Genomic DNA, 56583 nt, shown 5'->3' with positions numbered 1-56583 from the left:
TTCCTCGCCGCCCTCGGACTGCCGATCGAGACCGAGGCCATGGTCGACACGCCACGCCGCATGGCCGACGCCTACCTGGAGATGCTCCGGGCGCGCGACTTCGACTTCACCACCTTCACCAACGACGACGGGTACGACGAGCTGGTCCTGGTCCAGGACATCCCGGTGCAGTCGCTGTGCGAGCACCACATGCTCCCGTTCTCCGGGGTCGCCCACGTGGGCTACCTGCCCGGTGACCGCATCCTGGGCCTCTCGAAGTTCGCCCGACTGGTTGAGTTCCACGCCCGCCGGGCGCAGACTCAGGAACGCTTGACCCAACAGATCGCCAACCACCTCCAGGGCACCCTCCAGCCCCGTGGGGTCGGAGTCGTGATCGAGGCCGAGCACACCTGCATGAGCCTGCGTGGGGCACGGGTGTCCGGTGCCCGCACGGTGACCTCGGCGCTGCTCGGCCGGCTCCGGGACGACCCCGCGGGACGTGCCGAGTTCCTGACTCTCGCCCGCAACGGAAAGGACAAGCGATGAACATCGTGATCGTCGGGGGCGGCCTGGCGGCCGCCAAGGCAGCCGTCGAGCTCCGCGAGGGCGGCCACTCCGACAGCGTGGTCGTCCTTGCCGGGGAGGACCACCTGCCCTACGAGCGACCACCACTCTCCAAGGGAGTCCTGCTGGGTCAGGCCGACCCGGACTCCGCGACCGTGCTCGACAAGGACTGGTACGCCGACCACGACGTCGACCTGCGCACCGCGACGACCGCCGACGCCATCGACCTCGAGGCGGGCACCGTCCACGCCGGTGACGACGTGCTGCCGTTCGACCGACTGCTCCTGGCCACCGGTTCCCGGCCACGGCACCTCCGCATGGCCGACGAGAGCGGCGCCCCGGTCGCCTACCTGCGCACCCTCGAGGACTCTCGCCTGCTCAAGGAGAGCTTCGGTGCCGAGAACCGGCTCATCATCATCGGCGGCGGATGGATCGGCCTCGAGGTCGCCGCGGCCGCCCGGGCGGCCGACACCCACGTGACGATCGTCGAGTCCCTCGAGCTGCCACTGCTGCGGGTGCTCGGTCCCGAGGTGGCCGCGCACTTCGCCGACCTGCACCGCGCCCACGGGGTGGACCTCCGGCTCTCCGCGCAGGTCACCGGCATCGACTCCGACGGCACGGTCCACCTCGCCGACGGATCAGCGCTGGCCTCGGACCTGGTCGTGGTCGGTGTCGGTGTGGAGCCCGTCGACGACCTCGCCCGCCAGGCCGGCCTCGACGTCGACAACGGGGTCCTGGTCGACGAGCTCCTGCGCACCTCCGACCCCCGCGTCCTCGCGGCCGGCGACGTCGCCAACCAGCAGCACCCGGTCCTGGGCCGTCGGATCCGGGTCGAGCACTGGGACACCGCCATCGAGCAGGGCAGGCACGCGGCCCGGGTGATGCTGGGCCTCGACGCGGCGTACGATCGCCTGCCCTACTTCTTCACCGACCAGTACGACCTCGGCATGGAGTACGTCGGCAGCATCGGGCCCGACGGCTACACCGACGTGCAGATCGAGGGCGAACCGGCCTCGGGTGCGTTCCGCGCCTACTGGCTGCGCGACGGACTCGTGGTCGCCGGGATGCACGTGAACGACTGGGACGCCACCGAGGAGATCCGGGCCCGCGTGGGCACCAGGGCCGACCACTAGCCTGACTGCATGACGACGTTGATCGACGACCTGGGCCACGAGGTGGCCCTCGACGGCGCTCCCTCCCGTGTGGTCTCGCTGGTTCCGTCACTGACCGAGGCGCTCGCCACCTCCGCCCCCGACGTCCTGGTCGGGGCGACCGACTGGTGCACCCGTCCCGCGGATCTCGCCGTTGCTCGCGTGCGGGGCACCAAGAACCCCGACCTGGCTGCGATCGCCGACCTGGCGCCGGACCTGGTGATCGCCAACCAGGAGGAGAATCGAGAGCTCGACGTCCGCCGGCTCCGCCAGCGCGGCATCCGCGTCTGGGTGACCGTCACCGAGTCGGTCCCGCAGGCGTTGGACTCCATGGGACGCCTCTTCGTCGACGTCCTGCGCCAGCAGGAGCCCGGATGGCTGGGCGAGGCCCGACGGTTGTGGGGGAGCAGCACGCCTGCCCCGACGCGCACGGTCGCCGTGCCGATCTGGCGGGACCCGTGGATGGTGATCGGTGCGCGGACCTTCACCGGTGACCTGCTGGCGAGGTTGGGCCTGGCCAACGTGTACGCCGACCACGCCGACCGCTATCCCTCCGTGACGGTGGAGGACATCCAGCGGCGCGACCCCGACCTCGTCCTGCTCCCGGACGAGCCCTACGTCTTCACCCCTGAGGACGGCCCCGAGGCGTTCACCGCGAACAGGACCGCGCTGGTCAGTGGACGACTGCTGACCTGGTACGGCCCGGCACTGGTCGAGGCCCACCGCGAGCTGAAGGCACTCGTGTGAGGCGCGACACGGCGACTTTGCACAATTGCTAGGACGTCCTAGTATTTAACTACTAGGACGTCCAACCATCTCTGTTCGGGAGCAACCCGTGACCACGCCTGACCTCCACAAGCCGGTCAACCCGGTCCGTTTCGTCACCGCTTCGAGTCTCTTCGACGGCCACGACGCATCGATCAACATCATGCGGCGCATCCTCCAGAGCCAGGGCGCCGAGGTGATCCACCTCGGGCACAACCGCTCCGTCCACGAGGTCGTCGAGGCCGCGATCGAGGAAGACGTCCAGGGCGTCGCCGTGTCGTCCTACCAGGGCGGCCACGTGGAGTACTTCGAGTACCTCGTGGAGTCGCTGAAGGAGCGCGGTGCCGGGCACATCAAGGTCTACGGCGGTGGCGGCGGCGTGATCGTCCCCGAGGAGATCGCGCGGCTCAGGAAGAGCGGCGTCACGATCTTCTCGCCCGAGGACGGTCAGCGCCTCGGCCTGGTCGGCATGATCAACACGATGATCCGCGAGTGCGACATCGACCTGTGGCAGGACGGCTCCGTGCGAGCCGACGCGGTGATCGCAGGAGACAGGTTCGCCGTGGCGCGCGCCATCACCGGCGCGGAGCTGGGCGAGCTCCCCGATGACTTCCGCACCGCGATCCATGAGGCCGCAGCCGCCCACACCACGCCCGTGCTCGGCATCACCGGCACCGGCGGTTCCGGCAAGTCCAGCCTCACCGACGAGCTGGTCCGGCGCTTCCGGGTCGACCAGCAGGACAAGCTCCGCATCGCGGTGATCGCCGTCGACCCGACACGTCGTCGTGGCGGGGGCGCCCTGCTCGGCGACCGCATCCGGATGAACAGCCTCGACGGTGAGCGCACGATGTTCCGCTCCCTCGCCACTCGCGGGAGCCACGAGATCCCCGACGGGTTGGCCGACGTGATCGCCGTGACCAAGGCGGCGGGCTTCGACCTGGTCATCGTCGAGACACCGGGCATCGGGCAGGGCGACGCCGGCATCCTGCCGTTCGTCGACGAGTCGATGTATGTCATGACGCCCGAGTTCGGTGCGGCCTCCCAGCTCGAGAAGATCGACATGCTCGACTTCGCGGACACGGTCGCGATCAACAAGTTCGAGCGTCGCGGCGCCATGGACGCACTACGTGACGTGGGCCGGCAGCTGGTCCGCAACAAGGAGGCGTTCGGCAAGAAGCCCGAGGACATGCCGGTCTTCGGCACCTCGGCCGCCACCTTCAACGACGACGGCGTCACCGCGCTCTACCAGCACCTGCTGTCCGCCCTCGGTGAGCAGGGTCTGCCCGTCGCCGAGGGGGTCCTGCCGCGGGTCGACGTCCGCCACTCGTCCGGCATCGCCCAGGTCGTGCCCACGGGCCGAGTGCGCTACCTCTCCGAGATCACCGAGACCGTGCGCAGCTACCACGCCGAGACCGAGGACCTCGTCCTCGCTGCGCGCAAGGTGCAGCAGCTCGAGGCGGTGCAGGCTGCCCTGGCCGACGCCGAGGCCGAGGCCGGCGGTGTGCCCGAGCTCCTCGAGGCGGCGCGCAAGCAGGTGCCGCACGAGCTCGCCGACCAGATCGAGCACTGGCCCGCTGTCGTGGAGTCCTACTCCGGCGACGAGCAGGTCGTGCGGATCCGCGACAAGGAGATCCACACCAAGCTGACCAAGGAGTCGCTCTCCGGCAACAAGGTCCGCCGTGTCTCCCTGCCGAAGTACGACGACCGCGGTGAGCTGGTGCGCTACTGGCGCAAGGAGAACCTGCCCGGCTTCTTCCCCTTCACCGCAGGCGTCTTCCCGTTCAAGCGCGACGGCGAGGACCCGGCGCGGATGTTCGCCGGTGAGGGCGACCCGGCCCGCACCAACCGCCGCTTCAAGATCCTGTCCCACGAGGGTGAGGCCACGCGCCTGTCCACGGCCTTCGACTCCGTGACCCTCTACGGTCGCGACCCCGACCTGCGCCCCGACGTCTACGGCAAGGTCGGCACGTCCGGTGTCTCGGTCGCCACCCTCGACGACATGAAGGTCCTCTACGACGGCTTCGACCTGGTCGCCCCGTCCACCTCGGTGTCGATGACCATCAACGGCCCGGCACCCACCGTCCTGGCCTTCTTCCTCAACACGGTCATCGACCAGCAGGTCGATGCCTTCCGCGAGAAGGAGGGCCGGGAGCCGAACCACGAGGAGTCCGCACAGCTGGCGGCGTACGCCCTCGCGAACGTCCGCGGCACGGTGCAGGCCGACATCCTCAAGGAGGACCAGGGCCAGAACACCTGCTTGTTCTCCACCGAGTTCAGCCTGCGGATGATGGCCGACATCCAGGAGTGGTTCATCCAGAACCAGGTCCGCAACTTCTACTCCGTGTCGATCTCCGGCTACCACATCGCGGAGGCCGGGGCGAACCCGATCAGCCAGCTCGCGTTCACGCTTGCCAACGGCTTCACCTACGTCGAGGCCTACCTCGCCCGCGGGATGGACATCGACGACTTCGCGCCGAACCTGTCCTTCTTCTTCTCCAACGGCATGGACCCCGAGTACTCCGTGATCGGTCGCGTCGCGCGCCGGATCTGGGCAGTGGCCATGAAGGAGAAGTACGGCGCCAACGAGCGTTCGCAGAAGCTGAAGTACCACGTGCAGACCTCGGGCCGTTCCCTGCACGCGCAGGAGATGGACTTCAACGACATCCGCACCACGCTGCAGGCGCTGATCGCGATCAACGACAACGCCAACTCCCTGCACACCAACGCCTTCGACGAAGCGGTCACCACACCGACCGAGGAGTCCGTCCGACGGGCCCTGGCGATCCAGATGATCATCAACAAGGAGTGGGGCCTCTCGATGAACGAGAACCAGCTCCAGGGGTCCTTCATCATCGACGAGCTCACCGACCTCGTCGAGGCGGCCGTGCTCGAGGAGTTCGACCGGATCAACGAGCGCGGCGGTGTCCTCGGCGCCATGGAGACCGGCTACCAGCGGGGCCGGATCCAGGACGAGTCGATGCTCTACGAGCACCGCAAGCACGACGGCTCGCTGCCGATCATCGGCGTGAACACCTTCCGTCGCCCCGAGAGCGCGGGCGAGGAGGACCACACCGTCGAGCTGGCCCGTGCCACGGAGGCCGAGAAGAAGTCCCAGCTCGACCGGGTGGAAGCCTTCCAGGACACGCACCGCAGCGAGGCCGAAGCCGCGCTGTCGCGCCTGAAGGATGCGGCGATCTCGGGTGACAACGTCTTCGCCGTGCTGATGGACGCCGCGCGGGTGTGCTCGCTGCAGCAGGTCACCGAGGCCTTCTTCGAGGTGGGTGGGCAGTACCGCCGAAACGTGTGAGGTGTGCAGGCTCCCGACGGGTTAGTGCGATCAGGTCACGTTCGGTAGCCTGACTCCCGTCCTCTCCTCACCACGAAAGCAGCTGCGCACCCATCTCATGGACGGTTCTCAAAGTCCCCGGCTCCCTGATCCCGAGCACGACGGGGGAGAGCGATGCTGATCGAGTGGCTGCTGCTGGCACTGGCGGTGCTGCTGGTGCTGGCCTGTGGTGTGTTCGTCGCGGCCGAGTTCTCGCTGGTCACCGTCGACCGCTCCGTGGTCGCCAACGCCGCGGCTGCGGGTGACGCCGGTGCCATCGGCGTGCAGAAGTCACTGCGGTCCCTGTCGACGCAGCTGTCCGGTGCCCAGGTCGGCATCACGGTCACTAACCTGGCGATCGGCTTCCTGGCCGAGCCGGCCATCGCTGCGCTGCTCCGCAACCCGATCGAGTCCACCGGACTCGCCAGCGGCATGGTGCACCCCGTCGCGATCGGACTGGCACTGGCGCTGAGCACCGCGATGACGATGATCTACGGCGAGCTGGTCCCGAAGAACCTCGCGATCGCCAAGCCCATGGAGACCGCCCGGGCGACCGCGGGGATGCAGCGGGCGTTCACGACGGTCAACCAGGTCCCGATCCGGATCCTCAACAACTCCGCCAACATGATCGTCCGACGCCTCGGCATCGAGCCGCAGGAGGAGCTGCGCTCGGCGCGCACGACCAACGAGCTGGCCTCGTTGATCGCTCGTTCGGCCGACCAGGGCACGCTCGACGCGGACACCGCCGAGCTGATGGAGCGCTCGGTGGAGTTCGGTGCCCGCACCACCGGCGAGATCATGACGCCGCGGGTGCGCACCACCAGCGTGGAGGCCACCGACCGGGCCAGCTCCGTCATCGAGCTGGCCCGCAGCACCGGACACTCGAGATTCCCGGTCCTCGATGACCAGGACGCTGTCGTGGGGACCGTGCACGTCAAGCACGCCGTTGCCCTGCCACTCCACGAGCGCGCCACCACGCGCATCAAGCACATCATGGTCAAGCCGATCGTGGTGCCCGACTCACTCAAGCTCGATCCGTTGCTGGCGCTGTTGCGTCGCGACGGCTTCCAGATGGCCGTGGTCCTCGACGAGTACGGCGGCCAGGCAGGCATCGTCACGTTGGAGGACGTGGTGGAGGAGATCGTCGGTGACATCGCCGACGAGCACGACCGCCTCGGTGCCCGGGTCAGGCAGCGCAGGGACGGCGCCTGGTCGCTGTCCGGCCTGTTGCGGCCCGACGAGGTGGAGGACGTCACGGACATCGACCTCCCCGCCAACGAGGACTACGACACCATCGCCGGGCTGGTGCTGCGCGAGCTGGGCAGGATCCCGGTTGCCGGGGACGAGGTCGAGGTGCCCCTCCCGGTGGAGCTCGACGACGAGGACGAGCCACTGCCGCAGGTCATCGCTGTGCTGAAGGTCGAGCACATGGACGGCCTGCGCGTCGACCGGATCAGGCTCTGGACCCGGACTGAGGGCGACTCCGATGAGTGACTACGGGGCCCTGGTGCTGGCCGTCGTCCTGCTCGCCCTCAACGCCTTCTTCGTTGGCGCGGAGTTCGCACTCGTTTCGGCGCGGCGTACGCAGATCGAACCGCGGGCCAAGACCTCCTCCATGGCGCGCACGACCCTGCGGGCCATGGAGAACGTCTCGTTGGTGATGGCGGGTGCCCAGCTCGGCATCACCATCTGCTCCCTGGGCCTCGGTGCGGTCGGTGAGCCGGCGGTGGCCCACCTGCTCAGTCCGCTCTTCGAGGCCGCGCACGTGCCGCACGACCTGGTCCACCCGATCTCGTTCGTCATCGCCCTCGCGATCGTGGTCTACCTGCACGTGGTGCTCGGCGAGATGGTCCCCAAGAACATCGCCATCGCCGGGCCGGACAGGGCCGCGATCCTGCTGGGCCCGCCAATGATGGGCATCGTCACGATCCTGCGTCCGATCATCGTGTTCCTGAACTGGATCGCGAACGCCACCCTGCGACTCATGCGCGTGGAACCCAAGGACGAGGTGTCGTCGACCTACACGCGAGAACAGGTCGCCGCGCTGGTCGAGGAGTCGCGCGGAGAGGGCCTGATGGCCGCCGAGGAGTACGACCGCCTGGCCGGAGCCCTCGGCTTCACCGAGCGCACGGTCGAGTCCGTGCTCCTGCCGATGGATGACCTGACCACGCTCGCGCGGGGCTGCACCGCAGCAGACGTGGAGGATCTCTGCGCGGCGACGGGCTACTCGCGCTTCCCGGTGCGCAGCAGCGCGGGTGACCCGGTTGGCTACCTGCACATCAAGGACGTGCTCGAGACGGAGCCGGCCCGTCGAACCCGGGTGGTCGACGAGAAGTGGATCCACCCCTTCGCCACGGTCCAGCCGGGCGACGTGCTCCACGACGCCCTGGAGACCCTGCAGCGCCGAGGGGCCCACATGGCCCGGGTGGTCGATGCCCAGGGCGCCACCCTGGGCCTGGTGACGATGGAGGACGTCCTCGAGGAACTGGTCGGCGAGATCCGCGACGCCGCCCACCTCGACGAGTCCGGTGAGCCATCGCCCGCCGGCTCGGAGCGCCGGTTAAAGTGACCCTCGGCAGCCCCACTGGCGAGAGATGGTCACCCTGACGTGCAGGACGAGCAAACCCGCAGCATGCGCATCTGGACGGTGCCCAACCTGCTGAGCATGGCGCGGCTCCTGGGAGTCCCGCTGTTCCTCTGGCTGGTCCTGGGCCCGCAGGAGGACGCCTGGGCGCTCGGTGTCCTGATGCTGTCGGGAATCACCGACTGGCTCGACGGCTACCTGGCCCGCCGCCTCGACCAGCGCTCAGCGCTCGGCGAGGTCCTCGACCCCGTTGCCGACCGCCTCTACATCCTCGCGGTGGTCTTCGGACTGGCCATGCGCGACATCATCCCGTGGTGGCTGGCCCTGCTGCTGCCACTGCGAGACCTGTTCCTGTGGGGGCTGGTGCCGTTCCTGCGGACCCGCGGCTACAGCGCCCTGCCGGTGCACTTCCTCGGCAAGGCCGCGACCTTCAACCTGCTCTACGCGTTCCCCCTGCTGCTCCTCGGCCACGGCGAGAGCACCGTGGCGACACTCGCCGACGTGTTCGGGTGGGCGTTCGCGATCTGGGGGATCGGCCTCTACTGGTGGGCCGGGCTGCTCTACGCATGGCAGGTGCGCAAGCTGCTCCGCGACACCGACAAGCATGCGCCGGTGCTGGATGGCTGAGACCGGCAAGGAGCTCCCCGAGCACGTCACGCTGCCCCTGTTGACGCTGATCACCAACCAGAGCCTCGACAGCGACTACCGCCACGTGGCCGAGCGTCGCGCGGCCACGGGAGCGGAGACCGGTCGACCTCGTCCCACCCGCACGACGGCCCTCGCGGTGGCGTTGTTCGGGCTGATGATCGTGGTCGCGGCGGTGCAGACCTCCCGGGAGGCCGCCACGACGGAGGAGGGTCGCCAGGAGCTGATCCGGCAGATCACTCTCGAGCGGGACGACCTCGCCGAGGCACAGAACTCGATCAGCGACCTGCGCGACGGGAACGAGCAGCTGGCTGACCGGGTCGATGAGCTCGGCAGTCGGAGCCGCAGGGTCGAGGGCGCTCTCCTCAACAGCAAGGGCTACGCCGGCTTCGCCACGGTGCGCGGCCCGGGCGTCCGGATCCAGGTCGACGACTCGCCCGACGGCAGCAGTGACGGTCGTGTGCGGGACGAGGACCTTGCCATCCTCGTCAACGGACTGTGGGCCGCGGGTGCCGAGGCGATCTCGATCAACGGCCACCGCCTCACCGCGATCAGCAGCATCCGGAGCGTGGGCACCGCGATCCACATCAGGGCGCAGCCGATCAAGCCGCCCTACGACATCCTCGTCGTCGGAGATCCCAACACGCTGCAGTCACTGTTCGCCGAGTCACGGCCGGGACTGGAGTGGTTGTCCCTGCGCAACAACTACGGGTTGGTGTTCACGATGGAGAACAGCCAGTCCGACATGTCTCTCCCCTCCAGCCGGGCGCCCTTGTTACGGTCTGCCCAGATTTCCACCGAATCCACGCAGCAGAAGGAGGCTCCATGATTGCCGTTCTCGGCCTACTCGTCGGAATCGTGGCTGGGCTGATCCTTCAGCCCGACGTCCCGTTGTGGTTGGAGCCCTACCTGCCGATCGCGGTGGTGGCGGCCCTCGACGCGGTCTTCGGTGGCATGCGGGCCTACCTCGACGGGATCTTCGACGACAAGGTCTTCGTCGTCTCGTTCGTCTCCAACGTGGTCATCGCGGCCGGCATCGTCTTCCTGGGCGACAAGCTGGGTGTGGGTGGCCAGCTCTCGACCGGCGTCATCGTCGTGCTCGGGATCCGGATCTTCTCCAACGTGGCAGCAATCAGACGGCACGTGTTCCATGCCTGAGAAGCCTTCCGAAGCTCCCGTCGACGAGCGGGCTCCAGCCCCGAGTGGCCGCGAGCGGCTCAGGTCCGTGTTCCTGGCCCGGCCGTCACGGGGCCAGGCCGTGGTCGCACTGCTGCTCGCAGCCGTGGGGTTCGCCGCGATGACGCAGGTGCAGCACAACGAGCGTGACGACGACTACACGGGCCTGCGGCAGGACGACCTGATCCGGGTCTTCGACGGTCTCTCCGCCAGCTCACAACGCGCCGAGAACGAGATCGACAGGCTGACCGAGCTGCGCAACGACCTGCGCGACGAGTCGTCCAAGCGGCAGGCCGCGCTGGACCAGGCCCGTGAGGACACCGACGTCTACGCGATCCTCGCGGGCACCGTGCCGGCCAGCGGGCCGGGCGTGCGCATCACGATCACCGACGACGAGGGGAACGTCGACGCGGACACGCTGCTCGACGCGATCCAGGAGCTGCGAGCAGCGGGCGCGGAGGTGATGGAGTTCAACGACCGGGTGCGGGTGATCGCGCAGTCGTCGATCGTTCAGACCTCCCTCGGCATCGAGCTCGACGGCCAGCTCCTCGAGGCCCCGTTCGTGATCGATGTCATCGGGGAGCCGAACACGCTCGCCGGAGCCCTCGACTTCCCCGACGGACCCAAGGAGGTCGTCGAGGAGGAAGGCGGATCCGTCACCGTCGAGGAGCTGGAGGAGCTCGAGGTGGCCAGCGTCGTCAAGGACGCGGAGGGTGACTTCGCAGAGCCCCGCGAGGACCAGTAGCCTGCCAAGCACCACGACCACCGAACAGGAGACAGCGTGTACCCCGAGGACCTGAAGTACAGCAGCGAGCACGAGTGGGTGCGTCAGCCCGGAGAGACCGAGGGATCGGTTCGGATCGGCATCACCCACTACGCACAGGACGCCCTGGGCGACATCGTCTACGCCTCCCTGCCCGAGGTCGGCGACACCGTCGCTGCCGGCACGACGGTGGGCGAGCTCGAGTCGACCAAGTCGGTCAGCGATCTCTACGCGCCCGTCTCCGGTGAGGTCCTCTCGGTGAACGAGGCCCTCGACGCGACGCCCGAGCTGGTCAACTCCGACCCGTACGGCGAGGGGTGGCTCTTCGAGGTGGCTCCGTCCGACCCGACCGAGATCGATGCACTGATGGATGCCAACACCTATCAGTCGTCCTTGGACGACTGATAGGTTGGAAACAGTCAACCTCGACCGCGTGTTGAGGGTTTCTTCTGTATCCGGGAGGGTCGTACATGCCGTTCTGCACGAGCTGTGGCAAGCAGAATCCTGACGACGCACGTTTCTGCGCCCAGTGCGGTCACCGGCTGGTCACGAGCGCGGCCGCGGAGAGTGCGGTCGAGTCGACCGCAACCATCACGTTCGGGGCTCCGGAGAAGGCGGAGGGCGACGAGCGGGCGCTGAACCCGGCCGACTCGGCCGCGGTCGACGCTCTGCCGATGGGGCACGCCCTGCTCGTGGTGCAACGTGGTCCGAGCGCCGGCTCACGGTTCCTGCTCGACACCGAGCTGGTCACCGCCGGGCGCCATCCGGAGAGCGAGATCTTCCTCGACGACGTCACCGTCTCCAGGCGGCATGCGGAGTTCCGGCGGGAGGCCGGAGGCTACCGGGTCTCCGACTCGGGAAGCCTCAACGGCACCTACGTCAACCGCGACCGCATCGACGACGTCATCCTGCAGGACGGCGACGAGGTCCAGATCGGCAAGTACCGGCTGGTCTTCTTCGCGGCCCACCCGGTCCAGAACGGCTGAGTGATGGCTTCACCCGCTGCTTCTCCGCGACGTCGGATGAACATCGGGGAGGTGCTCTCGCAGCTCAAGGGTGACTTCCCGGGCATCTCCCACTCGAAGATCCGGTTCCTCGAGGACAAGGGCCTCATCGACCCGGAGCGCACCTCGGCGGGCTACCGGAAGTTCTCGGCGGCCGACGTGGAGCGCCTTCGCTACGTGCTGCGCATGCAGCGCGACCACTACCTGCCACTGAAGGTCATCGGCGAGCACCTCGACGCGATGGACCGCGGGCTCGAGCCCCCCGCGATCGAGGAGGTGGGGCCTCGGGTGCCCAACGTCGCCCTGGCCAACGACGGCCTGCCGTCGGTGGACTCCTTCCGGGCGAGCTCCGACCTGCGGATCTCGCGACGCGAGCTGCTCAAGGTGGCCGAGGTCGACGAGGACCTGCTGGTCCAGCTCGAGAACTTCGCCCTGGTCAAGGCCAGCCGCACCGGCCACTTCGACGCCGACGACCTGGTCGTCGCCAAGACCGCCTCTGAGCTGGCCAGCTTCGGGTTCGAGCCACGGCACCTGCGGGCGTTCAAGACTGCGGCTGACCGGGAGGTCGGCCTGGTCGAGCAGGTCATCGCGCCCCTGAAACGGGGTCGTGACGCGTCCGCCCAGGCACGCGCCGAGGAGGCCGTGGCGGAGATTGCCGCGCTGTCGGTGAAGTTGCACGCGACCTTGGTCAAGGCTGGCCTGCAGTCCTGATCCCGGCTCACTGCCGGGCGAGTAGGGTGGCGTCATGCGCGAAGTGGATGTCATCGGAGTCAGGGTCGAGATGCCGTCGAACCAACCGATCGTCCTGTTGAGGGAGGTCGCGGGGGAGCGCTATCTCCCGATCTGGATCGGTGCTGTCGAGGCGACGGCCATTGCCTTCGCCCAGCAGGGTGTCGTGCCCCCGCGGCCACTGACCCACGACCTGCTCAAGACGATCCTCGACGAGACCGGGAACCCGCTCTCCGAGGTGCGGATCACCGAGATGAAGGACGGTGTCTTCTTCGCGATCCTGGCCTTCGAGTCAGGACTGGAGGTCAGTGCCCGACCCTCCGACTCGATTGCCCTGGCGCTGCGGACGGGCACGCGCATCGTGTGCTCCGACGAGGTCCTCGAGGAAGTCGGACTGGCGGTGCCCGAGGAGCAGGAGGACGAGGTGGAGCGGTTCCGCGAGTTCCTCGACCACGTCACGCCCGAGGACTTCGAGAACGAAGGCTGACCCCGGCGCCGGGTCGCCACCCGCGCGCCCAGCAACCTTCGCCCTCAAGTTGAGGTTGAAGGTTGCGACACGCCGCCGAGCAGATTGACCGTCCCGGGAACCCGGCCTACCTTGGAGTGTCTCTGTTGTAACTCCAACGTTGTGGTTGGACCTGAAGGTTCTCCTCCGGGTCCAGTGGCAGCACCTTCCCCCCAGGAGTTACGCTCAATGGAGTAAACGACCGGAGGGTCACAACGTGGGTGTCAACGAAAGCGGATCGGTGGACCAGGGGTTCGTCGAGGCCGAGATCGCAGCCGGCCGGGCCGATGAGCAGGGTCTGCTCTTCACCGATGACGTCTCGCCGCTGCCCAGCGACCAGGGCTACCGCGGTCCCACGGCCTGCAACGCCGCCGGGATCACCTACCGCCAGCTCGACTACTGGGCCCGGACCGGGCTGGTCGAGCCGACCGTCCGCGGTGCCACCGGCTCCGGCACCCAGCGCCTCTACTCCTTCCGCGACATCCTGATCCTCAAGGTGATCAAGCGCCTGCTCGACGCCGGCATCTCGTTGCAGCAGATCCGTGGCGCCGTGCAGCACCTGCGTGAGCGGGGCACCGACGACCTGACCCGCGTGACGCTGATGAGCGACGGCGCCTCGGTCTACGAGTGCACCAGCAACGACGAGGTCATCGACCTGCTCCAGGGCGGCCAGGGCGTCTTCGGCATCGCCATCGGCGGTGTCTGGCGCGAGATCGAGGGTTCGCTCTCGGAGCTGCCCAGCGAGCGCGTCGCCGACGGTGCGACCAGCACCGACTCCGCCGCCGACGAGCTGGCTGCCCGTCGGGCTGCCCGCAAGATCGGTTGATCCCAGCACCCCACTGACTCCGAACCGGCCCGTCACCCTCGAGGTGGCGGGCCGGTTCGTTCGTGATCCGTCCGTGGCGCACTGGTCACGCGCGTGGTCGGAGGCCCGGCCGATGGTAGGTTTGTCCCCGCTGACAATCCCGTGCGGGAGAGTCTTCGTGCCGGCTCTCGAGCCGGTGATGGAGCGCCGAAGGGGCAACCCCTCCCCGGAACCTCTCAGGCGCCAAGGACCGCGCGGGCTGGCAACTCTGAAGTGGACGCGTCCGATGGTCGGGCGGGTCCGTGACAGAGGGGGAGGTGCGCCAGGAAACCGCCTGTCGCTGCCAGCCATTTGGGAGTCACCCGTGTCAGAGAGTCCGACGCTCGCCGAGCTCGACAATGCCCTGCCCTTCGTGGAGCGCCACATCGGCCCCCGCACCGTCGAGATCGAGACGATGCTCGCGCGGGTGGGCCACACCAGCCTGGAGGGGCTGATGGATGCGGCCGTGCCGGGTGGCATCCGCACCGCGGCCGCGCTCGACCTGCCGTCCGCGCTGACCGAGGACGCCGTGGCCCGCGAGCTGCGCGAGCTCGCTGCGAGCAACCGGCCGGCCGAGTCGCTGATCGGTCTCGGGTACCACGGCACCATCACACCCCCCGTCGTACGCCGCAACGTGCTCGAGGACCCGAGCTGGTACACCGCCTACACGCCCTACCAGCCCGAGATCTCCCAGGGTCGCCTGGAGGCCCTGATCAACTTCCAGACGATGATCGGCGACCTCACCGGGCTGCCGACCGCGAATTCGTCGCTCCTCGACGAGGGCACCGCCGCCGCTGAGGCGATGACCCTGGTCCGTCGTGCGAACAAGAAGGCCAGGGGCCCGTTCGTGGTGGACGCCGACGCGCTGCCGCAGACGATCGAGGTGGTGCGCACGCGTGCGGAGGCGATGGGGATCGACGTGCTCGTCGCGGACCTCGCTGACGGACTGCCCGAGGGCGACCTGTGTGGCCTGTTGGTGCAGTACCCCGGCGCCAGCGGTCGGGTCACCGATCCCCGCGCCCTCATCGAGGAGACCCACGCCCGCAACGGACTGGCCGTGGTGGCCGCTGACCTGCTGGCCCTGACCCTGCTCGAGGCGCCGGGGCAGCTCGGTGCCGACGTGGTGGTCGGGTCCTCCCAGCGCTTCGGCGTGCCGCTGTTTTACGGCGGGCCGCATGCCGGGTTCATGGCGGTGTCGTCCGGACTCGAACGGCACCTGCCGGGACGCCTGGTCGGTGTCTCCGTCGACGCTGAGGGCCGTCCTGCCTATCGCCTCGCCCTGCAGACCCGCGAGCAGCACATCCGCCGCGACAAGGCCACCTCCAACATCTGCACGGCACAGGTGCTGCTCGCCGTGACGGCGGCGATGTACGCCGTCTACCACGGCCCTGCCGGGCTGACCACCATCGCCCGCCGCGCGCACCGCTACGCGGCCGTGATCGCCGCATCCCTGACCGGCGCGGGCATCGAGGTCGTGAACGAGGACTTCTTCGACACCCTCACGGTCCGGGTCCCCGGGAGGGCGGCCGAGGTGGTCGGGTCCGCCCGGGCACTCGGCCTGCACCTTCGCCACGTCGACGACGACCTCGTCGCACTGTCGACCTCGGAGACCACCACCCGCTCGACCGTCAGCAGCCTGCTGAGGGCGTTCGGCGTCAGCGTGGACGTCCACGCCGTCGACCGGGACGTCGACGATGCCCTGCCGCTCGCGCTGCGACGCGAGTCCGGCTTCCTCGAGCACGACGTGTTCAACAGCCATCACAGCGAGACCCAGATGTTGCGCTACCTGCGGCGGCTCTCCGCCCGTGACTACGCGCTGGATCGCGGGATGATCCCGCTCGGCTCCTGCACGATGAAGCTGAACGCGACCACGGAGATGGAGCCGATCAGCCTGCCCGGCTTCGCCGACCTCCACCCCTTCGCTCCGGCTGCTGACGCGAGCGGCTACCGCAAGCTGATCGCCGACCTCGAGGGATGGCTGGCCGAGGTCACCGGGTACGACCGGGTGTCCATCCAGCCGAACGCCGGCTCCCAGGGTGAGCTCGCCGGCCTGCTCGCCATCCGTGGCTATCACCGGGCCAACGGACACGCCGAGCGCGACGTCTGCCTGATCCCGTCATCGGCCCACGGCACCAACGCGGCCTCCGCCGTGATGGCCGGCATGCGCGTGGTGGTCGTCAAGGCCAGCGACGACGGCTCCATCGATCTTGACGACCTCCTGGCCCAGTGCGAGAAGCACTCCGACGACCTGGCTGCGATCATGGTGACCTACCCGTCGACCCACGGAGCCTACGAGGACACCATCACCGAGCTGACCAAGATCGTGCACGACCACGGAGGCCAGGTCTACGTCGACGGCGCCAACCTGAACGCGCTGCTGGGCTATGCCAAGCCCGGTGAGTTCGGGGGCGACGTGTCGCACCTCAACCTGCACAAGACCTTCTGCATCCCCCACGGCGGTGGCGGTCCGGGCGTGGGTCCCGTCGCCGTGCGCGCGCACCTGGCGCCGTACCTCCCCTCCCACGGGCAGCACCCGGTCGAGGAGATGCGCCAGGGCATCGGTCCGATCAGCGCGGCCCCCTACGGCTCGGCCGGGATCCTGCCGATCACCTGGGCCTACATCCGGTTGATGGGCGGGGCCGGCCTGACCCGGGCAACTGCTGTCGCGGTGCTCTCGGCCAACTACATCGCCGCCCGCCTGGGCGAGCACTACCCGGTGCTCTACCGGGGCCACGGTGGCCTCGTGGCCCACGAGTGCATCCTCGACCTGCGCGGACTCACCAAGGACAGCGGCGTCAGCGTCGACGACGTCGCCAAGCGCCTCATCGACTACGGCTTCCACGCACCGACCATGTCGTTCCCGGTGGCGGGCACGCTGATGGTGGAGCCGACCGAGTCCGAGGACCTCGCCGAGATCGATCGGTTCTGCGACGCGATGATCGCGATTCGCGAAGAGATCGACAAGGTGCAGTCAGGGGAGTGGACCCCCGAGGACTCACCCTTGCGCGGCGCACCGCACACCTCGCGGGCCCTGTCCGACGCGGACTGGGACCGTGCGTACTCGCGCGAGGTCGCGGTGTTCCCGACCGGGTTCGACGCCGACAAGTACTGGCCGCCCGTTGCTCGCATCGACCAGGCGTACGGCGACCGGAACCTGGTCTGTGCCTGCCCCCCGCCGGAAGCCTTCGCATGAGCGCCGACACACCGGTCGTGGGTGACCCGTTGAAGGAGTCGGTCGCGCCCGTCACGGCACGACGGCTCCAGGCGAAGATCGCCCAGGCCCAGGTTGAGGGCCGGATGCCGTCGATCGCGGCCGGTGTGGTCCGCGACGGCAACCTGGTCTGGGCCGGTGGCCACGGAGACCTGGCCGGCACTGCGGAGGACACGCAGTACAAGATCGGGTCGATCACGAAGACGTTCACCGCGGTCCTCATCCTCCAGCTGGTGGAGGAGGGCGTGCTCAGCCTCGACGACACGGTGTCCACGGTGCTGGGCGAGATCGGCTACGGGAACCGGACGATCCGTTCACTGCTGGCCCACAACTCGGGCATGCAGGCCGAGCCGAACGGCTCCTGGTGGGAGCGTTCACCGGGTCTCACCTTTGACGAGCTGGCGGCAGCCAATGCCGACTCGGCGGGGGTGCTGCCGATCGGTCAGCAGTTCCACTACACGAACCTGGCCTACGGCCTGCTCGGCGAGACCGTGGCCCGACTGCGCGACCTCAGCTGGTGGGAGTGCGTGCAGTCACGGATCCTGGTGCCCCTGGGCATGAACCGGACGACGTACCAGTGCGAGGGCGTCCACGCGCAGGGCACCAGCGTCGACCCCTACACGGGGGAGCTCATCGAGGAGCCGCATCCGGACACCGGCGCGATGGCGCCGGCGGGCCAGATGTGGAGCACGGTCGCCGACCTCGCGACCTACTGCACGTTCCTGGTCGAGGGGCACGCCGGCATCCTGCCCAAGGCCAGGCTGGAGGAGGCCTACATCCCGCAGTCGGGCGCGCTGGCGTCAGGCCTGGAGTCCGCCCACGGGCTCGGCTTCCAGATGCATCGCGGTGGTTCGGGGGTGCTGGTCGGACACACCGGCTCGATGCCGGGCTTCGTCGCGTCGTGCTTCATCGACCGGCTGCGCCGCACCGGCGTCGTCGCGTTCGCGAATGCGATGACGGGGTTGCCCGCTGCCGGCATCGCCACCACCCTGCTCGAGGAGCTCGAGGCCTCGGAGCCGACCGTTCCCGAGCCCTGGCGACCATCCACGTCGGTTCCCGACGTGGTGCGTGAGATCGTCGGTGTGTGGCACTGGGGCCCCACGCCGATGGTCTTCGGGTGGGAGGGCGACCAGCTCGTGGTGCGTCGCAACGGGGTGGTCGGCTATCGGTACCGGCTCGACGGCGATCGCCTGGTCGGCACGGCCGGCTACCAGACCGGCGAGACCCTGCAGGTCGTGCGCAATGACGACGGCTCGATCAACCACCTCAACCTGTCCACGTTCATCTTCACGCGCACGCCCTACGACCCCGCCGCGCCGATCCCCGGCGGGGTGCCGCAACGGTGATCGGTTTGAGCGGGCGCCCGCGCGGGGAAAATGTGGGGCCATGACGTTGACGCCCCACTTCGCGCCCTTCGGGGCTCGGATCACTGCCGGTCCGCTCGAGCTGGTGCCGGTCACCGACGAGGTGATCCCGGAGCTGGTCGAGCTGGCGCTCGGGGGCATTCACCCGCCGGACACGATGCCGTTCCAGCAGCCGTGGAGCATCGCCCCGCGTGGGGAACTGGGCTTCAACATGGCGCAGTACTACTGGCAGCAGCGCGCCGACTTCGGGCCGGGGGAGTGGGCGCTCAACTTCGGCGTACGCTTCGAGGGCGAGCTTGTCGGCTGCCAGGACCTGCGGGCCACCAGGTTCCGGGTGACCAGGACCGCCGAGTCGGGTTCGTGGCTCGCGATGAAGCACCAAGGTCGTGGCATCGGCACCCGGATGCGTCAGGCGATCTGCGCCTTCGGCTTCGACGAGCTCGGCGCGACCGAGCTGACCTCGGGCGCCTTCGTCGACAACCCGGCCTCGCTTGCGGTGAGTCGCAAGCTCGGCTACCGCACCAACGGCATCGAGCGCCGCAAGCGCCGCGTGGGCGAGCTCGCACACCTGCAGCACCTCGCCATCTCGGAGCAGGACCTGGTCCGCGGAGAGCCGATCACGGTCGAGGGCGCGGATGCACTGCGCACTGCCCTGCTGCTCGACGATGACTGATCCCTGAGCGACACACTTCCCACGGCTGTTCTCGGAGCAGCACGTCGACCTTGCCGATGCTGTGCTCACCCGCACGTCCCATGCGCCTCCGGACCTTCCGCACCCCGTCGCGCACGGGGCCCTCGGGACGGCTCGAGTGCGGTCGGCCGGACCACCGACCAACCCTCCAGATGGGAGGACGTGGCTCGTGAGCGCTCCAGAACGTCCCACTCTGCTCGGGAAAGTGGGACGTTTGGCAGCGCTCACGAGCGCTGAGGGCGCTCAGGCCTTGGTGAGCACGCAGTCGGCCAGGACGGGGGAGCCGTTGCGCTGCTCGTGCTCGCTGGCGATCGTGGCGCTGATGATGACTCGATCGCCCTCGTCCCAGGTCTGCACGCGAATCGTCTCGCCCGGGAACACGACCCCGGCGAAGCGGGCCGCGAAGCCGCCCACACGAGCCGCTTCACCGGCGAGCACCAGGTCGGTGACCTCCCGCAGCACGATCCCGTAGGAGCAGAGGCCGTGCAGGATCGGGGCAGGGAAGCCGGCGCCCTTGGCGAAGGCCGGGTCGATGTGCAGCGGGTTGCGGTCACCGCAAAGCCGGTAGAGCGCCGCCTGCTGCGGCGTGACGGCGTACGACGTCTCCGCATCGGCCTCGCGGGCAGGGAGGTCGACCTTGGTCGAGGGGCCACGGTCGCCGCCCCAGCCGCCCTCGTTGCGCACGAAGATGCTGGAGCGCACCGTCCAGAGGTGCTGGCCGGACGCGTCGAAGGCCTCGCCCTCCTGGACGATCACGGCGGCCTTGCCCTTGTCCCACACGTCGGAGATCTTGGTCTTCTGGGTGGCGGTGCCGGAGGTCGGGATCGGAGCGTGCACCACGACCTCCTGCGATCCGTGCAGCACCATCTGGAGGTCGATGTCACAGCCCGGCAGGTCGACCGACGGGGCAGCGGTCTCGTGGAACGTGGGCGCCACGACTCCGAAGGACGGCAGCACCTGCAGGCTCGCGTCGTCGTGCGTCCAACGCAGTGCCCCCGCGTCGGTGTTGTCCCCGGGACGGGAGCCGGCACCCACGCCGAGGTGGTAGAGCAGGACGTCGGACTCGTTCCAGGAGAACGTGCGGTCGGGGAGTTGGGCGCCGACGGCGACCGTGGTGTCGATGGGCATGTGCTGACCTTTCGAGTGTGGGCTTGTGCGGGGTTGGTGGTTTCGAGACGCTCGTGCCTCGCTCCTCAACCACCGTCATGGCTTGTGCGGCGTTGGTGGTTTCGAGACGCTCGTGCCTCGTTCCTCAACCACCGTCATGGCTTGTGCGGGGTTGGTGGTTTCGAGACGCTCGTGCCTCGTTCCTCAACCACCGTCATGGCTTGTGCGGGGTTGGTGGTTTCGAGACGCTCGTGCCTCGCTCCTCAACCACCGTCATGGCTTGTGCGGCGTTGGTGGTTTCGAGACGCTCGTGCCTCGTTCCTCAACCACCGTCATGGCTTGTGCGGGGTTGGTGGTTTCGAGACGCTCGTGCCTCGCTCCTCAACCACCGTCAGGGTGTCAGACGCCCTTCGCTTGTCCCTCTGCTCCTCCCGCTGTGCGGGAGATGGAGTCGGCGATGGCGTTGGCGGCGATCCAACCGAACGTGACGGCGGGCCCGATGGTGGCACCCGCTCCGGCATAGGTCCGTCCCATCACGGCGGCTGACACGTTGCCGGTGGCGTAGAGCCCCTCGATCACCGAGCCGTCCGGGCGCAGTGCCCTCGCATTGGCGTCGGTGACGATGCCACCCTTGGTGCCGAGGTCGCCGGGGACCATCTTCACCGCGTAGAACGGGCCCTCGTCGATGACGCCGAGCGACGGGTTGGGCTTGACCCGCGGATCGCCGTAGTAGCGGTCGTACGCCGAGTCCCCTCGGCCGAAGTCGAGGTCCTTGCCGGTGCGGGCATAGCCGTTGAAGGTCGAGACCGTAGCCGTCAGTGCATCGGCCGGGACCCCGATCTTCTCGGCCAGGCCCTCCAAGGAGCCAGCCTTCACGATCACGCCCGACTTGAGCCAGCGGCCAGGGAACGGCTGGCGCGGGCCGAGGCCGGCGAAGAGGTAGCGGTTGCGGTAGCGCTGGTCGATGATCATCCAGCTCGGGAAGTGGTCGATGCCGGTCTCCTCGGCGGAGTCATACATCGCGTGCACCGCGTCGACGTACGGCGCGGCCTCGTTGCCGTAGCGCAGGCCGGCCTGGTTGACGATGATCGACCCGGGCAGGTTCCTCTCGGCGAGGCAGAACCACGGCCCGCTGGGCAACGGGATCGACGGGCCCCACCAGGCGTCGTCCATGAGGGCCAGCTCGGCGCCGTGCTTCTCGCCGGCCAGGATCCCAGCGCCGGTGTTGCCGGCGGCGCCGGTGGTCCACTCGGTGCCGATCGGTGCCTTCTGGTGCTTCTTGCGCATCTCGTCGTTGTGCTCGAACCCACCGCAGGCGAGGATCACGCCGCGCCGCGCGGTGAGCACCGCTTCACCGCCGTTGCGGGTGACCACGACTCCGGTGACCCGGCCGTCGTTCACCTCGAGGTCGATGAGCGGGGTCTCGTACCAGACGGGGATGTCCCGGTCGAGGAGTCCCTTGCGCAGACCGATCATCATCGCCATGCCCATGCCGAACATCCGCTTGCCGAGGGCCATCGTGATCAGCCGGGTCAGGAACACCTTGACCATCGTGAGCGGGCCCCGGATGGTCCGCAGGCCCAGAGAGATCTTCCGGAAGTCCGCCTGGGTGACGACCATTCCGGCCGGGGCCTTCGTGTAGGACTTGGTGAGGCGTTCGAGCTCGTCGCCGATCACGTGGCCGTCGATCGCCTTGGGCTCGACGCTGCGTCCGCTGGCCTTGCCACCGGTGGCCTCGGGGTAGTAGTCGCTGTACTGCGGGACCCAGGTGAAGTCGGCCGCCGAGTGGTCGCGGACGAACTCGAGTGCGGCCGGGCCGTTCTCGACGAATGCGTCGATCCGCTCGCGGGGCACCTCGTCACCGACGATCTCGTAGAGGTACTGCTTCACCTCGGACTCGGGCTGGACCTGGCCGGCCTTCTCGAGTGCGTAGTTGTTGGGGATCCAGACGCCGCCGCCGGAGCGTGCGGTGGATCCGCCGAATCCGTCGGTGCTCTCGATCACCAAGGTGTCGAGGCCTCGCTCGTGCGCAGCCAGGGCAGCGGTGAAACCTCCGCCACCGGTGCCGACGACGATCACGTCGTACTCGGTCTTCACCACTTTTCCTCCGGGTCTTCTCCGCCGTGGCGGGGCCTGATTCCGCAAAAACTGTAACAGGTTCTCGCGTCAAATGAGAACGTGTTCTAGTATTGGTACATCACCAGACCTACTGCCAGGAGACCCGAGATGTCGAAGGAAGTCCTCGACGGAGTACGCGACCTGTTGCCCACGTTCCGGGAGCGGGCCGACGAGGCCGAGAAGCTGCGCCAGGTTCCTGACGCAACCGTCAAGGCACTGGAGGAGACCGGCTTCTTCCGGATGCTCCAGCCCAGGCGCTTCGACGGGCTCGAGAGCGACCCGGTGGACTTCTTCACCGCCGTCAAGGAGATCGCCTCCGCCGACGGCTCGACGGGATGGATCTCCTCGGTCCTGGGTGTCCACCCGTGGCAGGTGGCCCTCTTCCCGGACGAGGCACAGCAGGCGGTCTGGGGCGAGGACACCAGCACTCGTCTCTCCTCGTCCTACGCACCGACCGGGAAGGCCACGCTCACCGAGGGCGGCTACACGCTCTCGGGCACGTGGTCCTTCTCGTCCGGGTCGGCCCACGCCAACTGGGTCCTGCTCGGCGGGTTGGTCTTCAGCGAGGACGGGCCCGACGGCTCAGTCGTCGACTTCCGTACCTTTCTGGTTCCGCGCGACCACTACGACGTCGTCGACGTGTGGAACGTGGTCGGCCTGCGTGGAACGGGCTCCAACGACATCGTCGTCAAGGACGTCTTCGTGCCGCAGGCCTTCACGCTCTCCATGTCCGACACCGGGCGCTGCTTCGGTCCGGGTCAGGAGCAGAATCCGGGCACCCTCTACAAGCTGCCGTTCCACTCGCTGTTCACCACCACGATCAGCTCGCCGATCGTGGGCATGGCCACCGGGGCCTACGCGGAGCACGTCGACATGCAGCAGAAGCGGGTGCGGGCGGCCTACCTCGGGGAGAAGGCCTCCTCCGACCCCTTCGCGGCCGTGCGCATCGCCCGCGCCGGCTCCGAGATCGACGCGGCCTGGGCCCTGCTGATGAGCAACATCCGTGAGGAGCAGGCCCTGGTCGAGAAGGGCGAGAGGATCCCGCTCAACCTGCGGCTCAAGGTGCGCCGCGACCAAGTGCTCGGCACCCAGCGCGCGATCGACGCGATCGACGCACTCTTCGAGGCCTCCGGGGGCCGTGCCCTGGCGGAGGGCACCTACCTGCAGCGGGCCTGGCGCGACGCCCACGCGGGTCGCGTGCACGCGGCCAACGACCCCGAGCGCTCCCTCAAGATGTATGGCGACCTCGAGTTCGGCCACAAGATCGACCCGGGGATGTACTGATCGTGACCCTGGCACAGGAAGACGTGCGCCGCACCGCAACGGTCGACGGCGTCACCCTCAACTACTACGAGTCCGGAGACGCCGGGGGGCTCCCGCTGGTGATGCTGCACGGCGGTGGACCCGGAGCGTCCTCGTGGTCGAACTTCGGCAGTGCGCTGCCCGGCTTCGCCCAGGACTTCCGCACCATCCTGGTCGACCAACCCGGATTCGGTGGCTCCGACAAGCCGGCCGTCGAGGGCAACTACTTCCGGTTCTCCGCGAAGTACGTGATCGGGCTGCTCGACCAGCTCGGCATCGACCGCTTCCACCTCCTGGGCAACAGTCTCGGCGGTGGCACCGCGACCCGGTTGGCCCTCGAGCACCCCGGGCGGGTGGCTCGACTGGTGCTGATGGGGCCGGGCGGGCTCTCGCTCAACCTCTTCCACGCCGACGCCACCGAGGGGGTCAAGGCGCTGATGGACTTCGGTGCGGAGCCGACTCGCGAGAGGCTGCGGGCCTTCATCTCGACCATGGTCGTCAACCAGGCACTGGTCACCGACGAGCTGGTCGAGGAACGCTTCGCCGACGCGACTGCCCCCGGGTCCCGTGAGGCGATGGCGTCCATGGGTGCCTCGTTCTGGAACCCGGAGACCCATGAGGACGGGATGCTCTGGCGCGAGGCGCACCGACTGCGCCAGCACACCCTGCTGACCTGGGGCCGGGAGGACCGGGTCAACCCTCTCGACGGCGCGATGGTCGCTCTCAAGACGATCCCGAAGGCGCAGCTGCACGTCTTCCCGAACTGCGGTCACTGGGCGCAGGTCGAGGCGGCCGAGGAGTTCCGCCAGGTGACCACACAGTTCCTGTCCAACCACGTGGAGCGTGACCGCGGTGACGCGGCGAACGGAGGCGCACGATGACGATCGACATCAGGTCCATGGGCTACGTGCGTGTGGCGTCCACAGATCTCGACCAGTGGCGCCACTTCGGTGGCAAGGTGCTCGGTCTGGCCGAGGGCCGCGGCCCCGACCCGGAGAACCTCTACTTCCGCATCGACGAGGTCTCCGCCCGCCTGGTGGTGTTCCCCTCCGACGTCGACCGGCTGGAGGCCACCGGCTGGGAGGTGGCCGACCACCGCGCCCTGCAGGAAGCACGGGAACACCTGCAGAAGGCCGGTGTTGACTTCGAGGAAGGTACGCCGGAGGAGCTGGCCGAGCGCCGAGTCCAGGAGCTGGTCCGGTTCCAGGATCCCTGGGACAACGTCTTCGAGCTGTTCCACGGCATCACCTACGAGTCACGGCCCGTCGTCACGCCGTACGCCGCGACGTTCGTCACTGGCGACCAGGGCATGGGGCACATCGTCGTCCCCGTCACGGACGACGTCGAAGCCCTGCGGTTCTACACCGAGGTCCTCGGCTTCCGGCTGCGCGACTCGATGAGCATGCCGGGGGAGTTCGTCGGCAAGGAGCCCGGCTCCAAGGTCTGGCTGCGCTTCCTCGGCGTCAACCCCAGGCACCACTCGCTGGCCTTCCTGCCGATGCCGAACCCGAGCCGTTGCGTGCACATCATGCTCGAGGTCGAGCGTCTCGACGACGTGGGCCGCGCCCTGGAGCGGGTGAAGAAGCACCAGGCACCGCTGAGCGCGACGCTGGGGCGTCACATGAACGACGAGATGGTCTCGTTCTACGTGAAGTCGCCCGGCGGCTTCGACGTCGAGTTCGGCACCGAGGGCCTGCAGGTCGAGGACTCACGCTGGGTCGCCCGGGAGTCCACCGCGGTCTCCTACTGGGGCCATGACTTCGGTGGCGGAGCCTGACGAGACAATGGGTGCCATGACCGACCGAGACCTCCCCCGGGGAATGCGCGACGACGCCCACGAGACCTGGCCGCCGCCGGCCCTGATCGAGTCGTTCCTGGGCAACTTCAACTTCGAGTTCCGCCCGGGCGAGGACACCGACATCGCCGACACGGCGGTCGCCCAGGCCGCAGCGCGGCGGTTCCGTGACGTGCTCGGTCGCTACGCCAGCGGGGTCACCGTGGTCACCTCGATGTCGGGCGACGAGCCGGTCGGCATGACCTGCCAGTCGTTCTCCTCGGTCTCGCTCGACCCGCCGCTGGTCACCTTCATCCCGGCCAAGACCTCGCGGGCCTGGCCGCTGATGCAGCGTGCCGGCCACTTCTGCGTGAACTTCCTGGCCGACGGGCAGCAGGAGCTCTCCAACGTGATGGCCAGCCGGGGCGTCGACAAGTTCGCCGGGCTCGAGTGGTCGCTGTCGAAGACCGGCGCGCCGATGTTCGACGGCATCGTCGGCCACGTGGACTGCACGGTCCACGCGGTGCACGAAGCGGGGGACCACCACATCGTGGTCGGCCGGGTGCAGGACATGGACTTCACCAGCGACGCGGACGGCTCTTCGCCTGACCCGTTGCTCTACTTCCAAGGCGGCTATCGCACCCTCCGCTGAGACCCGAACCACGGCACCCCGCGCGCGTGCCAGACTCCCCGACGTGACCCGGGAGCACCTCGACGCCAACGACGAGGAGCTGGGCAATCCCGCCGATCTCAGTGGCGACGACTTCTCCACCCGTCTGGTGCGGCGCTTCCTGCGCCTGTGCGAGAGCCCGCTGACCCGCGATCGCATGCTGCGCATGGTGCGGGCGAGCGTCGCCGATGCCAGCTCCGCGCAACGTTTCCACGCCTTCGTGAACAAGCGGATGAACGGCATGCTGGGTCGCCGGCGCAAGGTCCAGGTGTCCACGTCGCGCGCAGAGCTGGTGGGTTCCCAGCTGATCGGCCTGGCGATGCTCCGCTATGTCCTCGAGGTCGATCCGGTTGCCTCGATGAGCCGGGAGACGCTGGTGCCGATGGCGGCCGCCGGCGTGCGCGGCGTGCTGCGCAGCGACCCCGGGTTCGACGAGCCCACGGACGCGCTCGACGAGCCGCTCCCCGACGAACGGCCGGACGCGACCGAGCTGATCACCGGGTACCGGGCCACGGGTCGTCCGCTGTGAGATGTGCCGGGCACACCAGTGGCCGAGGCGGCGCGTGGGGGCGCGGTCCATGTGCCACCACGTGCCCGCTCAGCGCTTGAAGGCGGGCTTCTCCTTGGCCAGGAACGCGCGCACGCCTTCGTGGAAGTCGCTGCCGGTGTAGACCTCGTGGAGCAGGGCATCGTCGCCCTCCGGCGCCCGCTCGAGACTGTCGGCGCGGGCGGAGAGCTGCTGCTTGGTGGCGCTGAGCGTGACGCCCGAGGCCCTGGTGATCCCCTCGACGAGATTCGCCACCTCGGCGTCCAGGTCGTCGGTGACCGCCATCAGCGCGCCCACGGCGTACGCCCGGTCGGCACCGACCAGCCGAGAGGCCAGGAGCATCTCGCGGGTCAGGGACTCCCCGAAGACAGCGGCGCAGCGATAGACGATCGGTGCGGCGAGGGCGTTGCCGAGGGTGCGGGCGATCGGGTAGCCGAAGCGTGATCCCGCAGTGGCGATGCGCAGGTCGCAGTGGGTGGCCACGGCCAGTCCGCCTCCGACACAGACCCCGTCGATGGCGGCGATGGTGACCTGGGGCAGGGCGAAGAGCTTCTGCAGCAGCTCACGGATCCAGTTCTCGTAGGCGACCGCGTCCGCCTCGACGAAGTCGGAGATCTCGTTGCCTGCGGCGAAGGCCCGGCCACCCGCGCCCCGCAGCACCACCACCTTGACCGAGGTATCGGTGGCGAGCTCGTCGCACAGCTCGCGGATGCCGGAGTACATCGCCTTGGTGAAGGCGTTGTGGCGCTCGGGCCGGTTGAAGGTAACGGTCACGACGCCGTCGGTGCGGGAGACCTCGAGTTCATCAGGCACGGGGGCTACTCGGCGAGAGCGGTGATGGCATCGTGGATGTCGAGCGTGCGCTGCGCGGACTCGACGTGCAGGTTCTCGACCATCTTGCCGTTGTAGGTCACGACGCCCTTGCCGCCAGCATTCCAGGCCTGGATCAGCCCACGGGCATCCTCGACGGCCTGCTCCGACGGGGCGAACGCCGTGTTGGCGCCCTCGACCTGGCCGGGGTGGATCAGCGTCTTGCCGTCGAAGCCCATCTGACGACCCTGTTCGCACTCGGCGAGGAAGCCGTCGATGTTCTTCACGTCGTTGTAGACGCCGTCGATGACCGCGATGCCGGCGGCCCGTCCGGCCAGGAGCGCGGTGTGCAGACTGGGCAGGATCGGCGCGCGGCCGGGCACGTGCTCGGCGTAGAGCTCCTTGACCAGGTCGTTCGTGCCGAGCACGAAGGCGCCGAGGCGCTCGGAGCCACGCGCGATCGCGAGGGCATCCAGGATCGCAATGGGGGTCTCGACCATCGCCCACAGCTTGGTGTGGTCGGGAGCTCCGGCCTTCTCCATGGCGGCGACGAGCTGCTTGACCTCGTCGGCCGAGTTGACCTTGGGCACCACGATCGCGGCGGGGCCGGCCTGCGATGCGGCCTCGATGTCGGCGTCGTGCCACTCGGTGCCGATGCCGTTGACTCTGATGGTGACCGTGCGGCGACCGTAGTCACCGCTGGCGGCAGCGGCTGCTGCCGTCTCGCGGGCCGCCGGCTTGGCGTCGGGGGCGACCGCGTCCTCGAGGTCGAGGATCAGCCCGTCGCAGGCGATGGACTTGGCCTTCTCGAGTGCCCGCTCGTTGGAGCTGGGCATGTAGAGGACCGAACGCAGGGGAGTGAACTCGCTCATGTCAGGCCTCCGGGGTCTCGATGGCGTCATAGAGCTCCTTGAGCTCGGGGTCGATCGCAGCGAGCTGGTCGGCGAGCTCCACCTGGACCTTGCACTGCTTCACGGAGGCGTCGTCCTCCATCTTGCCGTCGATCATCACCGCGCCGGTGCCGTCACCCATGGCGGCGATCACCCGGCGGGCGTGGGTGACGTCCTCGACGCTCGGCGCGAAGACCCGGTTGGCGATCTTGATCTGTACGGGGTGCAGCGACCAGGCGCCGACACAGCCGAGCAGGAAGGCGTTGCGGAACTGGTCCTCGCAGGCGACGGTGTCCTTGATGTCGCCGAACGGGCCCCAGTAGGGGTAGATGCCGTGCATCACGCAGGCGTCGACCATGCGCGCGATCGTGTAGTGGTAGAGGTCCTGCTGGTAGGTGGTCCGCTCGGCGTCGTAGGCGAAGCCACCGTCGTCGGTGCGGGGGGCGTCACCGCGCACGAGGTAGCCGGGGTGGGGGCCGCCGACGCGGGTGGTCTTCATCCGGCGGTCGGCAGCCAGGTCGGCCGGGCCGAGGGAGAGGCCCTGCATCCGCGGCGACGAGCCACAGATCTCCTCGATGTTCGCCACACCGCGGGCGGTCTCGAGAATGGCGTGCACCTGGATCGGCTTCTCGATGCCGGCCTTGGCCTCGAGCTGGGCGAGGATCCGGTCGACGTAGTGGATGTCCTCGGCGCCCTGCACCTTCGGGACCATGATCACGTCGAGCTTGTCGCCGATCGCGGGCACCAGCGTGGTCAGGTCGTCGAGCACCCAGGGGGAGTCGAGGGAGTTGATCCGGGTCCAGAACTGGGTCGGTCCGAAGTCGGTCTCCTGACCGATCTTCACCAGGCCGTTGCGGGCCTTCTCCTTGTTCTCGGCCTTGACCGCGTCTTCCAGGTTGCCCAGGAGGACGTCGGTGGTGCCGACCATGGCCGGGATCTTCGCCGCCATCTTCTCGTTGCCGGGATCGAAGAAGTGGATGGCCCGGGACGGCCGGGCCGGGATCTCACGCAACGGCGCGGGGGCGCCGACGGCGAGTGGGGCGAAGAAGTCCTTGGCGGTACGCAACGATCTGCTCCTCGAAGTGTGTGCAGGCGCGCCACGACGGCGGCGCGCCGGATTCACCGGCGAACCTAGCAGGACGAAGGGGCGCCACGGTATGACCCACCGCACGCGAGACACCGGGGGCGTCTCGGGGTTGTTCTAAGGCATCTTCCCGATGCGTCGGCCTACCTCAGACGGCCAGTGTGAGGGGGTGCCCCCACCTCCTTGCAGTCAGGAACCCCACCTGTTCTTCGCCGAGCACCCGGCGGCCCTCAACCGTGCCCGCGAGCTGTGCGCAGCATGTCCCTTGCTGGCCGAGTGCTTGGCCGGGGCACTGGAGCGACAGGAGCCGCACGGCGTCTGGGGCGGCCAGATCCTGGTCCAGGGCCAAGTCGTGGCCCACAAGCGCGGCCGGGGTCGGCCCCGCAAGGACGCTGCCTAGCCTCTACTGAACGCGGGACGGTTCAGACCTTGCGCATGACGGGCACCCCTCACCCGGCGTCGCTCACAGGTAGGACTGGGCGCGCTTCAGGCAGGTGACGGCCTCGGCGACGATCCGGTCGATCAGCGCCTCGCAGGTCGGAAGGTCATCGAGCACGCCGACAACCTGGCCCGAGGCCAGCACCCCGGCATCCGTGTCCCCGTCGACGAGGCCAGACTTCAGCATCATCGGCGTGTTGGCTGCGAGCGTCATCTGGCCGAGGGTGCGCCCTTGGCTCTTCTTCATCTCACGACCGTCGCGGGCCAGTTCCAGCCAGCTCATCCCGGTCATCCTCTTGAACTCGAGGGTGCGCCTGAGAGTCGGTGTCAACCGCTTCAAGCGGCTGGACTCCTCGATCTCCTCGACCAGCTGCGTGCGCAGCATCCGGTGCGGCATCCCGTCCACCTTGTCGGTGACCACGGTGCCGTTGACGTCGTACGAGAGGTAGAGGTCCTTGACCGCATCGGGAACAGCGCTGTCACGGGTGAGCAGGAAGCGCGTGCCCATGCCGATGCCGGCAGCACCGTAGGACAGGGCGGCGGCGAGGCCCCGACCGTCGAAGAAGCCACCCGCCGCGACCACGGGGATGTCGACTGCGTCGAGGACGGTGGGCAGCAGGAGCGTGGTCGGCACCGAGCCGGTGTGGCCACCGCCCTCGCCGCCCTGGATCATCACCGCGTCCGCACCCCAGGAAGCCACCTTCCTGGCGTGCTTGGGCAGGCCGACGCTCGGGATCACGACAAGGTCGTGCTCCTTGAGCTTGGCGATCTGTTCCGGCCTGGGTGCCAGGGCGAACGACGCCACCTTGACGCCGTGCTCGATGAGCAGGTCGCACCGCGCAGGTGCATCAGCCGCGTCCGCGCGCAGGTTGACGCCGAACGGTTCGTCGGTGCGCGACTTCACCTCCACGATGGCCTTCTCGAGCTCGTCGAGGGTCATCGTGGCGCTGGCCAGGATCCCCAGACCACCGGCGTTGGCGGTGCCGGCGACCAGGCGGGGCCCGGCCACCCACCCCATTCCGGTCTGGACGATCGGGTGGCGTACGCCGACCAGGTCGGTCAGCGCGGTGCGCAGCAGCCGCTCGGTGGTCACTCGGCAGCCACCACCGGTGGGACCTCGCGGTCGCGGATGTTCTTCGGGTCGAGGACGTTGCGGATGATCATCAGCTCGTTGTCGTCCGGGAGCCGGGTGCTCGGCACGTCTCCCTCGACGGCGAGCTCGAAGCCCGTCGCCTCCACGACCTCGTCGACGGTGACGCCCGGGTGCACCGACAGCAGGCGGACCGTGTCATCGGCACCCTTGACGTCGAGGACGGCGAGGTTGGTGACGATTCGGTGGATGTCGTTGTACTTCGCGGCGGCCGGTCCGGCCTCCTTGGCTGCCTTCGGTCCGACCCCGGAGACCACGTCGACCCGCTCGACGAACACGCGGGCCGAGTGCTTGGGCACCCAGTAGGAGGTGCGGTTGTTGACGGTGTTCCCCGGAGCCCCACGTGAGCCGAGGAGCTGCCGGGTGGGTCTGTCGAAGTCACCGATGGCGGAGATGTTCTGGTTGCCGTGGCGATCGACCTGGGTGGCGCCCATCATGACGTGGCGCTTGCCGTAGGCGACAACGTCGAAGACCCGACGGAACGGGATCCATCCCTCGACGACGTCTGCCTTGGCGAACATCGGCGGGACCCCGCTGAGATACAACGATTCGCCGTCACTCATCACCAGGTCAGGGTTGGAGGTGAGCTTGGCCAGGCGGACTCCGAGCATCGGCAGTGTTCCCATCGGGGAACCGAAGATCTCGCCGTCCTCCGCGAACGCGTCGGCGATGGCTGCGGCGCAGACCTCTGCGCGGGAAACATCAGTCATGTCGATCTCCTCAGGCTTCCTGCTCGGCGTGGAATGCCTGCACGGCTTCCTGGTAGGTGGACTCGTCGCCGGAGAGGAAGCGCTCCTTGAAGGCTGCCCACGCCTCGGGGTCCTTGGCGGATGCGGCGTAGTGCTTCTGGAACTTCTCGTCGCGCTCGTAGTCGGGCACGCAGTTGGTGAAGTGGGCGCCGTTCGGGGTCTCCACGACGCCGGTGACCATCATCCGGTTGAGCAGCATCCGCTGCACCGGGGTGTCGACCGTCAGCCCGGCGGTGTCCACGACCTGCTCGCACGAGACGAAGGTCCTGTCGGCGGCCATCGCGAACAGGTCGTCGAAGTAGGGGTCGGGCCCCAGGTAGCTGGCGTTGCCGTGCTGGTCCGCACGGTTCATGTGCACCAGGGCGACGTCGAGCTCCAGTGCGGGGACGGCGACGAACTCCTCCTGGTCGCCGTTCCGGTCGCGGTAGGGGCTGGTCACCAGCTTCAGTTCAGGGTTGTTGACCAGGACGTCGGAACCCAGGCCCGCGCGCATCGGAAGGAACGGCAGCCTCTGCGACGCGGCGATCAGGCCCGTCTGGAACATGCCTTCGTCCCACTCACAGATCTCGGGGATCGTGCGGTTCTGACGGGCTGCCTGGAAGTGCGGCTCGAGGGGGACCGTGTCCATGGTCACGAACGCATAGATCAGCTTCTTGATCTTGCCTGCCTCGGCCAGCAACCCCACGTCGGCGCCACCCCAGGACACGATCGTGAGGTCCTTCAGGTCCGAGCGCAGGATGGCGCGAACCAGGGCCATCGGCTTGCGCCGCGGCCCCCAGCCGCCGATCCCGATGGTCATCCCGTCCTCGAGGGTGGCGACGACCTCGTCGATGGTGATCCGCTTGTCGCGGGGCTTGTTGCTCACTTGTTTCCTGCCTTGTCCGTTCCTGCAAATCCATCGCGGAGCTCGTCGGAGACACCCCCGAGGTTGAGCTCGAAGGTGAATCCCTGCTCGAAGCGATAGCTCTTGTTGACGTCAACCGGGTCGATCCCGTTGATCGCCTCCTTGGCGGCGCGGATCACCTTCGTGTTCTTTGAGGCGATCACCCGTGCCACCTCCAGCGCGGCCCCGTCCAACTCCTCGCGGGGCACGACGCGGTGCACCGAGCCGAACTGGAGCAGGCTCGACGCGGGGATCCGGCCCGCCGTGAAGTAGAGGGTGCGCATCATGTGCTGCGGGACGAGCCGGGCCATGTGGGTGGCCGCGCCAAGGGCGCCCTGGTTCACCTCGGGCACGGAGAAGTAGGCATCCTCGGAGGCGACGATGACGTCGGCGTTGCCGACCATGCCGACACCACCGCCGATGCAGTGGCCGTTCACCGCTGCGATGACGGGCACCGCGCACTCGTAGACAGCCTTGAACGCGGCGTAGCAGCCGGAGTTGGCGCCCAGCAGTGCCTCGAACCCGGTGGTCTGCTGCATCTCCTTGATGTCGACCCCGGCGTTGAAGCCGCGGCCCTCGGCACGAAGGATCACGACGTGGGTCTGCGGGTCCCGGCCGGCCTCGTCCAGTGCCGCCGCGACGGCGTACCAGTCGGACACCGGGAGCGCATTGACCTTGCCGTGCTCCATCGTGACCACTCGGACGTGGTCCTCGCGGATCTCGGACGTGACTGCCATGGTGCCTGACCTTTCTCGGGACGGAACTGCACAAACAAACACTTGCTTGGTACCCTAGCACTTGCTTGGTCCGCTCCGAGGAAGGAATCCCATGGCAGTCCAGATCGACCTGAGTGGCCGCGTCGTGCTGGTCACCGGTGGAACGAAAGGAATCGGTGCGGGGGTGGCTCACACCTTCGTGGAGGCCGGCGCCACGGTCGTCACCTGTGCCCGCTCCGACGTTCCCGCCGCTCCCGGCACCAGCCACGTCGTCTGTGACGTCCGTGACCCTGAGGCGGTCCGCGCCATGGTCGAGGGCGTGGCCACCGAGCACGGTCGCCTCGACGTCGTGGTCAACAACGCCGGCGGATCGCCCTACGCCCTGCTCGCCGACGGCTCACCCCGTTTCCACACCAAGGTGATGGACCTCAACTTCACCTCGGTGCTGTCGGTCGCCCAGGCAGCCAACCGAGTGATGCAGGCCCAGTCTCAGGGCGGCGCGATCGTGAACATCTCCTCCATCTCGGCGCTGCGGCCGTCCCCGGGCACTGCCGTGTACGGCGCCGCGAAGGCGGCCGTCGACCAGTTCACGGTGAGCGCCGGCATGGAATGGGCGCCGAAGGTGCGCATCAACTCCATCAACGTGGGCCTGTGCCGCACCAGCGAGACTGCCGGGCACTACGGCGGCGACGCAACGGTGGCCGCCATCGAGCGGACCATCCCGATGGGGCGGATGGCCGAACCGGAGGAGATCGCCGGCGTCGTGCTGTTCCTGGCCTCCGACCTCGCCTCCTACGTCTCAGGTGCCTCGATCCAGTGCCACGGCGGTGGAGAGGAACCGGTCTTCCAGCACGTGCTCGCCAACCACACCCCGGCCTGAACGGCCGTCCACCACACCACAAGGAGCAACGCTGCAATGAGCAAGATCCTGGATGGCCGAGTTGCCATCGTCACCGGCGCCGGTCGCGGCCTCGGCCGTGCCCACGCCCTCGAGCTCGCCCGCCAGGGCGCCAAGGTCGTCGTCAACGACTACGGCGTCTCGAACAACGGCGAGAAGGAGGACTCGCCCGCCCACCAGGTGGTCGCCGAGATCGAGGCGCTCGGCGGCGAGGCAGTCGTCAACGGTGCCGACGTGGCCGACTTCGAGCAGGCCGCCGCGATGGTGCAGCAGGCCATCGAGGTCTTCGGCGGCCTCGACATCCTGGTCAACAACGCCGGCTTCGTGCGTGACCGGATGCTGTTCAACGCCACCGAGGACGAGTGGGACGCCGTGATCCGGGTGCACCTGAAGGGCCACTTCGCGCCCCTGCGCCACGCCGCGGCGTACTGGCGTGCGGAGTCGAAGGCCGGGCGCCAGCGTGCCGGTCGGGTCATCAACACCACGTCCGGCGCCGGCCTGCAGGGCTCGGTCGGGCAGGTCGCCTACTCCTCCGCGAAGGGCGGCATCGCCTCGATGACGTTGGTTGCGGCCGCCGAGCTGGGCCGGGTCGGCGTCTGTGTCAACGCGCTCGCCCCCGTGGCGAAGACCCGGATGACCGAGGGTGCCTTCGACACCTCCGAGATGGCGCTGCCCGAGGACAACAGCCCGATCGTGGCCTGGCTCGCCTCGGAGGCCGCCGGCCATGTGACCGGCCGTGTGTTCGAGAGCGACGGTGGACTGCTCACCCTGGAGGAAGGCTGGAACCACGGCGCCTCCCGCGATGCCGGCCGGCGCTGGGAAGCCAGCGAGCTCGGCGAGGTCGTCGACGCGCTGATCGCGGAGGGAACGCCTCCGGAGAAGGTCTACGGCGCCTGAGTGCGTACGAACGAACGCCCGGCCGGTCCGTTGTGGACCTGCCGGGCGTTTCGTCGTGTGTCGAGGGACGGCTACATCTTCATCAGACGGCCGTTGGCGTCCCGTGAATCAGTGACCAGCAGCATGATGCCGTCGATCAGCGACCAGATGCCGCAACCACCGAGGGTGAGCAGCTGGGCGACCGCCATGCCTGTGTGGCCGGTGTAGAAACGGCCGACACCGAACGCACCCACGAGGAGCTGGAGCACTCCGGCGATGAGCTTGCTCTTGTCGCCGTACGGCTCACCCGTCATCGGGTGGCGTCCGAAGGGCGCCGCAGGATCCGGGGATCCGTAGGCGACGGGTGCGCCGTAGCCGGGCTGGTGCGGGTTGGCGTACCCGGGACCGGGCTGGCCCCAACCGGGCTGCTGCGCCTGGGGTGCGCCGGGAGGGGGCGGCGGCTGGCCGGCGCCCGGGTGGGGCGGCGGGGGCGGGGGCTGGTGGCTGTGGTCGGGCCGGTCGTCGCTCGGCTGGTTCTCGAAGTCACTCACAGTGCCGATCCTGCCACGCAACGAGGGGTTCAAACCCGCACGACGCTCAACGACGCAGGAGTGCCTTGGCGACGTGGGTCACCTGGACCTCGTTGGAGCCGGCATAGATCATCAGCGACTTGGCGTCCCGGGCCAGCTGCTCGACGCGGTACTCGGCCATGTAGCCGTTTCCGCCGAAGAGCTGGACCGCCTCCATGGCCACCTCGCAGGCGGCACGTGAGGAGTAGAGCTTGATCGCCGAGGCCTCGCCCATGTCCATCACCACCCCGGCACGCCTGGCCGCCAGCGCCTTGAAGACCATGTTGGTCACGTTGACCCGGGCGATCTCCATCTCGGCCAGCTTGAGCTGGATCAGCTGGAAGCTGCTGATCGGCTTGCCCCACAGCTCGCGCTGCTTCGCGTACTCGATGGAGAGTCGCTGGCACTCCTCGATGATGCCGAGGGAGAAGGTCGCGATGCCGACCCGCTCGGCCACGAAGTTCGCCCGTGCCGAGGCCCGGCCGTCCGAGCCGGGCTGCCCCGTGAGCAAGCGGTCCCGCCCCAGTCGGACGTGGTCGAAGAACAGCTCACCCGTGGGGGAGGAGGCCATGCCCATCTTCTTGAACGGCCTGGACTGGGTGAGCCCCTCCATGCCGCTGTCGAGGACGAAGGTCAGCACCGGCTGGTCCCGACGATCGACACCCGTGCCGGTGTCGAGCTTGGCGTAGACCACGATCGTGTCGGCGTACGGCCCGTTGGTGATGAACGTCTTGTGGCCACTGAGCAGGAAGTCGTCGCCGTCCGGGCGAACGGTGGACCGCATGCCGCCGAAGGCGTCGGAGCCCGACTCGGGCTCGGTGATCGCCCAGGCGCCGACCTTGTCGAAGGTGACGAGGTCACGGACCCAGCGTTCGCGTTGCTCGATGGAGCCCATCGCGTTGATGGTCCCTGCGGCCAGCCCGGTGGAGACCCCGATGGCGGTGGGAATGCCCATCCCGACCTTGACCAGCTCGATGTTGGCGACCGCGTTCATCGCGAGGTCGAGACCGTCGGGCTCGACCTCGTCGAAGGGCTGTCCCTGCTCCGCGGCGCGCGCGCGGCGGATCTCGAAGTCGAACTTCTCCGCGGCGGCGTCGGCCAGGCCGAAGGTCGCGTAGTAGTGCCGGACGAGGTCGTAGGGCGGCAGTCCCTCGAACTCGAGCTCGTCCTGGTGGGGGCGCAGCTCCTTGTCGACGAACTGGCGTACGGCGTCGCGCACGGCGAGGTCGTCCTCGCTCCACTCGTGCATCAGGTGCGCTCGATGATCGTGGCCGACGCCTGCGCGCCACCTGCGCACATGGACACCAGGGCGGTGGACACGTCGCGACGCTCGAGCTCGTGCAGGGCGGTGGTCAGCAGACGGGTCCCGGTGGATCCGACGGGGTGGCCCAGGGCGATCGCCCCACCGTTGACGTTGATCTTGTCCGGCGGCACCTGGTGCACCGTGGCCCAGGACATCACCACGGCCGCGAACGCCTCGTTGACCTCGCAGATGTCGAGGTCGGCGATGGACATCCCCGAGTCCTCGAGCGCCTTCTCGGTGGCCTGCACGGGGCCGTCGAGGTGGTAGTAGGGGTCCGCTCCGACCAAGCAGGACGAGATGATCCGGGCTCGCGGCCGGAGCCCCAGGGAGTCGGCGAGGTCGGAGTCCATCAGCAGCATCGCCGACGCGCCGTCGGAGATCTGCGAGGAGGTGCCGGCGGTGTGGATGCCGTCGTCGAGAACTGGCTTGAGCTGGGCCAGGCCCTCGATGGTGGTGGCACGCAGGCCCTGGTCCTCGGTGACCACGCGGGTTTCACCCGTGGGGTTGCCCTCGTCGTCGAGGACCGGTGCCTCGACGCCGAAGATCTCCCGCGAGAACCGGCCCTCGTCGACGGCGAAGCGGGCCTTCTCCTGTGACCAGAGCCCGAAGGCGTCGACGTCGGCCCGACTGAAGCCGCGGTCCCGGGCGATTCGGTCGGCGCCGAGGAACTGGTCGGGCAGGTCGATGGTCCAGTTGTCCGGCCGAGGACTGCCCAGGCCCCTGGGCACGTTGGCGCCCAGCGGGATGCGCGACATGGACTCGATGCCGCAGGCCACGCCGGCCCTGATCGCGCCGGCGCTGATCATCGAGTTGATCAGGTGCACCGACTGCTGGGCCGACGAACACTGCGCGTCGATCACGCTGGACGCGGTGTGGTTCGGCAGGCCGGCGTGCATCCATGCCCGCCGCACCATGTTGTTGGACTGCTCGCCGGCTTGGGACACGCAGCCGCCGATGACCTGGTCGACCAGTGCCGGATCGATGCCGGCACGCTTGAGCACCTCCACCTGCGCGTTGCCGAGGAGCTCGGCCGGGTGCACGCCCGCCAGCCAACCGCGGCGCTTGCCCTGCGCCGTACGCACTGCTTCGACGATGACCGGGTTGCCCATGATGCCTCGCTGTTCGACCAGGGTTGAGTACGACGCCGGGCGGCGTCACCACCCAAAACTAGAACACGTTCTCATGCCCAGCAAGTTGCCGGGCACAGCATTCCGCTCTCCGGGACCGGTCGGGAGAATTCATCGCCAATTTGGCCGGCACCCTTCCGAACATTCCGAGAGTATGTAACGATCATCACTAGAACGTGTTCTAGGCTCCTGGAGGAAGCAGTGACCGTGACGACTGATCTCGCCGTCGACTTCGACCCGACCGACCCGGGTCTGATCGAGCAGCGCATTCCGCACGAGGAGTTTCGTGCCATGAGACACACCACTCCGGTGCGTTGGATCCCGCAACCGCAGGAGGCGCGCGCCGGATTTGCCGGGGTGGAGGGCTACTGGGCGCTGACCAAGCACGCCGACATTGCTGCGGTGTCCAAGAACAGCAAGGTCTTCTCGACCGCGAAGCAGGGAGCGATCATCCGGTTCGCCCCCGACATGACTCCCGAGCAGGTCGAGCTCCAGGGCGTGATGCTGATCAACCAGGACCCGCCGGACCACACCAAGCTGCGCCAGGTCATCTCGCGCGGGTTCACCCCGCGGGCCATGAACGCCCTGCACGACGCCCTCGAGAAGCGCGCCAAGCGGATCGTCGCCGCGGCGAAGGAGAAGGGGTCGGGCAACTTCGTCGAGGACATCGCCGCCGAGCTGCCGCTGCAGGCGATCGCCGAGCTGCTCGGCGTACCGCAGGAGGACCGCGGGAAGCTCTTCGACTGGTCCAACCAGATGCTCTCCTACGACGACCCCGACGTCGAGGGCGATGAGGAGGCCGCGTCGATCGAGATCCTCACCTACGCCGCCGGTCTGGCCGACGACCGTCGCAAGAACCCCAAGGACGACATCGTCACGAAGCTGATCACCGCCGACGTCAACGGGCATGCGCTCACCGACGACGAGTTCGGCTTCTTCGTGATCCTGCTGGCAGTGGCCGGCAACGAGACCACGCGCAACGCGATCACCCACGGCATGGGCGCTTTCTTCGACAACCCCGACCAGTGGGCGATCTTCCGCGAGCAGCGCCCGCAGTCCGCGGTCGACGAGATCGTGCGTTGGGCCACTCCGGTGACGGTCTTCCAGCGCACCGCGCTCGAGGACGTCGAGATCAACGGCACGCAGGTCAAGCAGGGCGACCGGGTGGGCCTGTTCTACGCCAGCGGCAACTTCGACGAGGACGTGTTCGAGGACGCCTACACGTTCAACGTGCTGCGCGAGAACAACCCGCACCTCGGCTTCGGCGGGCACGGCGCGCACTACTGCATCGGCGCCAACCTGGCCCGGCTCGAGATCGAGCTGATCTTCAACGAGATCGCCAACCAGGTCCCTGACATCGCTCGCGCCGGCGAACCCCGCCGGCTCCGCTCCGCGTGGATCAACGGCATCAAGGAGCTCCAGGTCACCTACTGACGAACGGGCAGTTGTTGCTGCGCGAACGGGCAGTTGTTGCTGCGCGAACGGGGAGTTGTTGCTGCGCGAACGGGCAATTGTTGAGGTTCGAACAGGCGACTCTTGCGCTATGTCGACTGCCGTCGTCCGTGGTTATCCACAGGCGACGGCAGTCACCATTTCGCAATGGGCAGAGTCCGGCCAGCGTTGTGCCATGACAATTCATCCGCCCAACCATCCGTTTCGCTGGCGTGACCTGAGGACACTCGGGATCCCGGAGTTCACCCTTCGACGATGGCTCGACTCAGACGTCGTACGGCGACTGCTCACCGGCGTCTACTGCTCGACCGAGCTGCCAGACACACTCGAGCTCCGAGCCCGATGCGTGGCCCTGGTGCTCCCCGACGATGCCGTGGTCTGCGATCGCACGGCCGCCTGGCTCTGGGGGGTCAACGCTCACGATCCTGACGACCGCTTCGGAGTACCCGACGTGGAGGTGGCAGTGCCTCCAGGACATCCGAAACCCCGACGCAACGGCGTACGCGGCATGGAACGTGACCTGAAGTCGTCAGAGACCGCCTCTGTCTTCGGAGTCAGCGTCACGACTCCGGTTCGCACCGCGCTCGACCTGGCCTGCATCCGTGGCCGGTGGGGCGCGTTGGCCGTGCTCGACGCCTTCATGTCCGAGCACGACCTCGCTCACAAGGACTTCGCACTGGGCCTGACCCGGTTCAAGGGTCGACGCGGAGTGACACAAGTCCGCGAGTTGTATCCGCTCGCCACCCCGCTGTCCGAATCTCCCGGGGAGTCATGGACCCGCGGCGTGATCATCGACGAGGGTCTGCCCATGCCCGAACCACAGGTTGAAATCACCGCGAACGGCGTGCTGATGGCGCGCATTGACTTGGCCTACCGGCGCCAACGCGTGGCCGTCGAATACGACGGTGAGGAGTTCCACGGCGAGGAGCAGCGTGATCACGACGAGTCACGCCGCACGTGGCTCCGCGAGCAGGGCTGGCACGTGATCGTCATCCGCAAGGAACAACTCAGCGGGCCTGCCCGCGCGGATTGGCTTGCGGAATTGGGTCGCGTCCTCGGGGAGCGTTCCGCTCGGGTGAAGCGACTGTATGCGCGCAGCCGCCTTCCTTGGCAACGCCCGAGCTGACCTCAACAACTGCCCGTTGGGACCTCAAGAGTTGCCCGTTCGCGCAGCAACAGCTGCCCGTTGGGACCTCAAGAGTTGCCCGTTCGCGCAGCAAGCACTGCCCGTTCGCGGGGTCAGGGGGTTCGCGCGGTGAGGACGAGGGGGCCGTCCTCGGTGATGGCGATGGTGTGCTCGGAGTGCGCACCCCGAGATCCGTCGGCGCTGCGCAGGGTCCACCCGTCGGCGTCGGTGTAGATCTCGTCGGTGGTGTGCAGGAACCACGGCTCGATGGCGATCACCAGGCCGGGCTTGAGCGGGTAGCCGCGACCGAGGCGGCCGTCGTTGGCGACGTGCGGGTCACCGTGCATGGTCCGACCGACACCGTGTCCGCCGAACTGCAGGTTGACCTTGAGTCCCGCGGAGCGGGCCACGTTGCCGATGGCGTGGCCGATGTCGCCGATCCTGTTGCCGGCCCGGGCGGCCTGGATGCCAGCAGCCAGGGCCACCTGCGTGGTCTCGATCAGGGCGAGGTCCTCAGGACGAGGCGTGCCCACCACCAGGCTGATCGCCGAGTCGGAGACCCAGCCGTCGACGGCACAGGCGAAGTCGAGGCTCAGCAGGTCACCGTCGCGCAGGACGTAGTCGTGGGGGAGGCCGTGCAGCACCGCATCGTTGACCGAGGTGCACAGCACCTTCCCGAAGGGGGAGGCGCCGAAGGACGGGTGGTAGTCGATGTAGCAGGACTCCGCACCGCGATCCTTGATCATCCGGTGTGCCAGCGCGTCGAGCTCGAGGAGGTTGACGCCGACGTCGGCCGCCTCGGCCAGGGCGGTCAGGACCTCACCGACGAAGACCCCGGCGGGCCGCATCTCGTCGATCTGGGCAGGCGTGCGGAGCTCGATCATGCGCCCAACCCTAGTGGGCGGGCGGTTCGGCACCCACCACCCACATGGCGAAGAACTGGGAGCCGCCACCGTAGGCATGCCCGAGCGCCCGGCGTACGCCGTCGACCTGGTGCTCGCCGGCCCGGCCGCGAACCTGGAGCGCAGCCTCGGCGAAGCGCAGCATCCCCGACGCACCGATCGGGTTCGAGCTGAGCACGCCACCGGAGCAGTTGACCGGGAGTACGCCGTCCATCGCCGTGCCGCCGGACTCGGTCAGCTTCCAACCCTCGCCCTCGGCGGCGAAGCCGAGGTTCTCCATCCACATCGGCTCGAACCACGAGAACGGCACGTAGACCTCTGCGGCGTCGATCTCCTCGAGCGGATTCGTGATGCCGGCCTGCTGCCACAGGTGCGTCGCCGCCTCGCGCCCGGCCTGGGGGTTCACCTGGTCCCGCTCGGCAGCCGTGGTGGGCTCGGAGCGCATCACCGTGCCGTGGATCCAGGCGGGGGAGTCGACGAACGCGGCGGTGTCCGCATCGGCGATCACGAGGGCACAGGCGCCGTCGGAGGACGGACAGGTCTCGTCGTAGCGGATCGGGTCCCACAGCATCTGGGAGGCCAGCACCGTCTCCACGGTGGTGTCCTTGTTCTGCAGGTGGGCGTAGGGATTCCTCAGCGCGTTCTGCCGGTCCTTGGCCGCCACGATCGCTCCGACGTGCGAGGGCGCACCCGAGCGGCGGATGTAGGAGCGCACGTGGGGAGCGAAGTAGCCACCGGCACCTGCGTGCACCGGCATGATGAACGGAAGCGGGGCCGACAGGGCCCACATCGCGTTCGACTCCGACTGCTTCTCGAAGGCCACGGTCAGCACCCGCTTGTGCACGCCCGACTGGACCAGGGACGCGGCGACGATGGCGGTCGACCCGCCCACCGATCCGGCCGTGTGCACACGCAGCAGTGGCTTCCCGGCGGCGCCCAGTGCCTCGGCGAGATAGAGCTCGGGCATCATCACGCCCTCGAAGAGGTCGGGCGCCTTGCCGACGACGACCGCATCGATGTCCTCGAAGCCCAGAGCAGCATCGGCGAGAGCCCGGTCGATCGCCTCCCGGCAGAGCCCGGCCATCGAGACGTCCTCCCGCTTGGCGCGGTGGTGGGTCTGCCCGATGCCGATCACGGCGGCTGGTTGCTTGCTCATCGAGCGGTTCCTTCCATGACGCAGACGAGGTTCTGCTGCAGCAGGGGACCGGAGGTGGCATGGCCGAGGACCTTCCCGGCCTCCCTGCGCCAGACGAGTCCTGCTGCCTCGCCGACCCGGTTCAGCCCTGCGGTGAACATCGGGTTGCCGGCCAGGGCTCCACCGGAGGGGTTGATGCGTACGCCGTCACCCAGGCCGAGCTCGCTGCGCAGGATCAGCTCCTGGTGGCTGAAGGGGGCATGCAGCTCGGCGACCTCGACCCCGTCGACGCCGGCAGCGTCGCCGGCGCGGCGAGCCGAGGGAGACTCGGTGAGGGGCCGGGCACCCAGGTGCAACGGATCGATGTTGTGCGCAAGCCCGGTGATCCAGGCCGGGTGCTCACAGGCGTTCCTGGCGTGGTCGTCGGCGGCCAGCACCAGGGCCGCGGCGCCGTCGGTGACCGGGGCGATGTCGTGCTTGCGCAACGGGTCGGCGTACAGGGGGCGTGCGAGGAGCTCGGCGACGCTCGATCCGCCACGGCGTACGGCGTGGGGGTTGCGCTCGGCGTCGTCCAGGGAGCGTTGCGCCACCTCGGCGAGGGCCTTCTCGTCCCACAGCCCGGCCTCGAGGCCGAGTCGCGCCTGGAGACCGGCCAGGGACACCTGGTCCGGCCACAGCGGAGTCATCGTGTAGGGATCCAGCTGCAGGGTGAGCGTGCGGCGCAGGGTCCCGGCCGAGGACTTGCCGAAGCCGTAGACCAGGGCGGTGTCGACCTCTCCCGTCTGGATCTTCACCCACGCCTCGTAGAGCGCCCAGGCCGCGTCCATCTCGACGTGCGACTCGTTGACCGGGGGGAGTGCCCCGATCGCGTCGACGGCAGAGACGAACGAGAAGGACCGTCCGGCCAGGTAGTCGGAGGACCCCGAGCACCAGAAGCCGATGTCCTTGCGGGTGAACCCGGTCTGCTCGTAGACCTCCCGGAAGAGGGGGACGAGCAGCTCGACCATCGTCGGCGAGCCGTCGAAGTCGGCCATCTGCTCGTGGGCGAAGCCCACCACCGCAACATCTCTCACAGGTGCACCTTGTAGCTCTCGAAGTCGGCGTCCGGCTCACCGGTCGGCGCGAAGTGGCTGATGTTCTCGACCGTGGTGCCCCACTCCTCGCGGGGCCGCCAGATCGCCTTGACCCGCATCCCCATCCGCACCTCGTCGGCCGGGACGTCGAGGATCAGGTGGAGGAACGCGATGTCGGCGCCGTCGAGGAGCACGTACGCCGAGACATAGGGAGGCTTGATCTTCTGGCCCAGGAACGGGACGTTGACGATGCAGAAGGTGGTCACCGTGCCGGTGCCGGCCAGCTCCACCTCGTCGGTCGTCGGGACGCCGTCGACGGGACAGGCGCCGCGAGGGGGCACGTAGACCTTGCCGCAGGCAGGGCAGCGTTGGCCGAGGATCCGTCCCTCCCGGAGCCCGCGGAAGAACGTGCTCTCCTCCGGGCTGGCGGCGTAGGTGTAGTCGAGGTTGACGGGGGTGATCAGGGGGCCTGTCGCCGGTCGAGGAGGTTGCGCAGCAACCGTCTCGAGACCCGCCTGTGGTTTCGAGACAGGCGCTGGCGCGCCTTCCTCAACCACCGTTGGATGCTCGGCGTCGCCGCCTCCGGCGCCGCTCGGCTCGAAACACTCGATGTCCGTGATGGCCCCGACGCGTTCCGCGGACCAGCGGGCACGGACGCGCATGCCAACGCGCAGGTCGGCGTACGGCGTGTCGAGCGCGTGGAGGAAGGGAGCGGTGGCGCCGTCGAGGAGGATCAGAGCCCAGGCGAAGGGGCGATCGAAGGGTTGCTCGGCGACCGGTTCGGGCACCCACGTCCAGGACTGGACGGTGCCCTCCGGGCCGACCTCGGTGACCTCGGTGATCGGCTCGAGGGTGGCCGGGTCGAATTCCGGGGGCGGCAGGATGACCTCCCCGTCCCGGGTGCGACCCGCCAGCAACAGGCCCTTGCGCAACCCGTCGAAGAAGCGGCCGAGCACTGGCCCGACGGATCGGGTGTAGTCGAAACTGACACGGACCGGAGCACTCAGGGTCCGGGCTTCACTGGAGCTCATGACCAAAAGTGAAACATGTTCTAGTGTGGTGCACAAGTATTCCAACTGAGGAGTCGCAGATGAAGCTGGGCCTGCAACTGGGTTACTGGGGCGCACAGCCGCCCTCGGGTGTCGCGGAGCTGGTGGCCGCCGCGGAGGCGGAGGGTTTCGATGCCCTCTTCACCGCCGAGGCATGGGGTTCGGACGCCTTCACGCCGTTGGCCTGGTGGGGTCGCGAGACGTCGAGGCTCCGGCTGGGCACCTCGATCGTGCAGATGTCCGGACGCAGCCCGGCCTCCATCGCGATGCACGCCCTGACCCTCGACCACCTCACCGGTGGTCGCGTCGTGCTGGGCATGGGCGTGAGCGGACCGCAGGTGGTCGAGGGCTGGTACGGCCAGCCGTTCGAGAAGCCCCTCGCCAGGACCCGTGAGGTGGTCGACATCATCCGCCAGGTGCTGGCTCGCGAGGCCCCGGTGACGAACGACGGACCCCACCATCCGCTGCCGTACGCCGGCCCGGGCTCGGTCGGTCTCGGCAAGCCCCTCAAGTCGATCGTGCACCCCTTGCGTCCCGACATCCCGATCTGGCTGGGCGCCGAGGGGCCGAAGAACGTGGCCCAGACCGCCGAGATCGCGGACGGATGGATTCCGATCTTCTACACGCCGCAGTCGGCCGGGATGTATCAACCCTGGCTGGACGAGGGCTTTGCCCGGGAGGGCGCTCGACGCTCCCGGGACGACTTCGAGATCGCTGCCACCTGCCACCTCCAGGTCACCGAGGATGACGGCCCCGCCAAGCAGGCCGTCCTCGAGGCACTCAAGCCGTCGGTTGCCCTCTACATGGGCGGGATGGGCGCCAAGGAGGCCAACTTCCACAAGCGCGTCTTCGAGAGGATGGGCCACGGCGACATCACCGATCGCGTGCAGGAGCTGTTCCTGGCCGGCAAGCGGGGCGAGGCGACCGCGTTGATCCCCGACGACCTGGTCGACGACATGCACATCGTGGGAAGCCCCGACGCGGTCCGGGAGCGGGTGGCCCAGTGGGAGGAGACCGGCGTGTCCACGTTGCTGCTCAGCTGCCGTACGGCGGACGAGGTGCGCCAGGTCGCGGAGGTGCTCGGATGAGCGACCTGCACACCGGCACCCACAACGGCCACCTGATGGTCGCGGCCCTCAAGGCTCACCGCGACGACCCGGTGATGTACCTCGGCGACGTCACCCTCACGGGTGGGGAGGTGTCAGCCCGGATCAGTCAGTACGTCCAGGCCTTCGAGGCCCTGGGCGCCGGCAGCGGCACGTCGTCCGCGCTGCTGGCCCTCAACCGTCCCGAGGTGCTGTTCATCCTCGGCGCCGGCCAGACCCAGGGCTTCCGGCGCACGGCACTCCATCCGCTGGGCTCGCTCGACGACCACGCCTACGTGATCAACGATGCCGGCATCACCACGCTCGTCATCGACCCGGCCTTAAAGGAGCGAGCCGTCGGCCTGCTCGAGAAGTGCCCCGGACTCGAGCGTGTCCTGACCATCGGCCCCGTCCCCGAGGAGCTGCGCCACGTCGGGCACGACCTCGTCGCAACGGCAGCGACGTACGCCGCAGGGCCGTTGGAGGCCGCGTTGCTGGAAGCGGACCACATCGTCTCGATCACCTACACCGGCGGCACCACGGGCAAGCCCAAGGGCGTGATCGGCACCGCACGCTCGATGAACACGATGGCGCAGATCCAGCTGGCGGAGTGGGAGTGGCCGAGGAACCCACGGTTCCTGATGTGCACCCCGCTCTCGCACGCCGGCGCCGCATTCTTCGTGCCGACCGTGATGAAGGGCGGATGCCTGGTCGTGCTCCCCAAGTTCGATCCCGCCGAGGTGCTGCGCACGATCGAGGAGCGACGGATCACCGCGACCATGCTGGTGCCGTCGATGATCTACGCGCTGCTCGACCACCCGGACTCCCGCACCCGGGACCTGTCGTCCCTGGAGACGGTCTACTACGGCGCCTCCTCGATCAATCCGGTGCGCCTGCAGGAGGCGATCGACAGGTTCGGTCCGATCTTCGCGCAGTACTACGGTCAGTCCGAGGCGCCGATGGCGATCACGTATCTCTCCAAGGAGGAGCACGACACGGCTCGACTCAGCTCGTGCGGTCGCCCGTCCGCGTTCGTCCGCACGGCACTCCTGGGCGAGGACGGCACACCGGTGGCGCCCGGGGAACCGGGGGAGATCTGCGTCGCCGGCCCCCTGGCCGCGGAGGGCTACTGGCAGCTCCCCGACGAGACGGCGGCCACGTTCCGCGACGGCTGGATGCACACCGGTGACGTCGCGCGCGAGGACGAGGACGGGTTCTGGTTCATCGTGGACCGCACGAAGGACATGATCGTGACCGGCGGCTTCAACGTGTTCCCCCGCGAGGTCGAGGACGTCGTCGCCGAGCACCCTGCGGTGGCGCAGGTCGCCGTGATCGGGACCCCGCACGAGAAGTTCGGTGAGGCCGTCACCGCCATCGTCGTGCCGCGGGACGCCGGCGGACTGAGCGACGAGGTGATCGGCGAGATCCAGGCACTCGTGAAGCAACGCAAGGGTTCCGTGCACGTGCCGAAGCAGGTCCTGACCGTCGCCTCGATTCCGTTGACCGGTCTCGGCAAGCCCGACAAGAAGGCACTCCGAGCCCGCTACGCCGGCTGATCGCGCGGGCTGGGGTCAGCGGTTCACGGGCCAACCGCGCTGCACCCAGCCCGCCGTTCCGGCGGACACGTTCAGGGCGGTGATGCCTCGCTGGCGCAGGAGGCCCACGACGGCCCTGCTGCGCCCTCCGCTCTGGCAGATGACGTAGACCTCGCGGTCGGTGGGCACCTCGTCGAGACGCTGGGGCACGTCGTTCATCGGGATGTGGGTGGCGCCGGGCACGTGGCCCGCGGTGAACTCGTCGGACTCCCGGACATCGAGGACGAAGGCCCCTTGGCTGTGGGCGGCCGCGAAGTCGTCGAGACCCACCTCGCCGTTCTCGGCCTCCTGCTGGGCCTGCGCCAGCTGACGGCGTACGTCGGCCATGTCGAGGTCGCGAGCCTGCTTGATCACGTCGTCGAGCGCCTGCGGAGGGAGCGCACCGGCCTGGTTGAACAGCATGATGCCGTCGCGGAAGAGCATCAGCGTCGGGATCGACGAGATCCCCGCGCGCCCCGCCAGCTCCTGCTCGGCCTCGGTGTCGACCTTCCCGAAGGTGATGTCGGGATGCGCGTCGGAGGCGTTGTCGAAGACCGGGGCGAACTGTCGGCACGGACCGCACCACGCGGCCCAGAAGTCGACGAGCACGATGCCCTCGCCCCCAACGGTCTCCTCGAAGTCGGCCAGGGTCAGGTCGCGAGTGCTCATGCCACCAGCCTACGAGGACTCTGAAGCGGGGGTGGTCAGGTGCCCTCCCTCACCGGGTAGATCTCATCGGCGACGAGGCCGTGGGCCTCCCGGTGCACGGTGTTGGCCGCCTCCGCATCGGGCGCGTCGACGAGGCAGAAGATCTTGCCGTTGGTCTCGTCGACCCAGTACTGCTGGTAGTTCACGCCGTGTCGGTCCTGGATGGCCAGGTCCGCGGCGTGGGCCTTTGCCACGTCCTCGGCCGTCACCCCGGTCCCGACGTTGTGGACATCCATGTAGAGAGCCACTGGCCCCTCCTCTCCTGGGAACATTTCAGGCTAGGCCGTAGCGCGACGGCGCGGCATCCCCAGAACTGGGCATGTCTCCTAGCGTCCGGTGAAGCGCGGCGTGCGCTTCTCGGCGAAGGCCCTCGGGCCCTCCTGCGCGTCGGCGGAGGCGAAGACGGCCGCTCCGACAGCAGCGTCGTCGGCCCAGCACTCGTTCTCGTGCTTCCCCTCCGAGTCACGGATCGTCCTCAGGACCGCTTGGACGGCCAGTGGACCGTTCGCGGAGATGAGCTCCGCGAGCTCATGGGCCTTGGCCAGGGCCTCCCCGTCCGGCACGACGTGACCGATCAGTCCGATCTCCTTGGCCTCGGGCGCCTTGACGTGGCGCCCGGTCAGCAGCAGGTCGGCGGCCACGGTGTAGGGGAGCTGGCGGGGGAGTCGGACCGCGGACCCGCCAAGCGGATAGAGGCCCCACCTCGGCTCGGAGACGCCGAAGCGCGCCGATTCCCCGGCAACCCTGATGTCGGTGGCCTGCAGGATCTCGGTCCCACCGGCGATGGCCGGCCCCTCGACTGCGGCGATCAACGGCTTCGTGAGCCGAAAGCCCTTGAGCAGGGACTTGATCACCGACGGGTCGAACTCGCCGGACTCGAACTTGTCCGACGGGGATGACTGGGACATCGCGGTCAGGTCGGCACCTGCGCAGAACGCACCGCCGGCGCCGGTCAGGATCACGACGCGGATGGAGTCATCGGAGTTCACCCGGTCCCACGCCTGCTCCATGAGGGCGAGCATCTCCCCGGAGAGCGCGTTGCGCTTCTCCGGTCGGTTCATGGTCACCACCAGGGTGTGACCGACCTGGTCGACGAGGCAGTGCGGCTGCGGTTCAGAGTTCATGAGAAGGACTCTAGTCAGAAACGAGAACGTGTTCTAGTCTTTCGCGCATGGCCCTGAACATCGCTGATCTCTTCGAGCACGCCGTCGACGCCGTTCCCGATCGCCACGCCATCCAAGTGGGAGACCGCAAGGTGGCCTATGCCGAGCTGGAGGCCGACGCCAACAGGCTCGCCCATCACCTGCAGGCCCACGGCATCGACGCCGGCGACCACGTCGGGGTCTACGCCAAGAACAGCGTCGAGCACGTCGTGGCCCTGCTCGCGATCTTCAAGATCCGCGCCGTCGCGATCAACGTCAACTACCGCTACGTCGAGGGCGAGCTCAACTACCTCTTCGACAACGCCGACCTGGTCGCGCTGATCCACGAGCGGTCCTACGCGCCCCTGGTGGCCCAGGTGGCCGGCAACCACGAGAAGCTGCGCACGTTCGTGGTCATGGACGACCCGATGGGTCCCGGAGCAGCGGATCCCGGGACTGCGCCGGCGATCGAGGGGTACGGCGGCGTCAGCTGGAGCGACGCACTGGCATCCCGGAGTGCAGACCGAGACTTCGACGCCCGGTCCAACGACGACCTCTACATCGTCTACACGGGCGGGACGACCGGATACCCCAAGGGCGTCATGTGGCGCCACGAGGACTTCTGGCGGGTGCTCGGCGGCGGCATCGACTTCATGGCAGGAACCCGGTTGGAGGAGCTCGACCAGTCCCGGGCCGCCGCGGCCGGCGAGCCGATGGTCACCTTCCCCCTGTCTCCACTGATGCACGGCGGCGCCCAGGCCGCGATGCTGATGCACCTCTTCGCCGGCCACCTGACGATCCTGGCGCCCAAGTTCGACCCCCGGGAGGTCTGGGAGACGGTCCAGCGGGAGAAGGTCCAGCTGATCTTCATGACCGGCGACGCGATGGCCCGACCGCTGATCGAGGAGTACGAGCGTGGCGCGTACGACGGCAGCTCGCTCGTCGCCGTGGCCAGCAGCGCCGCCATCTTCAGCCGCCCCGTCAAGGAGCGCTGGATGGCTGGGTTCCCGGACACGTTCTTCACCGACTCCGTCGGGGCCTCCGAGACCGGCTTCCAGGGCACGGGACTGCAGGACAAGGAGAACATCAAGGGCGAAGGGGCGATGATCACCCTCGGCCTGGAGTCCGTCGTCCTCGACGAGGACAACACCGTTCTCGACACGGCCACGGAGGTCGGCCGGATCGGGCGACTGGCCCGCTCCGGGAGCGTCCCGGTCGGCTACTACAAGGACGAGGCGAAGTCGGCGCAGACGTTCCTGGAGATCGACGGCACTCGCTACTCGGTGCCCGGTGACTTCGTCCGGCTCGAGGGGGAGAACAGGGTGACGCTGCTCGGGCGCGGCTCCAACTGCATCAACACCGGCGGGGAGAAGGTCTACCCCGAAGAGGTGGAGAACGCGCTCAAGGGACACCCCGACGTCTTCGACGTCCTCGTGGTGGGCATCGCCGACGAGAACTACGGCCAACAGGTGGCTGCGGTGGTCCAACCGCGTGAGGGCGCGACACCCGAGCTCGAGGGCCTGCGCGAGTTCCTGCGCAGCAGCCTGTCCGGCTACAAGCTTCCGCGCTCGTTGACCCTCGTCGACGAGATCCCGCGGCACGCGACGGGCAAGGCGAACTATCCGCGGGCCAAGAAGCTGGCCACCGCCACGACGCAGCCGGCCTGAGGAGCAGACCATGAAGACCGACCTGTGCGAGCTCTTCGGGATCGATCACCCGATCTTCGCGTTCACGCCCTCGGAGCACGTGGCCGCCGCCGCGTCCAGGGCAGGCGGCCTCGGGGTCCTCGGGGCGGTCCGCTTCAACGACGCGGACGAGCTCGACCGCACCCTCGACTGGCTCGACGGCAACACCGACGGCAAGCCCTACGGTGTCGACGTCGTGATGCCGATGAAGGTCCCGACGGAGGGCAGGGCCGTCGATCTCCAGTCGATGATCCCGCCCGAGCACATCAGCTTCGTGGAGCGCACGCTGCAGCAGCTCGGCGTACCTCCACTTCCGGAGGGAGAGGGCCGCGAAGGCGTGTTGGGCTGGCTGCACTCGGTCGCCCGCTCACACGTCGACGTGGCGCTGGCCCACCGACCCGTCCTGATCGCGAACGCGCTCGGTTCACCGCCGGTCGACATCATCGAGCAGGCGCACGCTGCCGGCGTCAAGGTTGCCGCACTGGCCGGGGCCGCCAAGCACGCGCTGTCGCACGTGAGGAACGGCGTCGACATCATCGTCGCCCAGGGCTACGAGGCGGGCGGCCACACGGGCGAGATCGCCGGGATGGTGCTCACCCCGGAGATCGTCGACGCGGTCGGACCGGACGTCCCGGTCCTTGCCGCAGGTGGAATCGGCTCGGGGCGGCAGATTGCGGCAGCGCTCGCGCTGGGCGCCCAAGGGGCGTGGACCGGGTCCTTGTGGCTCACCGTCGAGGAGTACGACCTCTCCGCGGGCACCGGCATCCGCGATGCCCTGCTCGCTGCCGGGTCGGGGGACACCGTGCGTACCCGGGTCTACACCGGCAAGCCGGCACGGCTGCTGAGGACGAAGTGGACCGATGCCTGGGAAGGTGAGGACGCGCCGGCCCCGCTGCCGATGCCGCTCCAGAACCTGCTCGTCGCCGACGCCCACAACCGGATGAACTCCGGGAACGACCCCGAGACCATCTCGATGCCGGCCGGGCAGATAGTCGGACGCACGAACGAGGTGCGCTCCGTCGCCGACGTGATGGCCGACCTGGTGAAGGAGTACGACGAGACCGTCGCTCGCCTGAAGTCCCTGGACTGAACACGCGAGCGCGCTGCCCGGCTGGTTGCACGATGGCCGACAATGGGGCCATGCCCACAGCTCCGTCACCGCTGACCTACGACCAGGCGCTGCGCGACCGGATCTCGCACAACCTGTCCGGCCACCAGCGGCGTACGACGAGTCCCGACGGGCACCGTCGCGCTGCAGTCGCGGTCCTGCTGGTGGACTCCGAGGTCGGCGAGGACCGGGTCGACCCGGCGCCACCGGGCATGGGTGACATGCCCCAGGTGCCGGGCGGTGCCAGCGGGCTGGACGGCAGCATGCAGGACGTCGCTGGGGGCGCCGCCTTCGTGATGTGTCGGCGGCCCGGGACCCTGCGGGCGCACGCCGGGCAGTGGGCCCTGCCCGGAGGACGCCTGGATCCCGGGGAGGACGCGATCGATGCGGCGCTGCGCGAGACCGACGAGGAGATCGGTGTGCGACTGGGGCGCGAGGACGTGCTCGGCCTGCTCGACGACTACGCGACGAGATCGGGCTACGTGATCACGCCGGTGGTGGTGTGGGGCGGGGGTCGCCTGGAGATCCGGCCCTCTCCCGACGAGGTGCTTGCGGCCTACCGGGTCGGGCTGCACAACCTCCAGCGCTCCGACTCGCCGGTCTTCGTGGACATCCCCGAGAGCGACCGGCCCGTTGTCCAGGTGCCGCTCGGCAACGACCGCATCCACGCGCCCACGGGAGCCGTCCTGGTGCAGGTGCGCTGGCTCGCGTTGGAGGGGAGCTCCGCCGCGGTCGAGGCGTTCGAGCAGCCGGTCTTCGCCTGGCGCTGACCTCAGGTCCGGGGTGGCCCCGGCGTCCGAGGGTACGACGCCCGGGAGGCCCGGGAACGGTCAGGAGCTCTCGCCGGCCAGCGCGCGTCCGATCGTCAGGGCCTGCTCGGTGGCACCCCCGAAGGAGAACTCGAAACGCTTGGCCGCGGTGAAGTAGCGGTGGGCCTCGCCGTCCAGGTCGATGCCGACCCCACCGTGGACGTGCACCGTCGTGTGGGCGACACGGTGCCCGGCGTCTGCTGCCCAGAGTTTGGCGCTGGCCACTTCGACCTCGGCGGGGAGTCCCTCGGAGACCCGCCACACCGCCTGCCACAGGGCCAGCTCCTCGAGGAGTCCGTCGATGTAGCCGTCCGCCAGCCGTTGTGAGACCGCCTGGAAGGTTCCGATCGGACGACCGAACTGCTCACGCGACTTGGCGTACGCCGCGGTCAGGGCAACGGCGCCCCGGACCACGCCGAGCTGTTCGGCCGCTGCGCAGACGGTGACGAGCTGGCCGAGGCGCCGGGCCGCCGTGCCGTCGGTCGTTCCCACGAGCGCATCGGCGGGCAGAACGACATCGCTGAGCTCGATGCGAGCGACGACATCGCCGTCACTGGTGTGCTGCGGCTGCACCCTCACGCCGTCGCTGCCGGGCTCGACCAGGAACACGCCCGGGCCTTGGTCCGTGGTGGCGGTGACCAGGAGCAGGTCGGCGACCGTGCCGGCGCGCACGATCGTCTTCGTCCCGTCGAGGGTCCAGGCGTCGGCGCCACGTTCTGCAGTCACGGCCGGCGAGGCGGGCAGGTGTGCCCCGTCCTCGCTGACCGCGGCGGTCAGGAGCCGTGATCCGGTCGCCGCCCCTGGCAGCCAGCTCTGCTTCTGGTGGTCCGAGCCCGCCTCGGCCAGCAGGAACGAGGCTGGACCGTGGGTCGCGAGAGGGACGGGCGCAACCGTGCGACCGACCTCGATCAGGACCCGCACGAGCTCGATCAGCCCGAGCCCGGCACCGTCGTACTCCTCCGGAATCGCCAGGGACAGCAGCCCGGAACCGGCCATCGAGCTCCACAGCTCGCGGTCGAACCGGTCACCGGCCCCCTCGACCTCGCGCATCCGTTCGGGAGTCGCCTTGTCCGTGAGGATCCGGGCGGCCAGGATCGCCGCTTCGTCCTGGGCCGGGGTGAAGTCAAAATCCATCGCAGCAGTCCATGTCCTTCGAATCTGTCTATCGCTTGGCGGCGGGGAGGCCGAGTCCGACGTACCCGATGATGTCGCGCTGGACCTCGTTGGTCCCGCCGCCGAAGGTCATCACCAGCGACGACCTGAAGTAGCGCTCGAGGCGGCCCGCGAGTGCCGAGCCGGGGGAGTCCGAGGTGAGTCCGGCGTTGGGACCGACGATCTCCATCAGCGAGCGGTAGACCTCGGTGTTCAGCTCCGAGCCGTAGACCTTCGTCGCCGACGCATCGGCCGGTGAGAGCGTGTCGATCTCGGTGGCCAGCTTCCAGTTGACCAACGTCAGCGCGTCGACGCGGGCGTGGGCCCGGCCGAGCAGCACCTGCACCCACTCCTGCTCGATCACCCGGCTGCCGTCGGGGCGACGCGTCTCCCGGGCCCAGTCCGTCACGAGCTGCAGGGAGTGAACCGTGGCGGCCGACGAGGTCAGCGCGACCCGCTCGTGGTTGAGCTGGTTGGTCATCAGGTTCCAACCGCCGTTGAGCTCGCCGACCAGGTTCGAGGCCGGGACGCGCACGTCCTCGTAGTACGTCGCACTCGTGTGCACGCCGGCCACCGTGTGCACCGGAGTGTAGGAGAAACCGGGCGAGTCGGCTGGAACCAGGATCATCGACAAGCCCTTGTGGCGTGGCAGATCGGGATCGGTGCGGCACGCCATCCAGATCCAGTCGGCGTACTGGATCAGGGAGGTCCACATCTTCTGGCCGTTGATCACCCACTCGTCTCCCTCACGGACCGCACGCGTCTTCAGCGACGCCAGGTCAGTGCCTGATCCCGGTTCGGAGTAGCCGATGGAGAAGTGCAGGTCGCCGGCCAGGATCCTCGGCAGGAAGTAGTCCTTCTGCTCGTCGGATCCGTAGCGCATGATGGTCGGCCCCACCGTGTTCAGGGTGAGGTAGGGGATCGGGACGCCGGCCACGGCGGCCACGTCGGTGAAGATCAGCTGCTCGACCATCGAGCGCGCCTGTCCGCCGTACTCCTTCGGCCACCCGATCCCGAGCCACCCGTCGCTGCCGAGCTCGTGGATCACCTCGCGGTAGACCTGCGCGTCACCGAACTCGCCGGTGGCCATGGCCAGCGCCGTACGGCGCTCCGGGGTGACGAGCTGGCCGAAATAGTCGCGCAACTCCTCTCGAAGTCGTTCCTGGGCTGGTGTGAGAGCGACGCGCATGTGGTAAAACTATAACGTGTTCTCGTTTTGGTCCAGCACTGTCGGAGGTAGTTCCCATGAGTGATGCCCGCCTTCTCGACTCGGGCTCCGCGCCCGAGCGCTTCGCGCGCGGTTGGCACTGCCTCGGCCTGGCTGACTCGTTCCGCGACGGCAAGCCCCACGCGATCGAGGCCTTCGGCGGCAAGCTCGTCGTCTGGGCCGACACCCAGGGTGACCTGAAGGTCCTCGACGGCTACTGCCGCCACATGGGTGGCGACCTCACCCAGGGCACGGTCAAGGGTGACGAGATCGCCTGTCCGTTCCACGACTGGCGTTGGGGCGGCGACGGCAGGTGCAAGGCGATTCCCTACGCCCGTCGCGTGCCGATGCGCGCCCGCACCCAGACCTACCCGAGCGTCGTGCGCAACGGGATGCTGCTCGTGTGGCACGACGTCGAGGGCAGCGCCGCAGACATGGAGATCCTCCCGCCCGAGCTCGAGGGAGTCGGAACGGATCGATACACCGAGTGGACCTGGGAGGTCATCGACGTCCCGACCGCTCACTGTCGCGAGATCGTCGACAACGTGGTCGACATGGCGCACTTCTTCTACATCCACTTCGCCTTCCCGACCAACTTCCGCAACGTCTTCGAGGGCCACATGGCCACCCAGTTCATGGAGTCGACGGGGCGTCCCGACATGGCCGGCGACGGGTACGGCGACGAGGACCTGGTCCTCAGGTCGGAGGCCACCTACTACGGTCCGTCGTTCATGGTGAACTGGCTCGAGACCGACTACAAGGGCTTCCTGACCAAGGTCATCCTGATCAACTGCCACGTCCCGACCGGCCCCAACTCGTTCAAGCTGCAGTACGGCCTCTGCGTCGAGAAGCCCGAGGGCCTGGACGACAAGACCGCCAACTACATCGGCAAGAAGTACTCCGACATGTTCGGCGACGGCTTCCTCCAGGACGTGCGCATCTGGCTCGACAAGGCGCCGGTGCAGAACCCGCTCCTGTGCGAGGAGGACGGTCCGGTCTACCAGCTGCGGCGCTGGTACGAGCAGTTCTACGTCGACAAGGCCGAGATCACCGGCGAGATGACCG

General features: G+C 68.6%; 55 protein-coding genes and 1 riboswitch (2 of these 56 running past the window's edge). Of the genes, 34 read left to right on the top strand and 21 right to left on the bottom strand.

Features of this window, described 5'->3' with window-relative positions:
• From folE to ncot_RS09700, 18 genes are all read left to right on the top strand, one after another.
• Positions 1–525: the 3' portion of a GTP cyclohydrolase I FolE gene (gene folE, locus ncot_RS09785; protein WP_168617442.1), read on the top strand. The gene continues 84 nt to the left of window position 1, outside the view; 525 of the gene's 609 nt are visible here — the last part of the coding sequence; its start codon lies off the left edge, out of view; it ends in the stop codon at positions 523–525.
• Positions 522–1676 (top strand): FAD-dependent oxidoreductase, encoded by a 1155-nt coding sequence (locus tag ncot_RS09780; protein WP_168617441.1) that lies wholly within the window; start codon positions 522–524, stop codon positions 1674–1676. The genes folE and ncot_RS09780 overlap by 4 nt, the downstream gene beginning before the upstream one ends.
• 9 nt (positions 1677–1685) lie before the next feature.
• Positions 1686–2441 carry a helical backbone metal receptor gene (locus tag ncot_RS09775; protein WP_168617440.1) on the top strand — a complete coding sequence of 252 codons (756 nt, stop codon included), beginning with the start codon at positions 1686–1688 and terminating at the stop codon, positions 2439–2441.
• Between the two features lie 88 nt (positions 2442–2529).
• Positions 2530–5766, top strand: a complete 3237-nt coding sequence (gene icmF / locus ncot_RS09770; RefSeq protein ID WP_168617439.1) for a fused isobutyryl-CoA mutase/GTPase IcmF — start codon at positions 2530–2532, stop codon at positions 5764–5766.
• A 153-nt stretch (positions 5767–5919) separates the two neighbouring features.
• Positions 5920–7278, top strand: coding sequence for a hemolysin family protein (locus tag ncot_RS09765; RefSeq protein ID WP_168617438.1), 1359 nt, complete (start codon positions 5920–5922; stop codon positions 7276–7278).
• The gene (locus tag ncot_RS09760) at positions 7271–8353 is read left to right on the top strand and encodes a hemolysin family protein (protein ID WP_168617437.1); all 1083 of its coding nucleotides are present in this window, start codon (positions 7271–7273) and stop codon (positions 8351–8353) included. Before ncot_RS09765 ends, ncot_RS09760 begins: the two co-directional genes overlap by 8 nt.
• A 63-nt stretch (positions 8354–8416) precedes the next feature.
• Positions 8417–8995, top strand: coding sequence for a CDP-alcohol phosphatidyltransferase family protein (locus ncot_RS09755; protein ID WP_168617436.1), 579 nt, complete (start codon positions 8417–8419; stop codon positions 8993–8995).
• On the top strand, positions 8988–9842 hold the full coding sequence (locus tag ncot_RS09750) for a DUF881 domain-containing protein (protein ID WP_168617435.1): 855 nt from the start codon (positions 8988–8990) through the stop codon (positions 9840–9842). The genes ncot_RS09755 and ncot_RS09750 overlap by 8 nt, the downstream gene beginning before the upstream one ends.
• Positions 9839–10171, top strand: coding sequence for a small basic family protein (locus ncot_RS09745; protein ID WP_168617434.1), 333 nt, complete (start codon positions 9839–9841; stop codon positions 10169–10171). Before ncot_RS09750 ends, ncot_RS09745 begins: the two co-directional genes overlap by 4 nt.
• Positions 10164–10934, top strand: a complete 771-nt coding sequence (locus ncot_RS09740; RefSeq protein WP_168617433.1) for a DUF881 domain-containing protein — start codon at positions 10164–10166, stop codon at positions 10932–10934. The genes ncot_RS09745 and ncot_RS09740 overlap by 8 nt, the downstream gene beginning before the upstream one ends.
• Before the next feature lie 36 nt (positions 10935–10970).
• A complete protein-coding gene (gene gcvH, locus ncot_RS09735; RefSeq protein ID WP_168617432.1) occupies positions 10971–11357 on the top strand; it encodes a glycine cleavage system protein GcvH in 387 nt (128 codons plus the stop codon).
• Between the two features lie 65 nt (positions 11358–11422).
• The gene (locus tag ncot_RS09730) at positions 11423–11938 is read left to right on the top strand and encodes an FHA domain-containing protein (protein WP_168617431.1); all 516 of its coding nucleotides are present in this window, start codon (positions 11423–11425) and stop codon (positions 11936–11938) included.
• A 3-nt stretch (positions 11939–11941) separates the two neighbouring features.
• Entirely contained in the window at positions 11942–12667 is a 726-nt protein-coding gene (locus tag ncot_RS09725) for a MerR family transcriptional regulator (RefSeq protein ID WP_206065269.1), read from the top strand.
• Between the two features lie 34 nt (positions 12668–12701).
• Positions 12702–13172, top strand: a complete 471-nt coding sequence (locus tag ncot_RS09720) for a bifunctional nuclease family protein (RefSeq protein WP_168617430.1) — start codon at positions 12702–12704, stop codon at positions 13170–13172.
• Positions 13173–13431: 259 nt separating this feature from the next.
• Positions 13432–14016 (top strand): MerR family transcriptional regulator, encoded by a 585-nt coding sequence (locus ncot_RS09715; RefSeq protein WP_206065351.1) that lies wholly within the window; start codon positions 13432–13434, stop codon positions 14014–14016.
• A gap of 134 nt (positions 14017–14150) precedes the next feature.
• Positions 14151–14258, top strand: a riboswitch (glycine riboswitch).
• Between the two features lie 101 nt (positions 14259–14359).
• Positions 14360–17227 (top strand): aminomethyl-transferring glycine dehydrogenase, encoded by a 2868-nt coding sequence (gene gcvP / locus ncot_RS09710; protein ID WP_240938156.1) that lies wholly within the window; start codon positions 14360–14362, stop codon positions 17225–17227.
• On the top strand, positions 17224–18591 hold the full coding sequence (locus tag ncot_RS09705) for a serine hydrolase domain-containing protein (RefSeq protein WP_168617427.1): 1368 nt from the start codon (positions 17224–17226) through the stop codon (positions 18589–18591). Before gcvP ends, ncot_RS09705 begins: the two co-directional genes overlap by 4 nt.
• A gap of 40 nt (positions 18592–18631) precedes the next feature.
• Positions 18632–19282, top strand: coding sequence for a GNAT family protein (locus ncot_RS09700; RefSeq protein ID WP_168617426.1), 651 nt, complete (start codon positions 18632–18634; stop codon positions 19280–19282).
• A 261-nt stretch (positions 19283–19543) separates the two neighbouring features.
• Here the strand turns inward: ncot_RS09700 and ncot_RS09695 are convergent, their stop codons facing one another.
• Positions 19544–20428 carry a MaoC/PaaZ C-terminal domain-containing protein gene (locus tag ncot_RS09695; RefSeq protein WP_168617425.1) on the bottom strand — a complete coding sequence of 295 codons (885 nt, stop codon included), beginning with the start codon at positions 20426–20428 and terminating at the stop codon, positions 19544–19546.
• 378 nt (positions 20429–20806) lie between these two features.
• Positions 20807–22504, bottom strand: a complete 1698-nt coding sequence (gene kstD, locus ncot_RS09690; protein WP_168617424.1) for a 3-oxosteroid 1-dehydrogenase — start codon at positions 22502–22504, stop codon at positions 20807–20809.
• A 129-nt stretch (positions 22505–22633) separates the two neighbouring features.
• On the opposite strand from kstD, the gene hsaA reads away from it, so the two are divergent.
• Genes hsaA through ncot_RS09665 form a run of 5 tightly spaced genes read left to right on the top strand, consistent with a single transcriptional unit; the run spans position 22634 to position 26800 of the window.
• Positions 22634–23809 carry a 3-hydroxy-9,10-secoandrosta-1,3,5(10)-triene-9,17-dione monooxygenase oxygenase subunit gene (gene hsaA, locus ncot_RS09685; protein WP_168617423.1) on the top strand — a complete coding sequence of 392 codons (1176 nt, stop codon included), beginning with the start codon at positions 22634–22636 and terminating at the stop codon, positions 23807–23809.
• Between the two features lie 2 nt (positions 23810–23811).
• Positions 23812–24708: a 4,5:9,10-diseco-3-hydroxy-5,9,17-trioxoandrosta-1(10),2-diene-4-oate hydrolase gene (gene hsaD / locus ncot_RS09680; protein ID WP_206065266.1), complete on the top strand. Its 897-nt coding sequence runs from the start codon at positions 23812–23814 to the stop codon at positions 24706–24708.
• A complete protein-coding gene (hsaC, locus tag ncot_RS09675; protein WP_277345803.1) occupies positions 24705–25604 on the top strand; it encodes an iron-dependent extradiol dioxygenase HsaC in 900 nt (299 codons plus the stop codon). The genes hsaD and hsaC overlap by 4 nt, the downstream gene beginning before the upstream one ends.
• 16 nt (positions 25605–25620) lie before the next feature.
• The gene (locus tag ncot_RS09670; RefSeq protein ID WP_240938155.1) at positions 25621–26253 is read left to right on the top strand and encodes a flavin reductase family protein; all 633 of its coding nucleotides are present in this window, start codon (positions 25621–25623) and stop codon (positions 26251–26253) included.
• Between the two features lie 43 nt (positions 26254–26296).
• Positions 26297–26800: a hypothetical protein gene (locus ncot_RS09665; protein WP_168617422.1), complete on the top strand. Its 504-nt coding sequence runs from the start codon at positions 26297–26299 to the stop codon at positions 26798–26800.
• A gap of 69 nt (positions 26801–26869) precedes the next feature.
• Here ncot_RS09665 and ncot_RS09660 read toward each other — a convergent pair whose 3' ends face one another.
• Genes ncot_RS09660 through ncot_RS09650 form a run of 3 tightly spaced genes read right to left on the bottom strand, consistent with a single transcriptional unit; the run spans position 26870 to position 29584 of the window.
• On the bottom strand, positions 26870–27631 hold the full coding sequence (locus ncot_RS09660; RefSeq protein ID WP_168617421.1) for an enoyl-CoA hydratase-related protein: 762 nt from the start codon (positions 27629–27631) through the stop codon (positions 26870–26872).
• A gap of 5 nt (positions 27632–27636) precedes the next feature.
• Complete coding sequence (locus ncot_RS09655; protein WP_168617420.1) at positions 27637–28500, bottom strand: CoA ester lyase; 864 nt, start codon at positions 28498–28500, stop codon at positions 27637–27639.
• A 1-nt stretch (position 28501) separates the two neighbouring features.
• Complete coding sequence (locus tag ncot_RS09650; protein ID WP_168617419.1) at positions 28502–29584, bottom strand: CoA ester lyase; 1083 nt, start codon at positions 29582–29584, stop codon at positions 28502–28504.
• A 151-nt stretch (positions 29585–29735) separates the two neighbouring features.
• On the opposite strand from ncot_RS09650, the gene ncot_RS09645 reads away from it, so the two are divergent.
• The gene (locus ncot_RS09645) at positions 29736–30002 is read left to right on the top strand and encodes a WhiB family transcriptional regulator (RefSeq protein ID WP_168617418.1); all 267 of its coding nucleotides are present in this window, start codon (positions 29736–29738) and stop codon (positions 30000–30002) included.
• Positions 30003–30065: 63 nt separating this feature from the next.
• Here ncot_RS09645 and ncot_RS09640 read toward each other — a convergent pair whose 3' ends face one another.
• Genes ncot_RS09640 through ncot_RS09625 form a run of 4 tightly spaced genes read right to left on the bottom strand, consistent with a single transcriptional unit; the run spans position 30066 to position 33559 of the window.
• Positions 30066–31133, bottom strand: a complete 1068-nt coding sequence (locus tag ncot_RS09640) for a nitronate monooxygenase (RefSeq protein WP_168617417.1) — start codon at positions 31131–31133, stop codon at positions 30066–30068.
• Positions 31130–31900, bottom strand: a complete 771-nt coding sequence (locus tag ncot_RS09635) for a CoA-transferase (protein WP_168617416.1) — start codon at positions 31898–31900, stop codon at positions 31130–31132. Before ncot_RS09635 ends, ncot_RS09640 begins: the two co-directional genes overlap by 4 nt.
• 10 nt (positions 31901–31910) lie before the next feature.
• On the bottom strand, positions 31911–32804 hold the full coding sequence (locus ncot_RS09630) for a CoA transferase subunit A (protein ID WP_168617415.1): 894 nt from the start codon (positions 32802–32804) through the stop codon (positions 31911–31913).
• Positions 32801–33559 (bottom strand): enoyl-CoA hydratase family protein, encoded by a 759-nt coding sequence (locus ncot_RS09625; RefSeq protein ID WP_168617414.1) that lies wholly within the window; start codon positions 33557–33559, stop codon positions 32801–32803. The genes ncot_RS09630 and ncot_RS09625 overlap by 4 nt, the downstream gene beginning before the upstream one ends.
• A gap of 91 nt (positions 33560–33650) precedes the next feature.
• Here ncot_RS09625 and ncot_RS09620 point away from each other — a divergent pair, with 91 nt between their 5' ends.
• Positions 33651–34418: an SDR family oxidoreductase gene (locus tag ncot_RS09620; protein ID WP_168617413.1), complete on the top strand. Its 768-nt coding sequence runs from the start codon at positions 33651–33653 to the stop codon at positions 34416–34418.
• 36 nt (positions 34419–34454) lie between these two features.
• Positions 34455–35333, top strand: a complete 879-nt coding sequence (locus ncot_RS09615; protein ID WP_168617412.1) for an SDR family oxidoreductase — start codon at positions 34455–34457, stop codon at positions 35331–35333.
• A 71-nt stretch (positions 35334–35404) separates the two neighbouring features.
• Here ncot_RS09615 and ncot_RS09610 read toward each other — a convergent pair whose 3' ends face one another.
• Genes ncot_RS09610 through ncot_RS09600 form a run of 3 tightly spaced genes read right to left on the bottom strand, consistent with a single transcriptional unit; the run spans position 35405 to position 38293 of the window.
• The gene (locus tag ncot_RS09610; RefSeq protein WP_168617411.1) at positions 35405–35863 is read right to left on the bottom strand and encodes a TM2 domain-containing protein; all 459 of its coding nucleotides are present in this window, start codon (positions 35861–35863) and stop codon (positions 35405–35407) included.
• A gap of 46 nt (positions 35864–35909) precedes the next feature.
• Positions 35910–37130 (bottom strand): acyl-CoA dehydrogenase family protein, encoded by a 1221-nt coding sequence (locus ncot_RS09605; RefSeq protein WP_168617410.1) that lies wholly within the window; start codon positions 37128–37130, stop codon positions 35910–35912.
• Positions 37130–38293 carry a steroid 3-ketoacyl-CoA thiolase gene (locus ncot_RS09600; RefSeq protein ID WP_168617409.1) on the bottom strand — a complete coding sequence of 388 codons (1164 nt, stop codon included), beginning with the start codon at positions 38291–38293 and terminating at the stop codon, positions 37130–37132. The genes ncot_RS09605 and ncot_RS09600 overlap by 1 nt, the downstream gene beginning before the upstream one ends.
• Before the next feature lie 225 nt (positions 38294–38518).
• On the opposite strand from ncot_RS09600, the gene ncot_RS09595 reads away from it, so the two are divergent.
• Together ncot_RS09595 and ncot_RS09590 are read left to right on the top strand one after the other, a co-directional pair.
• Complete coding sequence (locus ncot_RS09595) at positions 38519–39745, top strand: cytochrome P450 (RefSeq protein ID WP_240938154.1); 1227 nt, start codon at positions 38519–38521, stop codon at positions 39743–39745.
• A 109-nt stretch (positions 39746–39854) separates the two neighbouring features.
• Positions 39855–40889: a DUF559 domain-containing protein gene (locus ncot_RS09590; protein WP_168617408.1), complete on the top strand. Its 1035-nt coding sequence runs from the start codon at positions 39855–39857 to the stop codon at positions 40887–40889.
• A gap of 113 nt (positions 40890–41002) precedes the next feature.
• Here the strand turns inward: ncot_RS09590 and map are convergent, their stop codons facing one another.
• Genes map through ncot_RS09570 form a run of 4 tightly spaced genes read right to left on the bottom strand, consistent with a single transcriptional unit; the run spans position 41003 to position 45030 of the window.
• Positions 41003–41773, bottom strand: coding sequence for a type I methionyl aminopeptidase (gene map, locus ncot_RS09585; protein WP_168617407.1), 771 nt, complete (start codon positions 41771–41773; stop codon positions 41003–41005).
• Positions 41774–41783: 10 nt separating this feature from the next.
• Positions 41784–42947: a thiolase domain-containing protein gene (locus ncot_RS09580; RefSeq protein ID WP_168617406.1), complete on the bottom strand. Its 1164-nt coding sequence runs from the start codon at positions 42945–42947 to the stop codon at positions 41784–41786.
• Positions 42944–43999 carry a thiolase domain-containing protein gene (locus ncot_RS09575; protein WP_168617405.1) on the bottom strand — a complete coding sequence of 352 codons (1056 nt, stop codon included), beginning with the start codon at positions 43997–43999 and terminating at the stop codon, positions 42944–42946. The genes ncot_RS09580 and ncot_RS09575 overlap by 4 nt, the downstream gene beginning before the upstream one ends.
• A complete protein-coding gene (locus ncot_RS09570; protein ID WP_168617404.1) occupies positions 43996–45030 on the bottom strand; it encodes an OB-fold nucleic acid binding domain-containing protein in 1035 nt (344 codons plus the stop codon). The genes ncot_RS09575 and ncot_RS09570 overlap by 4 nt, the downstream gene beginning before the upstream one ends.
• A 59-nt stretch (positions 45031–45089) precedes the next feature.
• Here ncot_RS09570 and ncot_RS09565 point away from each other — a divergent pair, with 59 nt between their 5' ends.
• The gene (locus tag ncot_RS09565; protein WP_168617403.1) at positions 45090–46136 is read left to right on the top strand and encodes an LLM class F420-dependent oxidoreductase; all 1047 of its coding nucleotides are present in this window, start codon (positions 45090–45092) and stop codon (positions 46134–46136) included.
• Positions 46133–47689, top strand: a complete 1557-nt coding sequence (gene fadD8 / locus ncot_RS09560; RefSeq protein WP_168617402.1) for a fatty-acid--CoA ligase FadD8 — start codon at positions 46133–46135, stop codon at positions 47687–47689. The genes ncot_RS09565 and fadD8 overlap by 4 nt, the downstream gene beginning before the upstream one ends.
• A gap of 15 nt (positions 47690–47704) precedes the next feature.
• Here the strand turns inward: fadD8 and trxA are convergent, their stop codons facing one another.
• From trxA to ncot_RS09545, 3 genes are all read right to left on the bottom strand, one after another.
• Positions 47705–48376: a thioredoxin gene (gene trxA, locus ncot_RS19860; protein WP_168617401.1), complete on the bottom strand. Its 672-nt coding sequence runs from the start codon at positions 48374–48376 to the stop codon at positions 47705–47707.
• Positions 48377–48411: 35 nt separating this feature from the next.
• Positions 48412–48663, bottom strand: a complete 252-nt coding sequence (locus tag ncot_RS09550; protein ID WP_168617400.1) for a DUF4242 domain-containing protein — start codon at positions 48661–48663, stop codon at positions 48412–48414.
• Between the two features lie 78 nt (positions 48664–48741).
• Positions 48742–49539, bottom strand: a complete 798-nt coding sequence (locus ncot_RS09545) for a crotonase/enoyl-CoA hydratase family protein (RefSeq protein WP_168617399.1) — start codon at positions 49537–49539, stop codon at positions 48742–48744.
• Between the two features lie 47 nt (positions 49540–49586).
• On the opposite strand from ncot_RS09545, the gene ncot_RS09540 reads away from it, so the two are divergent.
• The 3 genes from ncot_RS09540 to ncot_RS09530 are packed head-to-tail and all read left to right on the top strand — an operon-like array spanning position 49587 to position 53120.
• Entirely contained in the window at positions 49587–51224 is a 1638-nt protein-coding gene (locus ncot_RS09540) for an acyl-CoA synthetase (RefSeq protein ID WP_168617398.1), read from the top strand.
• A gap of 10 nt (positions 51225–51234) precedes the next feature.
• On the top strand, positions 51235–52332 hold the full coding sequence (locus ncot_RS09535; protein WP_168617397.1) for a nitronate monooxygenase family protein: 1098 nt from the start codon (positions 51235–51237) through the stop codon (positions 52330–52332).
• Positions 52333–52382: 50 nt separating this feature from the next.
• Positions 52383–53120: a CoA pyrophosphatase gene (locus tag ncot_RS09530; RefSeq protein WP_168617396.1), complete on the top strand. Its 738-nt coding sequence runs from the start codon at positions 52383–52385 to the stop codon at positions 53118–53120.
• Positions 53121–53180: 60 nt separating this feature from the next.
• Here ncot_RS09530 and ncot_RS09525 read toward each other — a convergent pair whose 3' ends face one another.
• A complete protein-coding gene (locus tag ncot_RS09525; RefSeq protein ID WP_168617395.1) occupies positions 53181–54293 on the bottom strand; it encodes an acyl-CoA dehydrogenase family protein in 1113 nt (370 codons plus the stop codon).
• A gap of 28 nt (positions 54294–54321) precedes the next feature.
• On the bottom strand, positions 54322–55500 hold the full coding sequence (locus ncot_RS09520) for an acyl-CoA dehydrogenase family protein (RefSeq protein ID WP_168617394.1): 1179 nt from the start codon (positions 55498–55500) through the stop codon (positions 54322–54324).
• Between the two features lie 56 nt (positions 55501–55556).
• Between ncot_RS09520 and ncot_RS09515 the strand changes: the two genes are divergently transcribed.
• Positions 55557–56583, top strand: the 5' portion of a protein-coding gene (locus ncot_RS09515; protein ID WP_168617393.1) for a Rieske 2Fe-2S domain-containing protein. It continues 140 nt past the right edge of the window; 1027 of the gene's 1167 nt are visible here — the first part of the coding sequence; its start codon is at positions 55557–55559; the stop codon falls past the right edge of the window.

This window comes from Nocardioides sp. JQ2195 (genome assembly GCF_012272695.1).
Taxonomy (GTDB): Bacteria; Actinomycetota; Actinomycetes; order Propionibacteriales; family Nocardioidaceae; genus Nocardioides.
This window is presented reverse-complemented; position numbering and strand designations above follow the sequence as displayed.

Coding starts and splice junctions, on each gene's coding strand:
- ncot_RS09780 (WP_168617441.1), top strand. CDS start 522: ATGAACATCGTGATCGTCGGGGGCGGCCTGGCGGCCGCCAAGGCAGCC.
- ncot_RS09775 (WP_168617440.1), top strand. CDS start 1,686: ATGACGACGTTGATCGACGACCTGGGCCACGAGGTGGCCCTCGACGGC.
- ncot_RS09765 (WP_168617438.1), top strand. CDS start 5,920: ATGCTGATCGAGTGGCTGCTGCTGGCACTGGCGGTGCTGCTGGTGCTG.
- ncot_RS09760 (WP_168617437.1), top strand. CDS start 7,271: ATGAGTGACTACGGGGCCCTGGTGCTGGCCGTCGTCCTGCTCGCCCTC.
- ncot_RS09755 (WP_168617436.1), top strand. CDS start 8,417: ATGCGCATCTGGACGGTGCCCAACCTGCTGAGCATGGCGCGGCTCCTG.
- ncot_RS09750 (WP_168617435.1), top strand. CDS start 8,988: ATGGCTGAGACCGGCAAGGAGCTCCCCGAGCACGTCACGCTGCCCCTG.
- ncot_RS09745 (WP_168617434.1), top strand. CDS start 9,839: ATGATTGCCGTTCTCGGCCTACTCGTCGGAATCGTGGCTGGGCTGATC.
- ncot_RS09740 (WP_168617433.1), top strand. CDS start 10,164: ATGCCTGAGAAGCCTTCCGAAGCTCCCGTCGACGAGCGGGCTCCAGCC.
- ncot_RS09730 (WP_168617431.1), top strand. CDS start 11,423: ATGCCGTTCTGCACGAGCTGTGGCAAGCAGAATCCTGACGACGCACGT.
- ncot_RS09725 (WP_206065269.1), top strand. CDS start 11,942: ATGGCTTCACCCGCTGCTTCTCCGCGACGTCGGATGAACATCGGGGAG.
- ncot_RS09720 (WP_168617430.1), top strand. CDS start 12,702: ATGCGCGAAGTGGATGTCATCGGAGTCAGGGTCGAGATGCCGTCGAAC.
- ncot_RS09705 (WP_168617427.1), top strand. CDS start 17,224: ATGAGCGCCGACACACCGGTCGTGGGTGACCCGTTGAAGGAGTCGGTC.
- ncot_RS09700 (WP_168617426.1), top strand. CDS start 18,632: ATGACGTTGACGCCCCACTTCGCGCCCTTCGGGGCTCGGATCACTGCC.
- ncot_RS09695 (WP_168617425.1), bottom strand. CDS start 20,428: ATGCCCATCGACACCACGGTCGCCGTCGGCGCCCAACTCCCCGACCGC.
- hsaA (WP_168617423.1), top strand. CDS start 22,634: ATGTCGAAGGAAGTCCTCGACGGAGTACGCGACCTGTTGCCCACGTTC.
- hsaC (WP_277345803.1), top strand. CDS start 24,705: ATGACGATCGACATCAGGTCCATGGGCTACGTGCGTGTGGCGTCCACA.
- ncot_RS09670 (WP_240938155.1), top strand. CDS start 25,621: ATGACCGACCGAGACCTCCCCCGGGGAATGCGCGACGACGCCCACGAG.
- ncot_RS09655 (WP_168617420.1), bottom strand. CDS start 28,500: ATGAGCGAGTTCACTCCCCTGCGTTCGGTCCTCTACATGCCCAGCTCC.
- ncot_RS09645 (WP_168617418.1), top strand. CDS start 29,736: ATGCGTCGGCCTACCTCAGACGGCCAGTGTGAGGGGGTGCCCCCACCT.
- ncot_RS09635 (WP_168617416.1), bottom strand. CDS start 31,900: ATGACTGATGTTTCCCGCGCAGAGGTCTGCGCCGCAGCCATCGCCGAC.
- ncot_RS09625 (WP_168617414.1), bottom strand. CDS start 33,559: ATGGCAGTCACGTCCGAGATCCGCGAGGACCACGTCCGAGTGGTCACG.
- ncot_RS09620 (WP_168617413.1), top strand. CDS start 33,651: ATGGCAGTCCAGATCGACCTGAGTGGCCGCGTCGTGCTGGTCACCGGT.
- ncot_RS09615 (WP_168617412.1), top strand. CDS start 34,455: ATGAGCAAGATCCTGGATGGCCGAGTTGCCATCGTCACCGGCGCCGGT.
- ncot_RS09605 (WP_168617410.1), bottom strand. CDS start 37,130: ATGCACGAGTGGAGCGAGGACGACCTCGCCGTGCGCGACGCCGTACGC.
- ncot_RS09600 (WP_168617409.1), bottom strand. CDS start 38,293: ATGGGCAACCCGGTCATCGTCGAAGCAGTGCGTACGGCGCAGGGCAAG.
- ncot_RS09590 (WP_168617408.1), top strand. CDS start 39,855: ATGTCGACTGCCGTCGTCCGTGGTTATCCACAGGCGACGGCAGTCACC.
- map (WP_168617407.1), bottom strand. CDS start 41,773: ATGATCGAGCTCCGCACGCCTGCCCAGATCGACGAGATGCGGCCCGCC.
- ncot_RS09580 (WP_168617406.1), bottom strand. CDS start 42,947: ATGAGCAAGCAACCAGCCGCCGTGATCGGCATCGGGCAGACCCACCAC.
- ncot_RS09570 (WP_168617404.1), bottom strand. CDS start 45,030: ATGAGCTCCAGTGAAGCCCGGACCCTGAGTGCTCCGGTCCGTGTCAGT.
- ncot_RS09565 (WP_168617403.1), top strand. CDS start 45,090: ATGAAGCTGGGCCTGCAACTGGGTTACTGGGGCGCACAGCCGCCCTCG.
- fadD8 (WP_168617402.1), top strand. CDS start 46,133: ATGAGCGACCTGCACACCGGCACCCACAACGGCCACCTGATGGTCGCG.
- trxA (WP_168617401.1), bottom strand. CDS start 48,376: ATGAGCACTCGCGACCTGACCCTGGCCGACTTCGAGGAGACCGTTGGG.
- ncot_RS09545 (WP_168617399.1), bottom strand. CDS start 49,539: ATGAACTCTGAACCGCAGCCGCACTGCCTCGTCGACCAGGTCGGTCAC.
- ncot_RS09540 (WP_168617398.1), top strand. CDS start 49,587: ATGGCCCTGAACATCGCTGATCTCTTCGAGCACGCCGTCGACGCCGTT.
- ncot_RS09535 (WP_168617397.1), top strand. CDS start 51,235: ATGAAGACCGACCTGTGCGAGCTCTTCGGGATCGATCACCCGATCTTC.
- ncot_RS09530 (WP_168617396.1), top strand. CDS start 52,383: ATGCCCACAGCTCCGTCACCGCTGACCTACGACCAGGCGCTGCGCGAC.
- ncot_RS09525 (WP_168617395.1), bottom strand. CDS start 54,293: ATGGATTTTGACTTCACCCCGGCCCAGGACGAAGCGGCGATCCTGGCC.
- ncot_RS09520 (WP_168617394.1), bottom strand. CDS start 55,500: ATGCGCGTCGCTCTCACACCAGCCCAGGAACGACTTCGAGAGGAGTTG.